The organism is Polyangium jinanense (assembly GCF_028435365.1).
The window spans coordinates 172,046-228,792 of sequence record NZ_JAGTJJ010000002.1 but is presented as its reverse complement, the minus strand read 5'-3'; the positions used below and the strand labels follow the sequence as shown (position 1 = coordinate 228,792).

Genomic DNA, 56,747 nt, shown 5'->3' with positions numbered 1-56,747 from the left:
CCGGTCAGGATCTTTGCGTTCTGCATCTTCATGAGGTGCCTCGAAGGGTAAAAGTCATCCGAACGGCCACCGAGCGGCCTCGGCGGCAACGCAATTGACAAACTTTTACGCGCCTGTCAAGAGTGTTGCGCGGCGTAACGTTGCAGCTCCCACGGTCCGCACGCCGCGGCGATTTTTCTTCAATCGGTGGATCTGCAATCCGCCGCGCACCCATCGAGGTCGACGACATTTCCGTCGTCGCACACCTCCCCCGCATCGAGGATTTTATCGCCACACGCTGGAATCGTGCAATCGAGCCGACACGCCGAGGGGACGTCGCGCGCCACGATCCGGGCCGTGGTGGTGCGATCGAGCACGATCGTCTCGCCACTCCCGTCCACCCATTCCCAGCGATCGATCCCCTGAAGGAAGCTCGGCACGACGTCGATCACCCACGCGCCCGGCGATAGCAGGCCGGAGAGCGCGCCGCCATCCGTGTTACCGTCGAACTGAAAGTCCCCGCGCGCCGTCGTCGCGTCGAGCAGCGAGAATTCGGCCTTGGTGTCGTCGGAGACCGCGACGAACGTGCCCGTGGGCAAGCCGAAAAACGACATCTCGACGCGCGCCTCGGGCTGGATCTCTCCGTTCACATTCTTGTCCACGCCGTGGATCGTGACAAGCCCGAGCAGGCCGTTCGGCGTGATGTCGCGATACAGGAAAAGCTTGCTCGCCCCGCGTTCCTCGAACCCCGTGTGCGCGCTGGCCGAGCCGTAGTCGTAGAACGAGACGAGCGGCATGGGCCGCGTGACGGGCAGGACGGGCCGCGCGAGCGCGCCTTGCAGCAGCAAAAAAGCCGGGCTGTCGGCGTTCGCCGCGCCCGCGTCGCAGGCCTCCACGCCCGCCTGCACGAAGCCGTCGCCGCATGTCGCCGGCAAGCAGCGCGAGGGGCAATCGTCCGTGTCGATGCCATTGCCGTCGTCGCAGACCTCCCCCGGCTCGACGATGCCATTGCCGCAGCTCGGCAGCGCGCAGCTCGCCGTGCAGCCGTCGCCGGAGACCTGGTTTCCGTCGTCGCAGGCCTCGACGAAGGCCCGGACGATGCCGTCGCCGCAGCGCGCGAGGGCGCAGCCGGGGACGCAGGCGTCGACAGCGACGTCGTTGTGATCGTCGCAGGCTTCGCCCGGATCGACGAGCCCATCGCCGCAAAAAGGATCACGCCGCTCGGCCTCCGGGCCAAAAAGCGTGCTTCGCGCGCCACACGCGGCGGCGAGGCCGAGGAGCGCGCCGACAGCGAGGCCACGTGCGTGCATGCGAGCGACCCTACCACGATCGCTCCGCCTCTTGCCGCGCGCGCGGCGCTCCGATAAAGCTTTTCCTCGTGGGTGGACCCAAGCCTCGCCTTCGTTTGGCCCTGGCGATCACGATCGCTTCGCCTCTCGCTTGCTCGTCGCCCAAGGACACGCCCGACGCCTCGGCGCCCGCGCCTTCGGCCTCGCAAGCCGTCGCACCGCCCCCGAGCAGCGCCGCGCCCGCGCAGCCGTTGCCATTGTCGCCGGCCGAACGACAAGGCGGCGTGATCGCGCGGAGCCGACAGGGCGATGCGCTCTTCGTGGCGGACGAGGATCACAAGGTTCTCCGCCGAATCCCGCTCCCGCTCGCGCCGGGCGCGTCCGCGACCGAGCTGCAGCTCCCCGGCGCGCCGGCCCAGGTCCTGCCGATCGACGGCGCCGTGCTCGTGACGATCCGCGATCCGGGCCTGCTCCTCGTGCTGAAGCCCGACGCGTCGGGCGCGCTCACCGAGGCGAGCCGCGTGGCATTGCCCGCGGACGCGTGGGGCCTCGCGGCGACGGCGGATGCGCGTCATGCGTTCGTGACGAGCGCCTGGATGCATACGGTCTCGAAGGTCGATCTCGCGGCCGGGAAGGTCGTGTGGTCGGCGGACGTCGCGCGCGAGCCGCGGGGCATCGCCGTGCTCGGGACGGGCGAGATCCTCGTGAGCCACCTCGTGGGCGCGGACGTGACGCACATCGGGGAAGCTTCGGGCGCGCCGGTCGTGAAGACGATCGGCGTGATGCCTTCGCCCGTGCGCGCGCCGTCGGGCAAGAAGCTCCATGCGTCGCTCGGGTATTCGCTCGTGACCTCGCCCGACGAGGGCCGGCTCTTCGTGGCGCGGCACGCGGTGGGCGCGCTCGCGCGGCGCTCGTGGTTCGGGCAGCCGACGGTGGACGTCGTGCTCCTGCCCGGGAAAAACGGCCGCGCCGCGCCGGAGCAGCTCGCCGCGACGCACGTGGGCGGGCTGCCTGCGCAAAAGAGCCGGGTCGCGGATCTGACCATGACCGCGGATACGCCGGTATCGATTCCGGGCCGTGACAAGGGCCCATTCACGCAGCCACGCGCGATGGTCTACCGCGCGAAATCCGACACGCTGCTCGTCGCGGGCGAGGGCGACGACGTGGTCGCCGAGCTCGACGCGATCGCGCTCGATCCGACGCTCGCGATCGTGCGTATCTTCCAGGTGGGCCAGAAATACGACCCGGGATACGGCGCCGCGAGCGAATGCGGCGCGCCCTCGGGCATCACGCTCTCGGCCGACGAGGACACGGCGTACGTCTTTTGCCGCTCGACCTACGACGTGGTCGCGATCGACCTCGCCGCAAAGGCGCCCGTTGATCCCATCGTGCGTGACCGACAAACCCTCGTGCACCTCGCCGACGACACGCTCTCGGCCGAGGCGCAGAAAGGGCGACGGCTCTTCTACAACGCGACGGATCCCATTCTGAGCGGCGGCCTCGGCTGCGCGGGTTGTCACCCCGATGGGCGCGACGACGGGCACGTCTGGCACGAGGCGACGTTCGACACGATCGACGGGCTGCACACGAACTTCGTGGGCGTGTACGAAAATGTCCCCGATCTCGCGAAGACAAAAGGTTTTCCGCGACGAACCCCGATGCTCGCGGGCCTCGTGAACGCGGCGGGACCTTATGGCTGGCACGGCGAGAGCCCGGACCTCGGCGCGCGCATCACGGCCGGCATGGGCCTGCATCGCTGGGGCGGCATGCCGCAGAACATCGGCGGCGCCGCCGTCGGGCGCGCCTCGCTCGTCGCCGCGTTCGTGCGCGAGGGCCTCGTCCCGCCCCCGCGGGAAAACCGCGAGCTCACGGAAAAGGAAAAACGCGGGCGCGAGCTCTTCACCAGCGACGCCACGAAATGCGCCCGCTGCCACGTGCCGGCGAGCCATTATACGGATCGCACGCCGTATCCGCTGAAACGGCTGCCGCCCGTGAGCGGCTTCGACGACGAGTCGAAGCAGGAGTTCAAGACGCCCTCACTTCGGTTCGTCGCCGGAAGGGCGCCTTATTTCCACGACGGCCGTATCTCGACGCTGGAAAAACTCGTCGAGCTGAACGGCGATCGCATGGGCAACACGAGCCAGCTTTCCGCCGAGGACCGCGAGGCCCTCGTCGCCTTCCTGAAGACCTTATGAGCCGCGCCCGGACCCTCGCCGCCCTCACCTTCCTCCTGCTCTTGCCGGCCGCCAAGGCCGATCCTCCGGGAAACGAGGAGGAAAAGCCGATCGATTTCGAGCCGATTCCCATCGAGGAAGGCACGCCGAAGCCGCCCACGCCGGCCGAATGGCAAAACGCGACGCGCGTGCGCATCACCCGCAAGGGCCCGCGCGCCGAGCATTGCCGGGCGTGGCGGGCGCGGGGCTGGCTCAAAGTCCATTGCGACGCCCAGACCACCGCGGCCTCGCTCGTCGGCGGCACGAACCGGGGCGTCGCGCTCTGGATGCCCGAGCCGAAGGAGGGCGTTCCCGCGCCCCAGGCGGGCCAGGTGATGTTCCCGATCAAACCAGGTGATCGGCGGATCTTCGAGCTGTTTTCGTTCGGCGAGACCTACGGCGGCTCCATGGTCTCCCCGGGGCTCATCCTGCAAGAGCACTGGATCGAGGGGGAGCCAGCGCCGATTCTCGTGCTGCGCTGACAAACGTATTTCTTTTCGTCGTCGGAGGATGGTTACCATGAAGGCTCTTCGTTGGCTCACGTTCGGCACGGCGTTTCTCGGCTTTGGCCTCGCGGCCGCGTTCGGCTGCGGCGGCGCGCAGGAGGGCGGCGACGTAAAGGAGCCGGGCGCGGGCGCAACGGACGCAAAACCCGCCGAGACGGCTGCGAAGGCCGACCCGCCGCCGAAAAGCGACCCTGAGCCCGCGAAGATGGCGGAAGCAACGCCCGAACCCGCGAAGACCGCCGACGCCAAGCCGCCCGAGCCCCCGAAAGCGCCGCCGAGCCCGTGCCCCGAGGGCATGGCGTTCATCAAGGGCGGGTCGTACAAGATGGGCTTTCTGAAGAACGAGGCGAAGATCGCCGATTTCTGCTTCGACAAGACGGAGGCCACGGCGAAGGACTACGAGGCGTGCGTCGCGTCGAAGAAATGCAACGACGCGTTCGCGACCTGCGCGCCCGAGGCGACGTACAAGAAGGCCGGCAAGGAAGATCATCCGATGGTCTGTGTCGATTTCCAGCAGGCGATCGATTACTGCACGGCGCAAGGAAAACGTCTGCCCTCGGACGAGGAGTGGGAGTGGGCGGCGCGCGGCGGCGAGGAGGGGCGCGCGTATCCCTGGGGCAACGAGGCGCCGAAGGATCAGCTCTGCTGGTCGGGTGGGAAAGAGGGGCTCTTGAAAGGCACGTGTCCGGTCGCGGCGCACCCGACCGGCGCGAGCAAGGACGGCCTGCTCGGAATGGCGGGCAACGTCTTCGAATGGACGACGAGCGCGCAGGACGCGAAGACGAAGGACCGCGTGGGCCGCGGCGCGAGCTGGCGCGACGGCATTCCCAACATGTTCCGCGTGGAGCGGCCGGGCCGGTTCCAGGTGACGTACCGGTGCGGATTCCTCGGCATTCGCTGCGCGACGACGGCAGGCAAATAGGAGCGGCCATGGGGGGCCTCCTGTTCGTCCTGCCGCCCGCGCTCGGACGCGCCAAGGCAGAGGCGCGCGCCGAGCTCATCCGGGCCGCGCTGGAGCAGAAGCTCGGCGAGAGCGTGGAGACCCACGTGGCCGCGAATTACGCTGATATCGAGGAGCGTACGGCCTCCGGCGAGGCGCAGCTCGTCTGGGCGCCGGCCGGCGTGACCGCGAAGCTGCCCGCGGCCCGCGCGGTCCTGACGATCGTACGCGAAGGACAAACCAATTACCGGTCCGCGATCGTGGCCCGGAAGAACGCGAGCTTGCGGCTCGCGGCGCTCGTGGGGACGAAGGCGGCGTGGGTGGATCCGCTCTCGGCCGGAGGGTATTTGCTGGCGATCGCGAAGCTGCGGGCCGAGGGGATCGATCCGGCGAAGACGTTCGCGTCGCAGATCTTCCTCGGCTCGCATCGGGCCGCGGTGGAGGCGGTGCTCCACGAGACGGCCGACGTCACGGCCGTCTCGTCGCACAAGATGGACGCGGCCAGCATGGCGGAGAAGCTCCGCTGGTATGCGGGGCCCGCCGGGGACAAACTCACGGCGATTGCTTTCACGGAGAGCTGCCTGAACGACGCGATCGTGCTGCCCGCCTCGCTCTCGGAGGCGAAAGCCATTGCGCTCGCGCAGAAGCTCGTGCCGACGACGCCGAGCGAGATCGCGCGGTCGCGGCTGCTTTCGGCGCTGGAGGCCGAGGGGCTCGTGCAGACGCCCCTCGAAGAGTATCACCGCCTCGCGCCGCTCTTGACGCCGCCGCCGGCCGAGGACCGGATCACGTTGACCCCGCCGTCACGGTCGTCCCGGCCCTCGTGGCATTGAGCTACCAGCGGCCCTGCTGCACGCGGCCGATCATTTCGTAGGGATATCCGGGCTCGAAGGCGCTGGCCTCGTCGAGCCGCTTCATTTCCTCGGCGGAGAGCGCGAGCTCCGCGCCGGCGAGGCAAGCGTCGAGCTGTTCCAGGGTGCGCGCGCCGAAGATGGCGCTCGTGACCGCGGGCTTGTGGATGAGCCACGCGAGCGCGACCGCGGCCTTCGTGGCATTGCGCTCCTGAGCGACGGCGGTGACCGCGTCGAGAATGCGCCAGTTGCGCGGGGTGTCGAAGCCCGCGAGCTGGCTCTTCCACTTGTCGAGCCGCGCGCCTCCGGGCGGGGGCTGGTTTTTCTGATACTTGCCAGTGAGGAACCCGCCCGCGAGCGGCGACCACGGCAAGATGCCGAGCCCGAATTTCTTGCAAAGCGGCACGTGCTCGCGCTCGAGCTCGCGCGAGACGAGGCTGTATTGCATTTGCAGAGACACGAACGAGCTGAGATGCGAGGCGCGGCTCGTCCAGAGGCTATCGGTGAGCCGGTACGCCGCGTAATTGCTGGCGCCGATGTAGAGGACTTTGCCTTGGCGCACGAGGTCGTCGAGCGCGCGGAGCGTCTCTTCCTCGGGCGTGTCGTTGTCCTGCATGTGAATCTGGTAGAGGTCGATTCGATCGGTGCGCAGGCGGCGGAGGCTGTCCTCGACGCAGCGCATGATGCGATACCGCGAGGCGCCCGTGCCGTTCGGGCCGTCGCCCATACGAAAGCGGAATTTCGTGGCGAGGACCGTGCGCTCGCGGTGCTTGCCCTGCACGAGCCAGCTCCCGACGACGCGCTCGGACAGGCCCTCCTGCCCGTAAACGTCGGCCGTGTCGATGAAGTTCACGCCGCGATCGAGGGAGCGGCTCATGATCGCGTGGGCCGTGGGCTCGTCACAGCCCACCTTGTGCATGAACGATTTCTCGTCGGCCTCGCCGAACGTCATGGCGCCGAGGCAAAGGGTGGAGACCTTGACGCCGCTATTTCCGAGGGTGCGGTATTCCATGCGGTCCTCTCGCTTGGTTTGACGGGCGGTCCGAGTCTAGCCGCGAAGGCGCCGCTGTCGACCCCGCCGGCGTCGTGGTAACCTCGGTCCATGGCGCGGCAACCTCGGCTCTCGGTCTTGCGGATCCTCTGGTTCGCGATGCTCCTCGCCACGATGCTCTACGCCGGCATCGCATTCTCGGGCATCTTCAAGCCGAAGGGCGCGCCCCTGGACCCCATGATGCCGCTCGTGTTCGGGCTCCTGTCGATTGTGCTCACGATCGTGAGCTTCGCCCTGCCGCGCACGATCTACACGAGCGCGGCGCGAAACGTCGAGGTGGAGACTCGCGAGGAGGCGCTGCCGGACGCGTTCTCGGCGCGATATCGCGAAGCGATCGGGAAGCGCACGGTGTTCGCCGATCCGCAGGCGGCGACGGCCAAGGCTTACTCCGTGTTCATGACGCCGTTCATCCTCTCGCTCGCGCTCTCCGAGGCCATCGCGCTCTTCGGGATGGTCCTCGCCGCGCTCGGCTTCGAAAAGATGGTCGCCGCGCCGTTCTTTGCGGCGGGCGCCGTGCTGATCGCGGTCCGCTTCCCTTCGGAGCGGAAGATCCTCGGCGCGTTCGTGGCGGCGCGGGGCGTATCGTTCCCCTCCTCCGCTTCGTAGCGCCTGCGGGTCATTGACGCGCGCCCCCCGCGCGGGTTACCTGCGGGAATCATGAAACGTCGATTCTCCCGCTCTCGGCTGTCCCTCGTCTCGATCCTCGTCCCCGTCGCGCTCACCTCGGGCTGCGCGGCCGGAGGCAATACGACGTCGAGCTCGAGCAACGGCCAGGGCGGCGACGGCGGCGAGGCGGGCTGGGGCGGGCCCGGCGGAATGGGCGGAAGCGGCGGCATCGGCGGAATGGGCGGCGCGGGCGGCAGCGGTGGCGCGGGTGGCACCGGCGGAATGGGCGGAATGGGCGGCGCGGGCGGCAGTGGCGGCGCGAGCGTGTGTACGCCCGGGGAACTCGACGCGTGTTATTCGGGCCCGCCGGGCACTCAGATCGTGGGCTTGTGCAAAGCGGGGCTCAAGACGTGCCTCGACGACGGGAGCGGATATGGCCCGTGTGTCGGCGAGGTCGTGCCCATGCCCGAGTCGTGCCAGACGATGGGCGACGACGATTGCGACGGGCTCTCGAACGAGGAGGGCTGCGCTTGCACCCCCGGCGCGACGGCGCCTTGTTACACGGGGCCAATGGGCACGCTCGACAAGGGGGCGTGCAAGGCGGGCACGCAGACGTGTAATGCCGAGGGCACGGCATACGGGGCCTGCGTGGGGCAGGTCTTGCCCGCGACGGAGACGTGCCTTTCCCCGGAGGACGAGGACTGCGACGGGCTCGTCAACGAGAGCGGCACGGGCTGCGTCTGCGCCCCGGGTTCCACCACGGCTTGTTATACCGGGCCGGGCGGGACGCTGGGCGTCGGTATCTGCAAGGCGGGCACGCAGACGTGTAATGCCGAGGGGTCGGCGTACGGGCCGTGCGTGGGCGAGGTCTTGCCCCAGGCCGAGAATTGCATGACGCCCGCGGACGAGAGCTGCACGGGGCTCGTGGGCGACATGTGCGCCGCGACGGGGTGGATCCGGTCGTTTGGCGATCCGTTCGATCAGGACATCATTGACATCGCCACGGACGCGCAGGGCAACGTGATCGTCGTGGGACAGTTCGTCGGGACGATTGATCTCGGCGGCGGGCCGCTCACGACGCCGAACACGGTGCACGACATCCTCGTGGCCAAATACGACGCGCAGGGCAATCACGTCTGGAGCCGTCGATTCGGCGCGAACGGCACGGACGGGGCGCGCGGTGTGGCCGTCGACAGCACGGGAAACATCGTGGTGACGGGGGTTTTCCAATCGACGGTCGATTTCGGCGGCGGGCCGCACGTGAGCGTGAGTGGAACGAGCGACGTGTTCGTGCTGAAGCTCTCGTCCGCGGGCGCGTTCGTGTGGAGCCGGGCGTACGGGGCCGCGGGCGGGGACGAGGGCTCGGCGGTGGCCGTGGATCCGGCGGGCAACGTGATCGTCGTGGGGCATTATCGCAACACCGTCGATTTCGGCGGCGGCGCGATGACGGCCGCGGGGCTCGACGATCATTTCGTGCTGAAGCTCGACCCCGCCGGGCTCCACGTCTGGAGCCGGAGCTACGGCGACGCGACCAGCCAGGGGATGCGAGGTGTCGCCACGGACGCGGCCGGCGACGTGTATTTCACGGGCTTCATGGAGGGGACAGTCAATTTCGGCGGAGGGGACCTCATCAGCTTGGGCGGTCAGGACGCGATGCTGGTCAAACTCACGGCGGCAGGGCAACATCAATGGAGCCGCCGCCTCGGCGGAATCGGCACGCAGATCGGCAATGGCGTCACCGTGGACGGCGCGGGAAACGTGATCGTGATCGGCGCGGCCGCGGGCACGGTCGATTACGGCGGCGGAGACCTGACGAGCGCCGGCAGCAACGACATCTTCGTCGCGAAGTACGCCGGCACGGGCGTGTTCCAGTGGGCCAAACTCTTCGGCGACACCGGCGACCAGGTCGGATTCGCCGTCGCGACGGACGCGCAAAACAATGTCGTGCTCGCGGGCCGGATGACGGGCTCGGTGAATTTCGGCGGCGCCTCGCCGCTCGCGAGCCTGGGCGGCAACGACGCGTTCGTCGTGAGGCTCGACGCGCTGGGCGCATACGTCTCGGGCCGGCGCGGCGGGGACAACCTCGAACAATGGGGCCGCTCTACGGCCGTGGACGGGTCGGGCAACGTGTTCGTCGGGGGGCGATTCCAGGGCACGCTGGACCTCGGAACCGGCTTCGTGTCGAGTGCCGGCGCCAATGACGCGTACGTGGCGAAGCTCTTGCCCTGACCGTGCCGGAGGCGCTCAAGATACCCCTTCGGCCCGGAGCGCGTCGACGAGGCGCGCATATTCCTCGGGGTTATTGTAGATCTGCGCCGAGATACGGAGAACCCTGCCGCGGGGGGGCGGAAAAGGGATCACGGGGACCTCGATGCCGTGGCGCGAAAAGAGGGCCTCCTGCAAAGGGTCGAGGAAAAGCGGGGGCGCCGGCGGAGCGCCTCCGGCGTCCGGCAGGCGGACAGCGGCAAGCGAGCCGATCATGGACGCAGGCGCGGGCGGAGGCGTGCCGAGGGCCGCGCACAAGCGTTCCCGCGCGGCCAGGGCCGTCTGCCGGTTGTGCTCGGCGAGGGCCGGCGCGCCGCCCGGCAGGAGCGACGCGAGGAAACGAATCGCCTCGGGCAGGACGAGATACGGCGTGGGATCGTGCGTGCCGGTCCAGTCGAATTCGAGCCGGAAGCGCGACAGATCCGTCCGGGGGCTGTTCGCGCCATGGCTGATCGAGAGCGGGCGGATCTGCGCCTGTTTGTCAGGGCGCACGTGGAGGAACGCCGTTCCCTTGGGCGCGCACATCCATTTGTGACAGTTGCCGGTGTAATAGGCGGCGCCGAGCGCGCGGAGGTCGAGCGGGACCATGCCGGGGGCGTGGGCGCCGTCGACGAGGGTATCGATGCCGCGGCGGGCGAGCTCGGGGACGAGGTGCTCGACGGGAAACACGAGTCCGGTCTGGCTCGTGACATGGTCGACGAGCGCGAGGCGGGTGCGCGGCCCCGTGCAATCGAGGACGGCCCGGACGACGTCGTCGGGGGATGCGAGGGGGAAAGGAACGGCGGCGACGACCACGCGGGCCCCGGCGCGCGCGGCCACGAACTCGAGAGCATTGCGGCAGGCGTTGTATTCGTGGTTCGTCGCGACGAGCTCGTCGCCGGGGCGGAGGTCGAGCGAGCGAAGGACGGTATTGACGCCGGCCGTCGCATTGGGGACGAACGCGAGGTCCGCGGCGCCCGCGCCGACGAAATCCGCGAGGGCGTGCAGGGCGGCATCGAGGAGCGGCTCGAGCTCGCGGACGAAAAACCGAACGGGCTCGCGCTCCATCTGCGCCCGCAATCGATCCTGCGCCTCGCGGACGCGAAGCGGGCAGGCGCCGAAGGAGCCGTGATTGAGGAAGGTGATGGTGGGGTCGAGATCCCAGAGCGGCCGTACGCGGGCGGCGTGGGACGGAGGGTATTCGTGCAGGGTCATCGGGTGCGGGTGGCTCAGCGGGGGAGGAGGAACAGGAGGCTACCGCCGATGATGAGCGCGTACAGGCCGAGGAGGACGACGGTCATCATGCCGACGAACGCCCAGAACTCGCGCTGGCGCTCGATCGCGGTCGCGATGAAATCGAGGCGCCCGTCGGTCGCGATGACCTGGTTGATGCTGTCGCGATACCGGAAGAGGCGCGAGCCCACGACGGCGTAGAGAATGGCGAGGATGAGGTACACGATGAAGGCGATGGCCCCGTAGTCGCCGATCGCGCGCGACGTCGAGGTCGAGGTCATCGTGTAAAGGCCGAAGACCACGAGCCCGACGGCGCCGATGTAGCTCAACGTCCCGAACAGGCTGATCCAGGGCCGCGTCTTCTGGAGCGAATAGACGATCGCGTCGATCGACGGATCGTGCGGGGCGTCGTCTTCGGCCGCCTTCTTTTTCTTGGGCCGCTTCGTGGTCTTCGTTTCCTTGGGCGCTTCGTACGGATTCAGCTCGTCCTCGTTCGACACGATCTCCTCCCCTATTTCGACAAGATCTCCTCGACCTCGCGCTGCCATTTCGCGCCGAGCTCGGGATGAATCATGCGCACGTAGGCCGCGTATCCGCGGAGCCACGCCGGAAAGTCGGGTTTTCCGCGGGCCTGGGAGGCCACGCCGTGGCGGCGGCAGTTGTTGAGGATGGCCTTGAACCGGCGGCGCTCCTCGCGCGGGATGGACGGCTTCTGGTCGACGACGAGCCCCGTCACGCGCTGGCGATTGCCCTTGCGCATGATGCGGCGCTTCTTGACGTTCTCCGCAAACCCCTCCTGCTGGAGGATCGCATTGACCCACCAGAGAAACCGCCCGAGGCGCGCGGGCGGGTCGCGGAAGGAGAACGTGAGGTCGTCGGCATAACGGGTATACGTCGCGCCGGTCTTCTTGGCGAGGGCGTCGAGGCGCGCGTCGAGGCGGCGGCAGACGAGGTTCGCGAGGGCCGGCGAGGTGGGCGCGCCCTGGGGCAATGCGCCCGGCCAAACCACGGTGCCATCCGGCAGCTTGGCCCGATGGGTCGTGAGGCCGGCGAGCGCGACGGCGACCTCCTCGTCGTAATGGCGCCGAAAGAATCCGACGACGCGGCGGTAATGGACCGTGGGGAAGAAGTCCTCGATGTCGACGCGCACGACGACGGCGGCGCCGACGTGGGGGGTCGCATTGGTGAGCGTGGAGCGCTCCTCGATGAAGCCGTGGGCCGCGGGGTGCGCGGGGATCTTGGCGAGGATCTCGCGCAGGATGGCGCGCTGGACGCCCTTCAAACGGACGCGGGGGGCCGAGATCTTCCGAAGTCCGCCGGTGCGCTTGGGAATCTCGAATTCGACGTAGCCGCTCCCCTTGCCGGTGCCGGGACGCATGAGGGCGGGCAGCTCGCCGGGTTTGACGCCGACGAGCTTGGCCACGCCGGCGCGGGAGCTCAGCTTGGGGACGTCGACCTGCGGCGGGGTCTTGGTCGGGGCTGCGCCGCGGCGGAAGACATACCGGGAGCGAAAGAGCCCGAAGGTCCAGCCCGTGGGATTCCAGCCCCCGGGCGCAATCGGGTTCGCGAACCGCGAAGGCGAGGCGCGCCGATCGGGCGGCGCGACATCCGCGAGGCCGAGCGTCTTGACGGCGGCGCGCGCGGCATGCGCGACGGCGTTGTCGGCGTCCTTGACCATGCGGCGGAGGTGCTGGGCCGCGTTCCCCCGGGCAAAGATGAGCGGGACGATCCGGACACCACGCAGCCGCTCGCGCGGATCCTCGCTGCAAAGGAGCTTGCCGACAGGCCCGACGAAGGCGCGACCCGCGTAGAAGCGCGCGACTTCGTACTCCGCGAGGCCCTGATGTCGCTCGAGCAGCTCGGCGACGCGCTCGAAGTTCGCGTCGGGATCGGCGAGCAAGGGCTTGAGCTCGAGGAGGAGGCCGACAAGGCTCATGGCGGCGCATCCTACCAGGGATGAGGGGAGGTTTTTAAGGGGGAATGGAGGCGGTGTGCGCTCAGCGTCCGCGGGTGCGGCGCTGCGGGGACTTGCGGGCGGGGCTCTTTCGGGTGGGCTTCGGCTCGGCGGGCATATCGGAGCCGAGGACTTCGGCGAGCGTGGAGGCGGTGAGGATCCGGTCCGTCATGCGGTCGAGCGCCTCGATCGAGGCCGCATCGAGGGCTTCCATGACGGTGGCGGGGAGCTCGCCGAAGCGGAGCTTGAGCTGGCGCGCGAGAACGTCGCGACGGCCCTCGCGTTTGCCCCGCTCGATCCCCCGTTCGATCCCCTTCTGCTCCAGCCGCTCGCCAGCGTGGAAGATCTGATCGAACACGCTGTCGCCCACGGCTTTCCGCACCGCCATGACTACCTCGTCCTCCTCTCGCCTGCCGACCTTTCGAAGATACATCATCACCGCCGCGATCGCAGCATCCCCGTCCGGCGCGTGCACCACCTGCCGGAGCGCCTCTGCCCACCGGCCGAGCCCTGCGAAAAGCTCCTCCGGATCGCGCGCGTGACGGAAGAGGTACAGGACCAACCGACCAAGCACCGTCATCGCCCGCCGCGACAGCTCGGCGTCATCCACGCGGCTGATGTCGTCCAGCACGAACTCGAACCGAGGTACGTGCGCGAGCACGGAAAGGCCCGCTGCGTCGACGTCCACCAGATCCTCGAACCGCCGTGCCGCGCGCCAGCCCGTCTTGCTGTGGTGCAAGACGACCGGGACGATGACCGGCAACTTCTTCGCCCGCGGGTGTTCGTCCCGGTAGGAGCGCCAGATCCGCACCATGTACTCGAGCAGCCGCAAGAGCAGCCACGTATCCACGTAACTCTGGTGCTCCCAGAGCACGTAGATCAATGCATCGCGGCCCGCGATCCTGGCGGAGAACAGCAGATCACTCCGGTGCCCGTCGAGCTCCGGGTCCACGAAATGCCCCGGCGCGAGCACGAGCGTCGAAAAGTCGACCTTCTCGGCGAGCGCCGCCGGGAGCATCGACCGCAGCGCCGGGGCCGCGTGCTCCGGATTCGAGAAGACGTACTGGAAGAGCGCGTCGTGCGGGTTGTCGGTCATGCACCGACAACCGAGCGTACCTGGAAAAACCTAGACGTCCAGCCGATGCTGGGAGCTCGGTGCCATTCAGAGGCAGATCGATATCGAACTCAGTTTGACAAGACGCCTCCAGGACACCCCCCTCCCCCTCCAGGACACCGACCCCCGCCTCCAGGACACCGACCCACCCCTCCAGGACAGCAGGACGCCCCCTCCCCTGTCCTGCCCGAACGCAAAATTCCTGCTCGACCCATTGCAGCCGGGCAGATGGTGATGCTCCCCAGCGTTCACTCATTTCGGAGGCGGGCTCATCCTCCTCCATCGACCGGGGTGCTGCCGGCCGCGTTCGGCTCGTCTGCGCCCCAGGGAGCTCTACATCATGTCGAAGCCGAGCACCGATTTCGTGCGGTGGTCCGAGGTCGTTCGTTCGATGAACGTGGACGCCGAGGCATTGCCCCAGTCGCCCGTGCCCTTGCACGTGCTCTTCGGGGAGGCCGTGGACGTCGCGCGGTTCTTCGAGAAGTATTACAAGACGCAGGTCGGCGAGGGAGGCGTGGTCCTCCGGCGCGGGCTCGATTCCGTGGCAGGTCGCGGGAAGGGGAAAGGGGCGCGGAGGATCGGGCCGAAGACGGGCAAGGAGATCCTGTCGATCCAGCGCGCCGCGCAGGAAGCGCAGACGCGGTATCTGCTCACCGTCGATTCGGCAAAGCCCGACGAGGATCCGCTCGAGCGGGGGCTGTTTTTGCTCGGTGAGATCAAGGCCGCGCTCACGTACCATTTCGATGATGGAGTGACGGACGCGGCCGACGCGCAGCTTGCACGGGTCAGCGCGGCGCACGAGGCGGATCCGCGCTCTGCCGATGCCGTCGCGGCCGCGCTCGCAGATCATGCGGCGCTCGCGGCTACGTACGAGAAGGAGCTCGACGGGTTCGGGGGATTCTCGGCAGCCTACATCGGCGAGGCGAAAAAAGTGGCGGCAGCGCTACGAGAAAAGCCCGCGCGCGTGGCCACGAGCGAGGCGACGAGGGACGCGATTTTGCTGCGGAATCAGCTCGTAGCGCTGCTCCTCGAGCGAATCGCAATCGTGCGGGCAGCGGCGCGGTTCGTGTTCCGCGATCGACCGGAGATCGTGCGAGAGGCGACGAGCGAGTACGCGCGCAAGCGGCGCGCGGAGGCGCGGCGCACCAAGGAAAGCCCCGCGGAGACGGCGGGCGGCTGATCCGGACGAGGAAAAAAGGCTCCCGGAGACCTCGCCACTTGCTCGGCAGAGGCGTGCACAAGACCTACAGCTGAAAGCTGTATCGCCCCGCAGGGCGGTCTCGTGACGCATCGTTCTTTCATGGGGTACAGGTCGCAGCCGCGACGTGACATCGCGGGTGATAGCTGGCTGCTCGTGTCCCCGGGAGCCGTCCCCATGGGAACATATTTTCCCGATGCAGGGAAGCCCCGGAGCGCCGAAATCTTCGGCGCTGCGAGGTCGCGCAGCGAGCTCGCCTCGGGGGGTGAATCGGCCGGGCTGCGCCTGGCCGAGAGGGGGACGCGAGGCGTCCCCCTCGGGACAACGCTCACGGGAGGCGCCGCCACCTGCTCGGCAGAGGCGTACGGGGACGAAAAGCCCTGCGGGGCGGTCCCCGTGACGCTTCATTCTCCATGGGGAGTCGTTCGCAGCCGCGACGTGACATCGCGGGGTGATAGCTGGCTGCTCGCGCCTCCCGTGAGCTCCGCGATGACATCACATCTTGGGCTCGGGCGGAAGGGCGTCGTCGGGGCGCGTCGTGTCTTCTTCGAGCAGCGCGCGCAGGCGGTCGCGCGGGCCGCCCGGGGCGCGGCGGACCAGGGCGTCGAAGCGGCGTGTCTCGGCACGGATGCGCTCGCCGTGGGCACGGAGCGCGGGGAGGGCCTCCTCGGGGAGGGTCGGGCGGGCGAGGACCGTGAGGTTTTCGAGGAGCTCGCGGTGGCTGCGCGGCGCCGTGAGCGTGGCGCTCACGCCGGGTTGCGTGAGCGAGTAACGGTAGCAATCGGGGGCGCTCGGGGGTTTTGTTTCCGGGGCGTCGCCCGGCGCGGGGCGCAGGAGGCGGCCGTAGGAGGTGGCCGTGAACGTGAGGACGCCCGTGCCGCGCGCGACGGCCTCGGGCAGGAAAAGGGCCTCGGCGCCGGGGTGCGCAGCGCTGTGGCGGGTCATCACGACCGGCCAGGGGTGCTTCTGGAGCGCGGAGACGGCCATGGCGCGGTCGTGCGTGGAGAAGCCGAATGCGCGCAGCTTGCCTTCGTCGCGCAGGCGCGCGAGGACGTCGTAATCGTCGTCGGCGAGGCGATCCGGGGAGCGGACCCAGAACAGGAGGAAGACGTCGATCCAGTCGATACGCAGGCGCGCGAGCGTGCGCTCGACGTCGGCGCGGAGAGCGTCGGGACCAGAATGGTAAGTGCCGGCGACGAGGACGAGGCCCTCCCGTCCGGCTCGGCGCGACCGTAGGAAACGCGTGAGCTCGTGATAACGTGGCTCCCAGAAGAAGGCATTGACCCCGGCGTCGCGGGCATCGGCGAAGCTCGACGCGACGAGGCCGTGGGCGCCGGAGACCACGAGCGGCGACACGAAAAGCCCCGTGGTCCCGAGGGGCCGCAGGGTGACGCCTTCGGGCCGCGCGGGCACCGGAGCGCGTTTTCGAGCCAGCTCCGCGGCGGCCGGGGGTGACGCCGGGCGATGCTGGACGAGGGACGGCTGCTTTGAAAATGCCTCGTCCGGGAGCACGAGCGTCAAGGCTTCGAGGTGCGCCTTCACGAGCGCCCCTTCCGCGCCGGGCGCGAGCGCAAGGGCGAGGCGCGCGAGGGCCCGATCGTCGCCGTCGCGAAGAAGCCAGGTATAAGCCGACGTGCGTACGGCCTCGTCGGGCTCGGGTTTCGACGGGTCGAGCAGCGCGAGGAGACGATCTTCCAGGCCGACGACGGCTTCGAGGGCGCTCGCGGCGGCCGCGCGGACCATGGGGGCGCGGTCCTGGGAGAGGCGGAGCAGGGTGCGGAAGGCTTCGGGGTGGAGCGATTCGTCCTCGGGCGCGAGCAGATCGGCGGCGCGGGCGCGGAGGAAGGGGTCCGCCGCGAGGGCAGAGGCGAGCGCGCAGGCGCGAACGTCGTCGGGCGCGACGGCCTCGCGAGCGCGGAGCACGAGGATCATCGCCTGGCGGCGGATCCACGGGTCGGGATCACTGACGGCGGCGGCGAGCGCGGCGTCCGCATCGAGCACGGCGGCGCGAATCCACGGGTCCTCGTCGGCGAGGGCGCGGGCGCGTTCGGCGGGCGGGAGGTCGTCCCCGGCGGCGCGGGCGGCGAGGGCGACGGCGCGGGTCGCCGGGTCCGCGCCTTCAGCGGCGCGGGCGAGCAGGGGGGCGTCGCCGAGCAGGGCGGCGGCTTCGGCGACGGCGCGGCGTTCCCGAACGGACACGGCGCGGGGAGCCGCGGCGACCAGCGCCTCGGCCCAAGCCGCCAGCATCCGCGGCGATCCGGGACGCCTTTCCCATCCTGCGAGCGCGGCCGCGCGGACCTCCTCGTCCGGATCGTCGAGCGCCGCCAGCACGACCGGAAGCGACCGCTGATCCCGCAGCAATCCCGTCACCGCGGCCGCGCGCAGCCCCGGCGCGCCGCTCTTCGCCAAGCCTCGCACCCGCTCCAGATCCTCCGCATTCCCTCGCACCGCGAGCACCTCCGCGGCCCAGGCGAGCGCCCCGGGGGACGGCGGATCCGCCGCGAGAACACGCCGCGCGAGCGGGAGATCCTCCCCGCTCCCGAGCCGATCGAGCACGGCGCGCACTTCCGCGGCGGCGTGGGGAACGCGGGGCTCGTCGAGCCATCGCAACGCGAGGAGGAGCGCGTCGGGATCGTTCCGCTCGCGCAAACGACGACGAGCGAGGGCACGCAAAGGCGCGTGGGGGTCGCCGAGCCAGGCGACGAGCGCGGCGGCGGGCACGAGCGAGGGATCGGCCTTTTCGAGGCGCGCGGTGACGACGGCGGGATCCTCGTCGGCGAGGCCTTCGGCAAGAAACACCGGCGGCGAAGCGGACGCGGCGGGCGTATCGGCAACGCCGGCCCACGCGGCGCCGAGGTAATGCGCGGCGGAGACGACGGTCCCGGTCGGATCCTTTGCGGCGGCCTGGGAGACGGCTTCGCGCACCTCGAAATCGTCCTCGCCGAGCACCACGAGCGCCTGCACGGCCGCGTGCCGGACGCGCCAGAAGGGGTCCGCGAGCGCCTCGACGAGCAGCGACAGCGCGTCCTTCCCCCCGGCCGCGGCCGCGGCGCGCACGGCCGATCGACGCACCCACCACACGGGCTCCTTTCGAATGGCGCGGCCCGCGTACGGCAAAACGTCGCGTGATTCGAGCCGGGCGAGCGCGCGATAGGCGCGGTCGCGCACCGAAGGCATCACGTCGTCGAGCGCCTCGACGAAGGCGAAGGCAAAACGCCGGCTGCGCATCTCGCCGAGCTTCTGGGCGGCGGCGGCGCGTACCAGGGCGTCCTCGTCGCCGAGCATGGCCTGGCGGAGGGCGAAGCGCGCGGGGAGCGGGCGGGGGTCGAGTGTCTCGACGGCGTCGCGCCGGACCTCGGCGTCCTCGTCGAGGAGGCGGACGAGCGCGGGCGGGGTTGCGGGGGAGGAGCGGTCCACGGGGTCGCCTCCGAGCGGGACGGCAAAGTCGAGCGAATGTCAAGCGGCGCGGCATTCTGGCTTGCCGTGCTCGTTCGCTCCCGATTACCCTCACGGCCGCTCGGAGGGAGGTGCTCATGTCGAAGGTCAGCGAACAGGTGCAGAATCAGATCCGCGTGAGCGACAAGGTCGTCGCCTCGGCGCGCACGCATGGCACGGCCGTCGCGGAGATCCTCGCGGCGCGGGCGCAGGAGGTCCAGGGGCCGCTCACGAAAGCCACGAAGGCATCGTACCTCGCGCTCTTCGAAGCGCTCGCGGACGGCCTCGCGCGGGCTGCGTCGGAGCTCGGCCAAGCGGAGGAAGACCTCGCGGCCGAGCGGGCGGACGACATCCCGGTGCGGGCCTCGCGCGACGCGGCGGCGACGGCGCTCGCGGCCTTGCTCGGGCTTTTGCGCCGGACGATCGAGGACCACATGGGGGCGGCGGCGCTCGCGACGTACGGCCTGTCGACCGAATCGCCGCGCGTGCCGGCGAAGCTGCTCCAGTACACGAAGACGGTGGCGCGGCTGCTCGGCGAGCACCCTGCGGTCGTGGTCTCGCCGCTCGGCTCGACGTTCAATACGGCCGTCGCGCAGCAATCGGTGATCAAGCAATCGAGCCAGCTCGATGCGGCGGTGGGGGACGACACCCGCGAGGCGCGCGAGCTCGAGACGGCGCTCGCGGCCCGGGACCGCGCGGCGGCGGCGTGGTCGGATGCATATCAGGGGACGGCGTCGACGCTGGAGGGGCTGTACCGGCTGGCCGGGTATCGGGACCTGGCGGAGAAGGTGCGGCCGACGCAGCGGAAGCTCCGCGGCGAGGATGAGGGGGCGGAGATCGAAGGGACGGAGCCGCCGAAGGAGTGAGGGTCAGGCGTCCGAGGGGAGCCAGAGGTCGGCGAGAGGGAGCTCGATCGCGTCGAAGGGCTCGATGCTTACGCGCTCGTCGTCTCCCCACGTGCCGAGATCGTGCCAGCGGCCGTTCCGCAGCCGATGAGCCGTGAGCACGTGGGCCTCGGGGTCGACGATCCAGCACCACGTCACGCCGTGTTTCGCGTAAAACGGCTTCTTGATGCGCTGGTCGTAGTTGCGGGTGCTCGGGGAAAGAATCTCGCAGACCCAGTCGGGCGCGAGCGTGCTGGCCTCTTCCGGCAGATGGGGCATCCGCTCGCGGCGCCATCCGGCTACATCCGGGACGACCTCCGGCGAATCGGGCAACGCGATGCCGGGTCGAATGAGGATCCACCATCCCCCCGGACCACGCCAGCCACTATCGAAGGGGCTGCTGAGGTGCCCGCCGAGGATCGTCGCGGTTCGCATGTGCGAAGGCCACGGACGCGGATGGGTGTACACCTCCCCGTCCAGGATCTCGCGTTGCACGTTCGGCGGCATGCTGTCCACGTCAACCCTTCGCGGGCAACCAGAGATCGGACAGATCAAGCTCGATCGCATCGAACGGCTCGATCCGCGCGCGGTCGTCGTTCCGCCAGGTGCCGACATCCAGCCAGCGGCCGTTTTCCAGACGATGCGCCATGAGCACGCGGGCTGCGGGGTCGATGAACCACAACCATCGGACGCCGTGCTTCGCGTAAAACGGTTTCTTGATCTGCTGGTCGTAGTCCCGTGTGCTCGGTGAGAAGATCTCGCAGACCCAGTCGGGTACGATCTTGATGGGATCGTCACCCGGCGGATCAGGCATCCGCTCGCGACGCCAGCCGGCCAGATCCGGAGAGACTTCGGGCGAATCGGGCAGCTCGATGCCGGGCTCCGTGGCGATCCACCAGCCACCGGGACCGCCGATGCCACGGCGGAAAGGCGGACCGAGCTGTTCCTGCACGCTCGACGCCCCGTGAACATGCCGAAACCGCGGCCGCGGCTGCGTGTACAGCACCCCATCCAGGATCTCCCCCTTCACGTTCGGGGGAAGCGCCAGGAGGTCCTCATACGTCGCACGTTTCCGCGCAGCATCGGCGGCCATGCCAAGAGGTTGCCCGAGCCCGTGCCCCGCCGCAAGCCGCCAAGGACGCTGGGAAACGCCTTCGCGCCGGCCGCAAGCCCGACGTTTCCATGGGAAACGCCTTCGCGGACGGCGCAGGCCCGTTTTTTCGGCAGCAAACGCCTTCGCAGTCGCCGAAAACCCGTCCGTCAGACGACAGACGCCTTCGCGCCGGCCGCGAACCTCTCCGTCGGATGACGGACGCCTTCGCGGTCACCGCGAACACGTTTCCCACCAGGAAATCGGGCGTGCGGACTCCGCGAAGACGTTTCCCACGGCGGAAACCCGATCGCGGGATGGCCCCTGACCTTCCGGGCCCGTTCTGGTAGAGTCGCGCGCATGCCGGACGTCCTCGCCATCGTCAGCAAGGCCGTGTTCGAGAAGGAAGCGGGCGGGCGCAAGCCGGGCAAGGTGTGGCCCATCGATACCTACCACAGCCAGAGCAAGGGCCTCGCCCCGCTCGCCGGCGGCGGACGGCTGTTCATGGTGACCGTGCGGCCGCCGTCGGACACGCTCTGGCTCGTCGCCGTGCTGGAAAATCCGCAGCTCTCCGGCAAGGGATGGCGCAGCGGGCGAAACCGCGTGCCGATCAGCGATATCACCTCACTCGTGCCAAGGATCCGGTTCGCGAACGGAAAAGGGATCACCGCGGCGCCCGGCACGCTCGGGATGTCGCTCCAGACGCCACGCATGCTCGACGCGCCCTCGGCCGCGCTCTTGCTCGGCGCAGCCTGGAGCGCGGGTGTGGCGCCGGCCGTGAACGTGACGAAACACGATGCCGCCGGGCCGCTTCCGTGCCTGTGCAAGGTGTGCCTTCCGCAAAGCACCGAGCGGGCGGAGACGGGCGGAATGGCGTTCGTCCGGTCGAGCACGGAGGCGCTCGGGCGCGTGCTCCATTTCTGGATGCCCGAGGAGCTCAAGAAGGTCGAGGACGCCGTGGGCCGCTCGGTCCGGACGGCGCTCTCCGCCCGCCTCGCGGCGCGATGATTCGACTCGAAGTCCTCGGCGCCCATACCCAGCTCCTCTCGACCCTCTGCGCGAAATGCCCGCAGGGGCCGGCAGGCTGCTGCAAGGCGCCGCCCGAGATGGATTGGTCGGACGTGGGGCGCGTCATCGCCGGGGGCGGGCGTGATTTCGTGCTCGCGCGAATCGCCAAGAAGGAGCTGATTCCGACCAAGCGCGGGCTCGAGCTCCGGCGGGTGAAGCGGCGGGAGGCCCCGACCCATCCGATGGAGCGCAAATGCGTGTTTCACGGGCCGGGCGGATGCACGATCGACGCGGCCATGCGCCCCGCGACCTGCAATTACTTTCTCTGCGAGGATACGTTCATCGAGGGGGGCGAGCGGAAGGGCGAACGGAGCGCGGTGCTGGCCAGGCAGGCGCACGGGGCGCTGCGGGCGGTGTTCGAGCGGTGGGACGCGGAGTTTTCCGAGAGGATCGCGGCGAGATGGCCGGAGGGGCCGGCGTGGGACGCGGCGTTCCTCGATTGGCTCGGAGAGGTGTTCGTGGAGCTGGAAGAGGCGTCAGGGACGGCGCTTTCCGCGTTGCCCGTCCCTGCGTAGAGGCACGGCGCGCCCCGGGGCGGGGTCAGCGGTCGCGGCAGAGGATGAAGTAGTGATCGAGGGCCTTTTCGCCCTTGTAGGCCGCGCCGATCGAGACGTGCGTGGAGACCTTGCGCATGTAGTCGCGCGTGCCGTTGTAGACGAACGTCTGGAGGCCCTTGGAGTTCGGGATGACCTTGGGCCAGCCCGCCGCGACGGGGCCGTCGGGGACCTGGAAATAATCGATCACGACGCCGCCGCGCGCCTCCCACTCCGCGCGGCCCTTCGTCGGGACCGCGACGAAGAAGCCCGGGCCCACGGTGCCGAGGAACGGCGACTCGTTGTACCCGAAGAGCCGCTCCGAGCCGTCCTCGGGCCGGCAAAACCGCTTCTGGAAGAGCTTGAGGCTCTTCGGCAAGGGGAGCGTGTTGCGGCCGTCGTGGTGGACCGGCGAAAGCTTCGTGATGTCCGTCGGGACGAAGTGGTCGAGCGTGATGAGGGACGCCTTCTCGGCCCTCTGGTAGAGCTTGCGTTGCTCGTCACGCGAAAGGGTGCGGGTCTCTTCGAGCCTGTCTTCGGCGGAGAGCCCGTCGAGGTAGCTGGCGATGGCGTCGATGGTGGCGCTGGAATCTTGGATGAGCTCTCGAAAGCGCACGTGGCCTCCTCAGTTGCGGGAGGATATACCACCGCCCGAGCGATGATCGTCACGTCGAACCTGGGCAAATCGTACGGCGACCGGACCCTCTTCGAGGAGGTGTCGCTGAAGCTCAACCGGGCAAGCCGCTACGGGCTCGTCGGCGCGAACGGCTCCGGCAAGACGACGCTGCTCGAGATCCTGGCCGGCGACGAGGCCCCGACCGAAGGTAGCTTCAACATCCCCGCGGGCGCGCGCATGGGCGTGCTCCGGCAAGACCGGTTCCTCGAAGACGAGGCGAAGATCCTCGACCTCGCGATGATGGGCGACCGGATCGTGTGGGAGGCGCTCGAAGAGGAGAAGCGGATCGTGGAGGACGGGGCGGGCGACGCGCAAAGGCTCGCCGAGCTCGCCGACGTGATCCGGGCGTACGACGGCTACACGCTGAAGGCGCGGGCGACGTCGATCCTGGCGGGCCTCGGGATCCCGATGGAGGCGCACGAGCGGCCGCTCGCGACGCTGTCGGGCGGCTTCAAGCTGCGCGTGCTGCTCGCGCAGGTGCTCGTGGGCGGGCCGGACGTGCTCTTGCTCGACGAGCCGACGAACCACCTCGACATCCTGACGATCCGCTGGCTCGAAAAATTTCTGAACGCGCACGAGGGCTCGGTGCTCGTGATCTCCCACGACCAACGCTTCCTCGACAACGTGGCGACGCACATCCTCGACATCGATTACGGCACGGTGACGCTCTACCACGGCAATTACACGGCGTTCGTGAAGGAGAAACGCGCCGAGCGGGAGCGGCAGCAAGCGGAGGTCGAGCGGATCGAGGAGGTGATCGCGCACAAGCAGTCGTACGTGGACCGGTTCCGGTACAAGGCGACGAAGGCGAAGCAGGCGCAGAGCCGGCTGAAGCAGATCGAGAAGATCGAGGTGCCGGAGCTCGAAGAGAGCTCGCGGCGGACGCCGGTGTTCAAGCTGTCGATCGCGCGGCCAAGCGGGCGGGACGTGCTCGATGTCGCGGGGATCAACAAGGCGTACGGGGAAAAACGGGTGCTCACCGCGGTGTCGCTCGTGGTGCGGCGGGGCGAGCGGGTGGCGGTGATCGGGCCGAACGGGATCGGCAAATCGACGCTGCTCAAGATCCTCGCCGACCGGCTCGACAAGGACGCGGGTACGGTGCGCTGGGGGCACGAGGCGCGCGTGGGGTATTTCGCGCAGGATCACCGGGAGATCCTCGACGATGCGGAGGCGACGCCGCTCGGGATCATGAAAGCCGCATGCCCGACGGAGCCGGAAGCCGCGGTGCGGGGGCGGCTCGGGCGGATGCTGTTCTCGGGCGACGACGTGAACAAGAAGGTCGGGCTGCTCTCCGGGGGAGAGGCGGCGCGGCTTTTGTTTTGCCGGATCCTCGTGGAAGAGCCGAACGTGCTCTTGCTGGACGAGCCGACGAACCATCTCGACGTGGAGGCGATCGAGGCGCTCGCGGAGGCGCTCGTGGCCTACGAGGGGACGCTGATCCTGGTGTCGCACGATCGCTGGTTCGTCTCGAAGATCGCGACGCGTATCCTCGAGGTGCTGCCGACGGGCCGGAACGATTTCCCGGGTACGTACGAGGAATACCTCGCGCGCTGCGGCGACGATCACCTCGACGCGGAGGCCGTGGTCCAGAAGGACAAGGCCGCGAAGAGCGCCGCCAAGGGGCAGGAGCCCGCGGCGCAGGTGTCGGGCTCGGCGTGGGAGGACCAGAAGAAAAAGCGCAATCGCTTGAAGGAGCTGCCCGGTAAGCGCGACAAAGTGGTGGCGGCGATCGAGGCGGCCGAGTCGCAAAAACGAGAGCTGGAGTCGCGTTTTTGCGAGCCGGGGTTTTTCGAGCGGACGAGCAAGGAGGACGTGGCCGCGCTGGATCGGCTACGAAAAGAGCTCGACGGGAAGATCGACGCCCTCATGGGGGAGTGGGAAGCGATCGAGAAGGAGCTCGCCGAGGGCGGCTGACGTCCCAGGTGGTGGGTTGCCAAGAGCCGCCAGCGCGTGATAGCTGGCGGCCCGGTACAATGAGAAAAGCTGCGATTGTTCTGCTGTCCGGCCTGTTCGCGGCTGGATGTGGTCTCGTCAACGTCCAAACGAACATCCCGGGCCTCATGGGTGGTTCGTCCGACGGCACGCCCAGCACGGGGCCGTTCGGCATGTTGCCGTACGACGAGGACGAGGCGGGCAAGGCGGTGCTCGCGACGTTCAAATCATGGGATTACACGTCCTGCGAGAACCACATGTGCGTGCCCGATTTCAAGAAACAGGCGGGCGTGAAGGAGTACCAGGACAAGGCGACGTACATCTACCTGTACAACCCGCGCCGGACGCTGAAGAACCCGGACCCGACGTGGCTCACGGGCTGGGACAAGATGCCCGAGGACGAGAAGGCCAACACGTCGGACGAGACGTACCAGGCGCTGATCGTGGCCGCCATGCGCAGGACGTGGCTCGCGAAGTGCTACGCCGATTACCTCGCGATCGACAAGGAGGCGCGGGCGCTCGACGCGAAGTGGGCCACCGAGATCGCAGAGGCGTCGAAGGTCCCGGGCCCGTACGGGCGCATCGGCGCGCTGCTCGACCTGCAGAAGACGGCCCAGAAGTCGGCGTCGAGCCAGTCGGTCATCGACATCCTGATGACGCAGGTCGGGTTTCAAAGGGACCTGCGTGTCGCGATCAAGAAGGCGTACGAATCGACAGGGCGCGATTACCTGTACGCGATCGTGAGCGGCGCGCCGCAGCAGAACGACGTCCGCGCCCGGCTCGACGCCGCGACGGAACGGGACATGTATTGCGCCTACGCGGCCTCGAACGGGACGCCGAAGACGCCGGCGCTCGACAGCGCCGGCCGCGGTAACTCGTACACCGAGCGCGGCGCGAAGTACGTGAAGCCGCTTTTCTCCGAGGAGACGATGAAGAAGATCGATCGGCTCCAGGAGAAGGAGGAGAAGAAGTCCGTCGACGAGGTGCGGCCGGGCAATTTCTCGAAGGTGTACATCGAGGGCATCGAGAAGGGCGAAAAGGAAATCCCCGGCCATCCGAAGCTCGGGTACTATTCGGGGTTCGGCGAGGTCAAGAAGATCACGCAGAACAGCGGCAAGACCGAGCTCGAGATCCTGTACGCCTACACGAACGAGTATGCCTACGATTGCGTGGAGACGAACCGGATCCACAGCATCCAGAATGGTCGGATCGTCTACCGGGAGATCTGCAAGACCGGCAAGAGCATTCAAGAGACGACGGTGCGGCTCACGCTCGGGGAGATGCCCGAGGGCGTGACGGTCCAGGTCGGCGACAAGGTCGAGGGCTACGCCATCGTGAAGAAGCACGAGGCAAAGACGGTCACGGACACGAAGCCGCTGATCAAGAAGACCGAGCTCTGGGTGCTGGAGCTCGAGCACCTTTCGAAGCTGACCCGCAAGGAAAAGCTCGTCGGGCAGTGGTTCTGAGCTGAACGGACGGTCCAACACGAAAGGCCGGCACGCGGGAAGCGTACCGGCCTTTTTCGTTCTGGCCTCGAACCGTCAACCCGATCCGGCTGCGTGGAGGTTGTCAGGGCCAACCGCACACGGGCCGATGAGACGCTACTGAATCGACCCCCACGGTCGACTCGGCGGCTGGCTCGGAGGCGGCGTGCCGAGCCCCAATCCACGACGAACGCTGACGTCCTCGGGGTCGATCCCCTCCACGAAGAGGAGGATCTGGTCGACCTCGATATCGTCGACGTCGCCATTGGTCTTCTTCCCGGTGACCAGACAAACCTCCGAGGGCCCAGGCTCCAGATGTACGGCGAAGACGGGCGATGTCTGCGTCGAGAGCGGCGTGTTCCCGTACGGGTCGCGCTCGAGCGTGATCCCCAGGGGGAAAGGCTTGCCATTCACCGTGATCAGGTTGCTCAAGGTCTCGGAGTTCCGGAGGTTGACCACTTGCAGAAAGGCGTCGAGCGCCTCCGGCACGTTCACGAGCGAGCAGAGGCGCGCCGCCGTTGCCAGCCCGCTCGGGAAGTTCTGGCTACCGGCGCGGTTGTCGCCCAGGTGCGCCGTCCCCTCCAGGAGAGCGATCGGCTGGCCGGGAGGATAGTTGCTCCGCGTCCCCGAGCCTCCACACCCGGCAAGCAGGATCGCCCATGTACCCGCGAGGAGGAGGCCACGGCAGAATTGCATGATGGTCTCTCTTCCTCACCAAACCCGGGAAGCGTCGTCAAGCAGGAAGGCACCCAGACGCGCTCCGCGGCCAGAAAAACGAAAGGCCGGCACGCGGGAAGCGTACCGGCCTTTTTCGTTCTGGATCCGGGTGGGCCATGAAGGACTTGAACCTTCAGCCAATGGATTAAGAGTCCACTGCTCTACCAATTGAGCTAATGGCCCGGTTTTGCTGCTTCTCTTTTCAACGGTCTCCCGAGCTCCCCTGGAAGAGTCGACTCGGAACCCGGTACGCCCGGCCCGATTCGAACGGGCGACTTTCGGATTCGAAGTCCGACGCTCTATCCAGCTGAGCTACGGGCGCATCCTGCGCCGCCCTCGGGTGGCACGCGACGAGCCTTCTACCCGTCCCGATGGCTCATGTCAAGCACCTGGATGCATTCTTTTTTCGTGTAGGTTGGCTCATGATTCCGGCACGGCTGAGGTCGGTCGCGCAAAACCCCACGATCGGCCGTGCACATCCCCTCCCCCGCGCGCGCCGAGCGCGCTAACGTCCGCGGCATCATGCGCCTGCTCGCCCGGATCGCCGCGCCCCTCACCCTCGGCCTCGCGCTCGTCGCCACAGGCCCGCGCGCCTCCGAGGCCGCCCCCGGCGCCAAGACCGCGAAGACGGAGCCCACGAAGGACAAGGGCAAGAAGGACAAGGTCGAGCCAAAGAAGGGCGCGGAGAAGCGGCCGAAAGGCGCGCTCTCGGCAGGGGCGCCGAACAAGGGGCGGCTGTACGGGGGCGAGAAGCTCGCGTCGAGCAAGTCGGTCGAGGTACGCGGCGGCGGGCACGCATACGGGCTGCCGGACCTCGTGCGGGTGCTGCGGCGCGCCGCGGCCAAAGTGAGCGGGAAGCACAAGGGGTCGGTGCTGTACGTGGGGGACCTGTCGGCGAAAAACGGCGGGGCGCTCTTCGGGCACAACTCGCATCAGTCGGGGCGCGACGCGGACGTCGGCTTCTACATGGTGAGCGAGAAGGGCAAGCACGTGAACCCGCACAGGTTCGTGGCGTTCGGGAGCGATGGGCGGCCCCGCGGCGGCGAGGTCGTGCGCTTCGACGACGAGCGGAACTGGGCCTTCGTCGAGGCGCTGCTCACCGACACGAAGACCGACGTGCGGTACCTGTTCGTGTCGGCCGGGCTGCGCACGCGGCTGCTCAAGTACGCGGCGAAGAAGAACGTGTCGAAGGAGCTCTACACGAAAGCCGCGTCGGTGCTGATGAGCCCCGCGGACGCCGACGTGCACGACGATCACTTCCACGTGCGGATCGCCTGTCCCGAGAGGATGAAGTCGGCGTGCGTGGAGGAGTCGCACGTGCGCGGAGGCGGCGGGGGGAGCGCGGCGAGCGCGACGAACGCGGCGGGCGCGAGGAGCAAGGACGCAAAGGGGGAGCCGGCTGCGAAGGAAGAGGCGGGCGAAGCGAAGGAAGAGAAGGAAGCCAAGGAAGCGGCGCCGCCCCCGCCCGTGGCCACGAAAGCCAAGAAGGACGAGGGCGGCGACAAGGACCGCTAGATCGTCAGGACCAGCGCAAGGAGCGCACGATCGCCTCGCGATCGGCCTCCTCGCTGTCGCGTTCGTCCCAGGGGCAGACATAACTCGCCTGCACGACGCGGTCGCCGTTCGAGAGGAACCAGATCTGCACGAAACAGCCACGCACGAGGTAGGTGGCCGTGGCGACGACGCCGTCGGGGCGCTCGAGGGTGCCCATCTCGAGGGGTTCGAGCCTGCGGCGTTTGCCCCAGGCGCGTGCGAGGGCTTCGAGCTCGGTGGGTTCGTTGCCGGGCTGCTCGTCGTCGTCGTCGAAGAGCATCTCGGCCACCATGAGCCGGCCCGTGCCTCCCTCGGCCGCGAGCGCGACCGGAGGCAGGGTGCTCGGATCGGAGTAGGTCACGTCTTCGAGACCGGACCAGGCGGGGGGAAGGTCGAGCGAATAACCATCCAGGTTGAGCCGCATCACGCGGAGAAAACTAGCAAATCGCGCCGTTCGATCGGGGGCGAAATGGGGGTCGATCGGACAGGATATGTCCTATCTCGGGTCGGACGTTTTTGGTCCGATCGGACGGAGATTGTCCGAAGTCAGGCTTGACTTTCGCCGATGTCGATCAGGACGGGGGCGTGGTCGCTGGGCCGTTCGAGCTCACGGACGCTGCGGTCGACCCACACGTCCTTCGTGCGCGCGAGGAGCGGCGGCGTGACGAGGGCGAGGTCGATGCGCAGGCCATGGTTCTTGCGGTAGGCGCCCATGCGGTAATCCCACCAGGAGTAGATCTTGTCATCGGGATGGCGCGCGCGCAGGGCGTCGACGAGCCCCCAGGAGAGCAGTCGCCCGAGGGCGGCGCGCTCGTCCGGGTGGCAGAGGACCTGCCCTTCCCAGCGCTTGGGCTCGTGGACGTCGAGGTTCGTCGGCGCGACATTGAAGTCGCCGCAGACGAGCAAGGGTTCCTCCGGCTTGTGGTGCGTGGCGAGGTCGAGCCCGAGCCGCTCGAACCAGGCGAGCTTGTAGGCGAAGGGCTTCGTGCCCACGGCCTGCCCGTTGGGTACGTAGACGTTCACGATGCGGACGCCCTCGATCGTGGCGGCGAGGAGCCTGCGCGGGGCGTCGTCCTCGTCGCCGTCGAGGTTCTTCTTCACGTCCTCGATGCCGAGGCCGTACCGCGCGGCGATGGCGACGCCGTTGTAGGTCTTCTGCCCGAAGTAGACGACGCGGTAGCCCGCGTCGCCGAGGGCCTCCTCGGGGAATTTCTCGTCCTCGACCTTGGTCTCCTGCATGCAGAGGACGTCCGGGCTCGCGCTCGCGAGGAAGGTGCGAAGGTGTTCGAGGCGGGCGCGGATCGAGTTCACGTTCCAGGAGGCGATTCGCATGGCCCTCCCGTAGCCCGGAAAAACCCTCGCGAGAAGTCCTCAGCCGCCGAGGGACGCCGCGAGGATGCGAAGGAGGCCCTCGGGGTCGTCGACGTGCACCCAGTGGTCGGCGTTCGGGAGGATGTGGACGCTGAGGGTCGGGTCCTTGGCGGCGAGCGCGGCGAGGCGCGCGCGGTCGTCGGGGCTCACCGTGTTCGAGCGGCCGCCGATGACGAAGCCCGTGCGGCGACGGCCGTCGGGCTGCTCGACGACCGGCCAGAGGTCCTGGGCGAAGTAGTCGTCGAGCAGGTCGCGGATCGCGGCGAGGTCGAGGCGGAAGCGGAAGGCGTCGCCCTCGCGGCGGACGTTCATCGCGAGCCAGTCGGCCTCGGCGCGGGAGACGCCGTGTGAGGTGACGAGCTCGAGGAAGCGCTCGCGGGACGGAAGCTCCGCGGGGAAGGATTCGAGCATGGCGAGGATCTTCGCCGCGCCGACGTTCTCCATGCCGAAAGGACGCGCGCTCGGGGTCGAGTCGAGCACCCAGAGCTGGTCGAGCTCGCCGCGCCTCCTGTCGGCGTACGCGAGCGCGACCTTGCCGCCGAAGGAGTGGCCCATCACGCCGCGCACCTCGAACGGGAGCGCAGAGCCGAGCCGCACGAGGTCGTCGGCCGCGGCCCCGAGCGTATGCGGGGGCGGGAGCGACGTGGAGAGGCCGTGCGCGCGGAGGTCGACGAGCACGAAGGCCCAGGTAGGGCAGGCCGACGCGAGGGCGCGGGTGAACGTCCGAAAGTTGCCGCCGGAGCCGAAAATGCCATGCAGTACGAGCATGCAGCACGAAGGCGACGCACCGGGCGCGGTGACGATGGCGTGATGGGGAAGCGTGGCGGGGTCGTGCATGGCGTCCTGGATCCGGCTGTACGGCGGAAGCCGGAGTCGGTGAAGAGGGGTAGCATGTGCGCATGAAGAAGAAGGCGCCATCGAAGCCCAGGAGCCCTGCGAAGACGACTGGACCGAAGTCCGGAAACACACCGACGCTGCCGATGAAGCTTTCGAACGCATCGTTCGAAAAAATCGAGCTTGATGACGTGTCGATGGCCGACGCGAAGGTGCACGACACGACGTTCGAAAGGGCTTCGTTCGACGATGTGAATTTTTCCAGCGCGACGATTCACAACGCGTCGTTCGAGGACACGAAGCTCGACGACGCGAGCTTCGCGCGAGCCAACGTGAAAAACGTGTCGTTCGAGTCCGCTGCGTTCGACGACGTGACGTTCGCGAAAACGAAGATCCGAAACGCCTCGTTCGAAGGCGCGTCGCTCGACGACGTGAGCCTCGCCGGCGTGACGATCACGAACTGCTCGATCGAAGGGCTGACGATCGACGGCGTTCGAATCGATCTTTTGTTGCAGCACAAACGATCAGGCGCGCCGCAGAGCGACGCGCATGATCAAAAACCCGAAGGATGAGTTCGGTTTTTCCGATGGTTCAGGCCTCGATGAGGCCGGTGCGGACCGCGATCCGCGTGAGCTCGACGGCGCTCTTGCAGCCGAGCTTCGCGTAGATCCGCACGCGGTGGGTCTCCACGGTCTTCGGGCTGATCGTGAGACGCGCGGCCGTCTCGCGGGTGGAGATGCCCGCCGCGAGCAGGCGCAGGACCTGCCGTTCGCGCGGCGTGAGCGCGTCGAGACCACCCGTGCCTTCGGGCGCAGGTTTGCGCATCGCGCGGACGACGGCGCCCGCGATGCGTTGACTGAGCGGCGCGCCGCCGCTCGCGATTCGCCGAATGCCGTCGATCACTTCGGCGAGCTCGCTGGTCTTCACGAGGTACCCCTGCGCCCCGGCGCGAAGCGCTTCGGCGACGCGGAATTCGTCGTCGTAGCAGCTCAAAACGAGCAGCTTTGCGGTGGGCACCTGGACGCGAAGGGCCGCGAGAAGCTCGATGCCGTCGCGATCGGGAATGTTCAAGTCGACCAGCACGACTTCGGGCTTGATCGACTGTACTTCCCGAAGCGCATCGGCCGCCGTGCCCGCCTGACCGACGACGGTCATCCCCGGTTCCGCTTCGAGTGCTTTCGCAAAACCCTCCCGCAAAACCGGATGATCATCGATGAGGTAAACGCGGATGCTGTTATTCGTGTCCGACATGACAAGGACCGCCCTTCAACGAATTGGGCCTCAGCCTGACTCGCGCGTCAAGTGCGGCTGTGGTCGGGCGCACGCGGAACACGCCCTACGGAAAGTCCCTACCCCGCTCGATTTCCACTTGGACAAACGAGCTTACAAACCCCAGCCAGCCGTTCACAACGTATGAATCGATCAGCCAGCGGCGGCAAGGGGTCCGGAGGCTCGACGACGCGGGGAACCTGCTCGATGGAAGGGGCCCATGAGTCCGAGCCCGAACGTGCCGGCCGCGCCACCCGGTAGCCCCGACGACAAGAAATCCGGGCCCTCGGTTTTCATCGTGGATGACGATGATGCCCTGGTCGAAGCACTTTCCGATCTGCTCCGAGAAGAAGGCTACGAGGTAGAAGCGCACACCGTGGCAAGCGAGGCGCTCGCAAGGCTGGTAGCAGGCACCCGGCCCGATGTGATTCTCCTCGATTACTTGATGCCCGAGATGAAAGGCGACGCGTTCCTCGCCGCGCTCGATCGCGCAGGGATCGACGTTCCCGTGATGGTGCTCTCCGCGATGAACGAGTCGCGCCTCGATGTGCCCGTTCGTCGGGTGCGCGCGATGATTCGCAAGCCCTTCGATCTCGAAAAGCTGCTCGACGAGCTTTCACGTCTCGCCGCCTGAACGGCGCCCCGTACGCTCGTTCGTTTCGCGCTCCGTGCGCGGTGGATGCAAATGCCACGGCGCTGCACGGATCGGGGGACCGCGGGGGCGCACGACGTCGGCACGGTCCTCGCTCGATGAACGGGGCCCATGACGTCCACCGCATCTGCCGAGATCCGAGAGCCCGCATCCGGTCGCTCGTCCGGGTTCGTCACGACGTCCCCCCTGCCCGAGCTCGATCACCTCTTTCGCCTGTTCGTGCTGAGCTGGGATCTGTGCGGAACGTCAGCCCAAGCGCCCGAGTCGACGCGGGCCCTCGGCCTCGTGGGCGCACTGCTCGATCGAGGCGCACGGGTAGCGATCGTGACGGACGCGAGCCTCGACGCGCTCGCGCCCGCGATCGAGGCGGCGATCGCAGAGGAGCCGAGGAAACGGCTCCACGTCGCGGCGAACGGCGGGGATCACCTCTTCGGATTCGATCACCGCGGCAGGCCCATCGAGGTCGTGCAGACGGTAGACCGCGGGGACGTGCTTTCGTTCATGATGCACGAAATCGCGCGGCCGCTCGGGCTCGCTCCGGAGGACGTGCTCGTCGTGGGCGAGGCGTACGGGCTCGCGGGGCTCGCGGACATCCTGGAGCAGCAGCTCGCGCTGGAAGCCGAGCTCGGGCCGTTCGCGCCGCCGCGGGACCCTTCGTGGGTGGTGGTGGAGAGCGGCTTCGACGTGGCGCGGGAGCACGAGATCGAGTCGCTTTTGACGATCGCGAACGGCTACCTCGGGATGCGCGGGTCGCTGGCGGAGGGAAGCAGCGTGTCGCGGCCGGCGACGTTTCTGGCGGGGGCGTTCGAGGCGTCGTCGGATGTGTCGCCGGTGCCGGAGCTCGTGATCGCGCCGGACTGGGGGCGGCTGCGGTTCACGGTGGAGGGCGAGCCGTTCGGGGTGGAGACGACGTCGATGGAGCGGCACCACCGGACGCTCGACCTGCGGCGCGGGCTCCTCCTGCGCGAAGGGCTCGGGACCGGGCCGGGCGGGCACGCGACGCGGATCCGGACGGTGCACCTCGCGTCGCTCGCGAACCGGCATCTGCTGCTCGAGGCGGTGGAGATCTCGCCGCACAATTTTTCGGGCACGGTGGTGGTCGACGCGGTGCTGTCGGGCGACGTGAAGAGCGGGAGCGGCTCGTCGCACTGGGCCGGGTTCGAGCCGCGTCACGGGCTCGTGGGGCCGATCCTCGTGGGCAAGACGCACGGCGGGCTCGAGCTCGCGCTCGCGTCGCGCACGACGGCAGCGGATCCGGGGTCGCTCGAGATGCGCTGCGAGCGGGAGGTCGGGCCGGTGTCGGCGATGGAGCGGTGCACGCTGCACGTCCGGCTCGGCGAGCCGAGCGTGCTGCATCGTGTGGTCGGTCTGTTTACGTCGCGTGACGGAACGGCACCGGTGCAGCGGGTCGAGCTGCTCGAACGGCAAGCGGCGGGGACGTCGTTCGACGCGTTGCTCGCGGATCACGTGGCGGCGTGGCAGGCGCGGTGGAAGCAGTCGGACGTGGAGATCGACGGGGCGCCGGGGATCGAGCGGGCGCTCCGGTTCGCGCTCTACCACCTGATCGCGACGGTGCAGCCGCACGATCCGCGCTGCTCGATCGGCGCGCGCGCTCTCTCGGGCGAGGCGTACCGCGGTCACGTCTTCTGGGACACGGAGATCTTCATGGTGCCGTTCTACGTGCACACGTGGCCCGAGGCGGCGCGGACGCTCTTGCTCTACCGGCACCTCACCCTCGACGGCGCGCGGCGCAAGGCGAAGAAGCTCGGCTTCGAGGGCGCGCTCTACGCGTGGGAGTCGGCGGACACGGGGGACGAGACGACGCCCGAGTTCGTGCGGAGCCCGGTCGGCGAGATCGTGCCGATCCTGTCCGGGCTGGAGGAGCACCACATCAGCGCGGACGTGGCGTACGCGATCTGGGCCTACGCGCAGAGCACCGGCGACGAACGGATCCTCGGCGAGGAGGGCGCGGAGATCCTCATCGAGACGGCGCGCTTCTGGGTGAGCCGCGGCTCTGTGAAGGTCGACGGCAAGTTCCACATCGACCGGGTAATCGGGCCCGACGAGTACCACGAGAGCGTGGACGACAACGCGTTCACGAACTGGATGGCGCGGCAGAACCTGCGGTACGCGGCGGCCATCGCGCGGGGCGTGGGGAGCGCGAAGGCGGCGGCACTCGGGGTCACGCCGGAGGAGATCCGCCACTGGGAGGAGATCGCCGCGCGGATGTACCTCGGCGAGGATCCGCGCACGGGGCTGATCGAGCAGCACAAGGGCTTTTTTGGTCTCGAATACGTCGACGTCGCCGCGTACTCGCCGCGCACGGTGCCGATCGACGTGCTGCTCGGTCGCGAGCGGACGAAGCACTCGCAGGTGGTGAAGCAGGCCGACGTGGTGCAGCTCCTCGCGCTGCTCTGGGACGAGTTCTCGCCCAGCGCGCGGCGGGAGAATTTTCTCTATTACGAGCCACGCACGGCGCACGGCAGCTCGCTGTCGCCCGGGATCCATGCCCTCGTGGCGGCGCGGCTCGGTCTGCTCGAGACGGCCGCGCGGTACCTCGAGCAGACGGCGTCGATCGACCTCGGCAACAACATGGGCAATGCCGCGGGCGGCGTGCACGCGGCCGGGCTCGGAAGCCTGTGGCAAGCCGTGGCCTTCGGCGTGGCGGGCCTGCGCACGGCGCCCGAGGACCCAGAGACGCTGATCGTCGCGCCGACGCTCCTGCCGGGGATGCGGCGCGTGTCCTTGCCGATGCAGCTCCGCGGCCGCTCGCTCCAGGTGCACGCACTGCCGGGCGAGGTGGAGGTGCACGTGACCTCCGGGACCGCGCCGATCGGGCTCACCGCTCCGGGCAAGGCCGGGGCGACACACACGGTGCGCGCCGAGCCCGGACGCGCCTACGTGGCGCGGCGCGAGGAAGAAGGATTTTTGGCGTGGGAGGAGATCGAGCCATGAAGCCGGCGGATCTCGCGGAAGGTACGTCCCACGGCGCCGAACGAGGCGTCGAGGAAGGGCCGCGCAGCGAGGCGCGGCCGAAGAGGCAGCGGGTGCTCGTGGCCCTGAACGGCGCGGACGCAGCCGCATCACAGGCGGCGATCGCGATGGGTCGGCTCGTGGCGAGGACGCTGCACGAGCCACTGCACGGGATCTTCGTGTCCGAGGCGAAGGTCCCGCCCGGCGAGCTGCCGAGGCTCCTCGGGATACCTACGCACGCGCTCGACGGCGTGGTGCTCGACGTGGAGGTCGGCGATCCCGTGGAGCGGATCGTGGCCTTCACGGAGGCGCACCCGACGGCGTTCGTGATCGTGGGGGCCGAGACCCGGGAGCGCGGGGGGCTCGGGGTGGGTGAGCTCGCTGCGCACACGATCGAGCGGTCGCACGCGCCGGTGATCGTGGTGCGGCCGGAGGAGCGGCTCGCGCTCGCGCGGATCCTCGTGCCCCTCGACGGGACGCCGAGCACGGCGAGCGCGCTCGAGCCGGCCGGGGACCTGGCGCGGCGGGCGGGCGCGTCGCTCGACATCGTGCTCGTGGGCGAGGCGCAGCACGGCCCCCACGTCGAGCCGGGCGCGATGGGCGCGCCGCAGTACGTGGACCAGCCGCATCACGAGTGGCCCGCGTTCTCCGCGGAGTTCGTGCATCGCTTCGCGAAAACGATCGGCCACTGCCCCGAGGACGTGCCGACACGCTTCTTCCTCGGCGCTGGCGACCCCGCGGACGAGATCCTCCGCTTCGCCGACACGCTCGCCGCGGATCTCACCGTGCTCGCGTGGCACGGGCTCCGGAGCGAGGAGCACGGGGCGGTCTTCGAGCGCGTCCTGCGTAAGGCCACCTGCCCCGTGCTCGTCTTGCGTTGCCCATGACGGGACGGACAGGCCCTCGCTCGTGGTGTCTCGGACGAATGCGACGCATCGCGCGGAGGGCCGGGCGGGGTGCGGGGTCGGGTGGTATCTTTCGGCGATATGCCCGCACGTGAGCTTACCGCAGCGGAGTGCCTCAAGCGCATCGAGCCCGCGGAGCTGTCATTCCATACGACCGAAGAGGTGGAGCCCGTCTCGGGCATCGCGGCCCAGGAGCGCGCCCTCGCGGCGCTTTCGTTCGGGCTGGATATCCGCCACTCCCGGTTTCACGTGGTCGTCGTTGGTCCGTCCGGTTCGGGACGGACGTTCTGCGCGCGTCAGGTCGCCCGGCGGCTCGCCGCGACGCTCCCCACGCCCGACGACATGTTGCTCCTGCCGAACCCGCGAAGGCCGAGCGAGCCGACGGTGCTGACCTTGCCCGCGGGCGAAGGCCGTCCGTTCACGGAGGCGATGGAGGAGCTCTACGCGAAGCTTCTGGAGTCGATCCACGGCGCGACGGAAGGCGAGCGGTGGAAGCAGGCGCGCGCGCGCGGGCAGCGGCGCGTGGAGGCGGAGGAGTCGCGGCTCGAAGAGGAGCTCCGCACGCATGCGAAGGGGCTCGGGCTCGACGTGGTGCGCGCGGGGCGCGAGTTCCAGGTCACGCCGCTCGTCGACGAGAGCCCGCCGAGCGAGTCGATCCGGGAGATCACGACGGCGATCGAGGCCTTCGAGGAGCGGCTCGCCGAGGTGCAGGACGAGGCCGATTCGGAGCTCCGCGCGACGACGAAGCAGCTCCTCGGCGACGCGGTGAAGGCGTGCTTCTCGCCGGTGCGCGCGCGCTTCGAGGGCCGCGAGGAGCTACTCGCGTTCCTCGGCGACGTCGAGACGCTCGTCACGCGCGAGACGCGCCTGCTCGTGGACGAACCTGGCAACGACGAACAGCCCGTGCTCGTGCAGGGCATCGTGGTGCCCACGCTGCTCACCGAGCACAAGCCGGGGTCGGGCGCGCCGGTCGTGGAGGTCCCGTATCCGACCTTGTCGGCGCTGTTCGGCCGGAGCTACGCGCCGCCCGACACGGGCACGCCGCCGGAGCCGGGGTTCGCCGTGGCGGGCGCTTTGCACCTCGCGAACGGGGGATTTTTGATCCTGCCGGCGAACGCGCTGCTCAAGAACGAGGCGCTCTACGAGCAGCTCAAGGCGTGCTTGCTCGCGAGCAAGTTCATCGTGCCCGAGCACAACCCCACGTATTACCGCGGCACGAGCGAGGAGCTCATGTTCCCGCCGATGCAGCTCGACCTGAAGGTCGTGCTCATCGCGAGCCCCGACCTCTACCAGGACCTACACGAGGCCGACCCCGAGTTCTCGCAGCTCTTCAAGGTGCAGGCGCGCTTCGAGGGCACGATGCCGCTCGGCGCGGCGCTCGCGACCTACCCCTCGTTCCTCGCGGACATCGTGCGCGAGCGGCGCCTCTTGCCGCTCACGGCCGACGCCGTGGCGGAGCTCTTCTTCTACGGCGGCCGCCTCGCCGAGAGCCAGCGCAAGGTCACCGCGCAGCTCGGCCTCCTGGCGGAGGTCGCGACGGAGGCGAGCTACCGCGCCACAAGCAAGGGCAAACGTGTCGTCGACGGCGGCGAGATCGTGGGTGCGCTCGCGGCGGCGCGGCGGCGGAGTGATCATTTCCGCGACCAGGTGCACGAGCTGCTCGCCGACGGCACGATCCGCATCGATGTCACGGGCCGGCGCGTCGGCCAGGTGAACGCGATCTCGGTCTTGAGCGACGGACCGGTCACGTTTGGCCGGCCGTGCCGCGTCACGGCCGTCGTGTATCCGGGGACCGAGGGGCCGGTGAACATCGCGCGCGAGGTTGAAATGAGCGGGCCCATCCATGCGAAGGGCGTGCTCGTTTTGTCGGGCTTCTTGTCGCTCCGGTTCGCGCAGATCCGCCCCCTCTCGTTCGGCGCCTCGCTCGTCTTCGAGCAGACGTACGAGCCGATCGACGGCGACAGCGCCTCGTCGCCCGAGCTTTACGCGCTGCTCTCGTCGCTCTCTGGTTATGCACTGCGGCAAGACCTCGCGGTGACGGGCAGCGTCGATCAGCAGGGCGGCGTCCTGCCCGTGGGTGGTCTCAATGAAAAAATCGAGGCATTCTACGATCTCTGTGCGGCCAAAGGCCTGACCGGCCACCAGGGCGTCCTGATCCCGGCCACGAATCAGCATGCGTTGATGTTGCGCAGCGACGTGGTCGAGGCTATCGAGCGTAAACAATTCCACGTTCACGTGGTTTCTGCGGTCGAAGAAGGTATCGAGCTGCTCACAGGCTCGCCCGCAGGTATCGCGGACGACACCGGTCATTACCCTGCGGGCACGGTCTTCGGCGCGATCGAGCACCGGCTCGAGCGGTTCTGGCGCGCGATGGCGGAAACCGGGCGGGCCCGTTAGCTGCGGGACGGGAGGAGCCGACCAATGGGCGTCCGGGGTTTCGCCCCGGACGACGGGTCCTCGATTTTCGTACGTCCCCTCGCCGATTTCTTGCTGCACGAAGGACACGCCTTGCCTGTAGACTGCTCGCGGCCGCACGGCCCCCAGGTTTGTCGGGGCCGGAGGCCTCGACGCGGATCAGCTTTTCAAGGAGTGGCCATGCGGAACTTGGTGAAGTGGATCGGGCTCGTGGGCCTTGCAGGCAGCACCGTGCTGGGCGCCGCATGCACAGCCACGGGTGGCCGCAACGTCTTTGGTGACGGTGGTTCCGGCGGCGAGGATTGGTCCGGGGAGGGCGGCGCGGGCGCCACGCCGGGCGGCAACGGCGGCTCGAACCCCGACGGCGTCGGCGGCTCGTTCGTCGGCCCCGGCGCGGGCGGCAGCGGCGCCGGCGAGAACCTCTGCGATACGGACGTCAACGTGGACGACGACGGCGACGGGTTCAGCGAGGCGACGGGCGACTGCAACGATTGCGACGTGAACGTCAGCCCGAACTCGGTCGAGGTCGTAGGCGACGCGATGAACCCCGACTACAAGCCCTCGGACGAGAACTGCAACATGGCGATCGACGAGGCGGTCGAGACCTGCGACGGGGCGATCGCGGTCGACACGCAGGATCCGCTCGACGCGGCGCGCGCCGTGGAGCTCTGCAAGATCGCCACGCCGGGCGGGACCGATTGGGGCGTCGTCAGCGCGCAATGGGTCATGGCCGACGGCTCGCCGGCGAACGGCAGCGCGAACTATCACCTCGGCCACGGCGTCCTGAGCGGCTTCGGCCCGAATGTCAAGCCGCGGGCGGGCGGCAAGATCTTCAGCGTCTCCAGCGGCGCGGCGCGTCAGCCGACGGACGGGGGCTATCAGAGCCCGAGCGGCTTCAGCAAGGGGTACAACAGCGGCCATCCGCAGGGTTTCCCGAAGGAGTCGCCGGCGTGCCCGGGTGTCGTCACGGGCACGCCGTACGACGCCACGGCGGTCGAACTCGAGATTCGCGTGCCGCAGAATGCGAAGGGCTTCTCGTTCGACTTCAACTTCTACACGTACGAGTGGCCGGGCTACATCTGCAGCAAGTACAACGACTTCTTCGTGGCGATCCTCTCGCCGATCCCGGCGGGCCAACCGGACGGGCAGATCTCGTTCGACATGCAGGGCAACCCCATCAGCGTGAACAACGCCTTCATGAACGTGTGCGGCTGCTCGGCTGGCCCGCCCTGCACGGCAGGCGGCAAGAGTTTCGACTGCCCGCTCGGCACGGCGGAGCTCGACGGCACTGGATTCGAGTCGCACGCGGCCACGAGCTGGCTGAAGACGCAGGCGCCCGTCACGCCGGGCAGCACCATTCGGATTCGCTGGGGCGCCTACGACTCGGGCGACGGCGTCCTCGACTCGACGGCCATCATCGACAACTGGCAATGGAGCGCCGAGGCCGGCACCACGGTCGGCACGACCCCGATCCCGCCGATTCCGAAGTAAGAGATTCATAGCGAGGTGCCGAGAAACGCAGCGAGCGCATCGAAGCTAGGAAGGGCGACGCAGGAATACTCCAGTATTCCGAGGAGCCCGACCGACGATTCGAGGCGCGCAGCAAGTTTATCGGCACCTCGCTAGCGGTGGTCCCACCGCAGCCCGACGTTGACTTGACGGAATCCCCCCGTTTGAATGCCGTCGGGCAACCTCGTCGCCACGAACACCTGATCGAGCGCGTTCTTCACCGTGAGGAGCGCGCCGAGCCCCGTCTTCGCGTGGCGGTAGCGCAACGCCACGTCGACGAGGTGATACCCCGGCACGACGCCGAGGCGCCCCGTCGGGTCCACGAGCACCGTGTTGTATTCGTCGGCGAACTGGTCGCTCAGGTAGCTCCAGGCGACCTGCGCCCCGAGCCCGATCCGGTGCTCGACGTCGAGCGTCGCGCTCGCCGTGTGGAGCGGCGCATATGGCAGGCGATTGCCGTCGAACGGACCGCCGCGGAACGTCGAGACGGAAAAGGTATATCGTCCGGTCACATCGATTGCGAGCGGCAGGGAAAGCGCCTGGCCGATGCCGAGCGTGACTTGCGCTTCGGCGCCTCGGTGCAGGGTTCGTCCGCCATTCGCGAGCTCGCTCTGCTGCCCGCTCGCCTCCGTGCCGGTCACGATCTGGTTGCGGAAGCTCATGATGAACCCCGTGACCTCGGCGCGAATCCATTTCGGGCGCGCGAGCCGCATGCCGATTTCGTAGTTCGTGCTCTCCTCGGCGTCGAGCTGGGCGTCCTGGCCGCCCGGCGAAATCGCGGCCGACACGCGCGGCGGCGCATACCCGACGTGCACGCCCCCGAAAAAGTTCAGCTTCGGCGTGCCGTACACCATTCCGATGCCGGGCATCACCGCCAGCGAATCGCTCGTGCCGCGGTTCGTCACGTCCCGCGATGTGCCGGTCTCCGCCGTTCGATCCACGCTGCGCAGGTTCGCCGCGTATTCGACGCGGACGCCGGGCGTCACCAGCAAATCGTCCCGGAACGCGAGGCGGTCCTGGGCATAGGCGGCGATCGCGAACGTGCGGTGGTGCTCCCGGTCCTGGAGGTTCCCGGCCGCCGTATCCACGATGTCGCCCTGGAATTGCTTTCGGTCGGCGGTCTCGACGTGCGCGCGCGCGCCGGCCGTGAGCGTGTGGCGCACCCGGCCCGTCTCGAAGCGGTGCTCGACACGCGGCTCGATGCCGAGGACCTGGTAATCGCGGTCCCGGACCATCGAGGTATTGCGGAAGAAGACCGCGGCGCCCGAGACCGACGGATCCCCAACGATTCGCTCGTACGTGACGTCGGGCTTCGCATCACGGTCGTAGTTCTGCCGGCGCCAGTCGCGATCCGTGATGTAGCCGTAGATGAACGTGCGCAGCCGCGTCGCCTCGGAAAAACGGTATTCATGGGTGAGCGAGGCGTCGTAGCGGCGCACGTTGAACCCGTCGTGCGGCGCGATCGAGGGGGTTCGCGGGTCGAGCTCGAACATGCGCCGCGTCAGGCCCACGTACGTCGAGCGCGAGAACTCGTCGTACACCGCGATCTTGAACGTGGCTTCGCCGCGCGCCGAGGTCGGGAACGCGATCTTGCCCATGAAGTCCGTGGCGTGGAACTCGATGTTGCGGAAGCCGTCGCCTTGCTTCCTCGTGAACTGCAGGACGTACCGTGCGTCGCCCGCCGTGCCGCCGTAGAGGCCGGAGAGCTTGTAGTAGTTGCGCTGACCGGCCTGCGCTTCGAGCGACCACTCGGGTTTGTCCGGGGGCAGCGCCGTGAGGAAGTTGACGACGCCGCCAATGGTTTGAGGTCCGAACAAAATGCTGCCCGAGCCCTTCACGACCTCGACCGCGCGGATGCGCTCGACGGGCGTCGAGTAGTAGAGATCCGGCTCGCCGTAAGGGTTGATCGCGACGGGCATGCCGTCTTCGAGGATGAGCACCTGACGGCTGCGCGTCGGATCGAGGCCGCGCATGCCGACGTTGAGCCGCAGGCCGAGGCCCTCCTCGGGCCGCACCACGAGGCCCGGCACGCGCCGCAGGATCTCGCCCGTTTCGGCGGGCATCGAGCGGCGGATCTCCTTCGCGCCGATCAACGTGCCCGAGCCCGGCACCTTCTGGAGCGCGTCGTCGCTCCGGCCGATCACGCTCACCTCGATCACCGGCGGCGGCGCTGCCTGCGCCTCGGCGGCCTCGCCTTTCTTGGGCTTTGCGGAGGCGTCTTCGGGGCTCGGCTCCGCCTTCGCGGGCGCCTCGTTTGGCGGGGCGTCAGGAATGGGGGGCGCGGGTTTGGCCTCGTCGGCGAAGGCTTCGGTCGCGCAGGCGAGCAGGAAAAACGAGCCGAGCAGGGTGCGGGGGCGCATGCGGTTCTCTGGGAGTCGATGCCCTGTAACGTTCTTGAAATTCAAAGTCAACAGACGATGTCGCGCGGGATTCCGGCGGCTGGATTTTGGCGTGGGGAGGCGTGTACGCTCGAACGATGACGCCTCGGATTCGTGATCGCGCCCGGACGCACGCCCCTGCCCTGCTCATGGCCCTCGCCCTCGCCTCAGGCTGCGGCGCGCCCGCGACCGAGACGCCCGCGAAAGGCCCGGACGAACCCGTCAAGACCACCCCGACGACGGAGACGACGACGGCCACGACGCCGCCGGCGCCGAAGACGGGGTGTGCGGTGCTCTCGATCAACGACACGTATCGGATCGAGCCGCTCCCCGGCGGCAAAGGCGGCATGGCGCGGGTCCGGACGATCCGCAAGGAGCTCGAAAAGAAGTATCCGGACCTCGTGGTGCTGCACGCGGGCGACATGCTGTTCCCGTCGCTGATCAGCCAGATGTACAAGGGCCGGCAGATGATCGAAGCCGTGAGCCGGCTCGATGGCGGCCCCGGGCAGGACGCCCGGCTCTTCGCGGCGTTCGGCAATCACGAGTTCGACAAGGACGACCCGGCCGTGATCTCGTCGCGGGTCGCGGAGTCGGAGTTCCGCTGGCTCTCGGCGAACGTGCATTTCAAGGTCGACGACGCGGGCAAATCCGCGGTGAACCTGCCCGAAGGAAAAGTCCTGCCGCGTACGATCGTGCCCTGCGGCCCGCTGAAGCTCGGCCTGTTCGGCGTGACGATTGGCGCGGATCAGCCGTACATCGCGGCGATTCACGACCCGGCCGAGGCCGCGCGTGTGCAGACGGCCGCGCTGCGCAAAGAGGGCGCGGACGTGGTCGTGGCGCTGACGCACCTGTCCATGACGACGGATCGGGGGCTGCTCGAAAAACTCGGCGCCGAGGGGCCGGACGTGATCCTCGGCGGGCACGAGCATCAAAAGCAAAAAGCCGCGGCGGGCGAGCGCGTGGTCTACAAGGCCGACGCGGACGCGGTGAGCGCGAACGTGCTCACGATCGATCGTTCGAGTGGCAACCTTCGGATCTCCCACGAATGGGTCCCGCTCGAAGGCGCGGCCGTGCCCGAGGATCCCGAGATGAAGGCGTGGGTCGACGGCACGCTCAAGAAACACGAGGACGATTTCTGCGCGAAGACGCGCAACTTGCCCGCGGGCTCGGGCTGCCTCTCCGAGGTGCTCGGCGCGGCGGGCGAGGATCTCATCGCCGAGGAGCTCGAAATTCGCCGCTTCGAGACGAACCTCGGGAACTGGATCCTCGATCAGGCGCTCGCCGCGTTCCCCAAGGAGAAGAAACGCCCGCAGATCGCCTTCATCAACAGCGGGACCTTGCGGATCAACCTGAACCTGCCGAAAGGCGAGCCGATCACGACGCGCAACATCGAGGAGCTCTTCGCGTATCCGGCGATCCTCCACCTCATCGAGATCAACGGGGAGACCTTGCAGAAGGTCGTGAACCACAGCATCGAGAACTGGACGGGCGAGGGGCATTTCCTGCAAATCGCCGGGTTCGCCTTCGAGCACGATACCACGGCGAAGACGGCGTCGAAGTTGACCTTGCTCGGCGCCAAACCCAAAAAGATCGGGCCAAAGGACGTGCTCTACGCGGTCACGATCGATTATATGGTCGACCCGAAGGGGAAAAAGGACGGCTACTCGATGCTGGGCTCGGCGAAGGTGATCGCCAAGGGGCCGGACATCAAGCAGGTCGTGCTCGACAGGCTCGCTGCGCTGAAGAAAGAGAACAAGCCGCTCGCGCCGAAGGTCGACGGGCGGATCTGCAATACGGAGCGGAAAGGGGTTTGTCAGGTCCTGCCTTGAACCGCTAGAGCACCCGCCGCACCCGCCTCCGCTCCTCGATCATGTGTTGCGTGATGCGCTGCTTGCCGTCGGCGCCCTCGACGAGCGTCCAGACGTCGTGCTCGCGCTTGCGGCCGGCGCTCGCGAGCAGGATGTCGGCCGCTCGTTCGGCCGGGATCAGGCCGTCCGGGCGGCCCGGCAATTCGACGACCGCAACACGCGCGGCGAGGCCCTCCATCACGTCGAGCATGTGCTGAACGACGCGGCGGAAGGCCTCCTCGCCGAATCCCTCGCGCGGACCCGCCCCGAAAAACAGGAGCTTGTCGAACGTGAGGCGCGGTTTGCCCGGGACCATCAGGACCTCGCCGAGCTTGCCCGTCAAAAAGCCACTACGCAAAAGCCCGGACAGGTGCCCAGCCATGCGCCAATCGCAGAGGCCAAAGGCGCCATGCACCGGGCGCGCGTCCGCCCACACGCTGCACGCGAGGATCTCGGTGTCGAGATCGTCCAGGCTCGTGAGCTCGGGGTTGCAGAAGCGGAGCTCCACGTCCCGCCCCGCTATACGCTGATCGCGCCCTTGCGGAACTCGCTGGTGGCGATCTTGACGTTCACGCAAGACGGTTTGTCGGCCGCGAATGCGGCGTCGAGGGCCGGGCCGAGGTCGGCCATCTTCTCGACCCAATACCCCACGCCGCCGAGCGCCTCGACGACCTTTTCATAACGCGTATATTCGAGCGCCGTGGCCGGCGAGCGATCCGCGCCGTAAAGATCGACCTGGCCGCGGCGAATCTGCATCCACGCGGCGTCGTTGCCGATGATGCTGACCACCGGAATGCCCTGCCGCGCGAGCGCCTCGAACTCGGCCGCGTTGAAGCCGAACGAGCCGTCGCCGTAAATGAGCACGACGCGCGCGCCGGGACGGGCGAGCTTCGCGGCCATCGCATACCCGGGGCCGACGCCGAGCGTGCCGAGCGGGCCCGGATCCATCCAGAGCTGCGGCCATTCGAGCTTGATCACGTTCGCCGCCGTGGCCACGAAATCGCCGCCGTCGCCGATGACGATGTCCTCCTTGCCGAGGCGTTTTCCGATTTCGTCGCAGACGCGCAGCGGGTTCGGCGGGTCGGTCGTGGCGTCGATCTCGGGCTGCATCTTGGCCCGCGACTTGTCCTCGGCCGCGCGCATCGCCGCGATCCAGCCGGGCGCGCGCTTCTCTTTCACCTCGGCGAGGAGCTGCTCGAGGACGAGGCCGCTGTCGCCGTGAATCGCGACGTCGACCTTGCGATTGCGGCCGATCTCGTTGCCGTCGAGGTCGATCTGGATGACGCGCGCGCCCGGGTTGATGGCGCGGCCGTATTCGAGGCGGAAATCGAAGGGCGTGCCGAGGACGACGCAGAGGTCGGTTTGTCCGAGCGCGACGCGGCGCGACCGGGCGAAGAAGTTCGGGTGCGCATGCGGCAGGCCGCCGCGGGCCATGCCGTTCAGGAAATACGGGGCGTCGATGGCGTCGGCGAACGCGCGCAGGATCTCCTTGCGCGGCGACCAGCGGAGCTGCGTGCCCACGATGAACATGGGCCGCTCGGCCTCGCGCAGCATGGCCGCGGCGCGGGCGATCGCGTGCGGATTGCCGGCGGGGCGCGGGGGTTCGTCGAAAGGAACCGTGGCGGGCGGGGCGTCGTCGCCGAAGTTCATGAGGAGATCGAGCGGCATCTCCAGGAAGACCGGGCCGGGGACGTTGCCCTGCGCGATGCGGAAGGCGGCGTCGATGTACTCCTGGATGCGGTCGGTGGAGGGGACGGAGACGCTCCACTTCGTGACCGGGCGCATGAGCTCGACGTGGTTCATGTCCTGGAGCGAGCCCATGTCGGCGAGCAGGCGCGGGCCGGCGCCGCCGATCACGATCATGGGGATGCCGGCGCGCTGGGCATTGGCGACCGCGGTGACGGTGTCGGTGACGCCAGGGCCGGCTGTGACCGCGCAGACGCCGGGCTTGCCCGTGACGCGGGCCCAGGCGTCGGCCGCGTGCCCCGCGGTCTGCTCGTGCCGGACGTCGACGACGCGGATGCCGTCGTCGAGACACCCATCGTAAATGGCCTGGATGTGCCCGCCGCAGAGCGTGAAGAGGTGCGTGACCCCGTGCCGCGCGAGCGCCTTCGATACGAGCCTGCCGCCGTGGACCTGTGCCATGGCGGGGCATATACCACGGGAGGGGCGGGCGATGATAGGCTCCCTGCCATGACGAACCGGCTTGCGTGGAACATCGGCTGGGCCGCGGCGGCGGCGGTGGCGCTCGTTTGCTGGGGCTGCTCGGGAGACGGCCCGGGCGCGAATGCGACGGGATCCGGGGGATCCGCGGGCTCGGGTGGTTCGGGCGGCGACGCGGCGGGCCCGGGCTCGGGCGGCAGCGCGGGCGCGGGCGGGAGCGGCGGCAGCGGCTCGCGCGGGCCCGCGTACGAGGCCGGGACGGCATTCTGTCCGGCGGACGACAGCGTGCGCCGGATCAAGCTCGTGAACAATTGCAGTGAGACGCGCTGGTTCAAGATGGATGGGAGGACCACGCCGATGTGGGCGCGGCCGACGGATTGCGCGTGGAACGGCGCGGCGTGCGGCGATCCCGAGGGCGTGGGGCAATGCACGGAGATCGCGAAGAACATGGCCGGCGGCGGGGATCCGGGGCTCGTGTATTGCAAGGGGAGCACCTGCGCGTGCAATCCGTTCTTCGAGCTCGAGCCGGGCGAGCAGCACGAGATCGTCCTGCCGAACGATGCCGGGTTCCCGAGCGGGACGGGCTGGCTCGCGACGGGGTGCAATCCGTACGGCAATGCCTGCGAGGTCGGCAGCGAGGCCGCGAAGAACGCGACGTTCGAGTTCACGTACGACAATCCCGGCCAGGGCTCGCTCTATTACGACATCAGCGCGGTCAACGCGTGGACGACGGCGAGCGCGGTCGGCATGAAGAGCTGCGGGGGCGGCGCGCCGGATCCGAACAACATTTTCTGGTGCCGCGGGACGGGGTGCCGGTTCGACGTGAACACGCAATGCCCGGACGGCTCGGACGCGTTCGCGCCGGCGCCCGCGGGGTGCAAGGAGTGCCCCACGATGATCGACGGCAACGGCAAGAAGGTGATCGTTGGCTCCTGCGGGACGTGTCCGGATGGCAAGGAGTCGAATCGGATTCCGACGGGCACGGTGTTCAACGCGGGCAACATCGGCGGGCCCGAGTGGACGTGGAACGGAGCGCCCGATTTCGCGGTCGGGTTTGGTCACGACGAGGGGGTCCACGCGAATCGAAGGTTCTCGTGTGGCCCCGCGGGCTGCACGGACGCGGAGGCGGGGAAGGCGAATACGTGCCTCGGCGGGTGTGATCTCTGCACGGTGACGCAAAAGGTCGGCGCCGGGGACGATGCTTGCCTCAAGTATTGCTGCCCCAACTCGGTGCACACGTACAATGGTTTTCCCTACCGGTACGACAGCGCGGGCTGCACCGCGCTCGGGGTGCAGGCGGGCACCGATTACAGCCCGGCCGTGAAGGACGAATGTCCGTACGTGTACACGTTCGGCTACGAGGACCACTCGTCGACGTTCCTGTGCACGACGAGCGCGTCGCTCCTCATTCAAGCGTGCCCCGATCCGGTTGACTTTCCGTCGAAGATCGAGCCGTGAATATGTCGATTCTCTGGGAAGACGTCCGATATCTGGAGGCCGTCGCCCGCGCGGGCGGCGTGGGCGGCGCCGCCCGCGAGCTTGGCGTGTCGGCTTCCACCGTGTACCGACGCATTGCGATCCTCGAATCCACCGTGGGCTCGCCGTGCCTCGAACGTGGCGCGGCCGGCGGCGGGTTGACGGAGACCGGCGCCATGCTCGCGCAGGTCGGCCACCGCATGCGCAAAGCCCTCGCCGAGGTCTCGGGGCACGTGCACGCCCAGGCCACGGAAATCGTCGGCGAGGTCAGCCTCACGACCGTGGAGGCCTTGCTCCCGTTTCTCGTGGACCCGATCGCCGAGATCACCACACAATACCCCTTGCGCGTGAACCTCATTCTCGGCGATTCGGGGCCGAGCGTCCGTGACCGGGAGGTCGACGTCGCGATCGGCGTCATGCGGCGACCGCCTACGGGGTGCTGGGGGGTTCGGCTCGGCAAACTTCCGTACGGCGTCTTCGGGACCGCGGAGGCCGTGAGGCGCGAGCCCGAACCGCTCTGGGTCGTCCGCGCACTGAGCGAGCGCTCCTCGGCCGAATCCGCATGGGAGCGCGAGCACGCCAGCCGTTATGCCAGCCGCGCGCAGTTCAGCGCGCTCGTGTCGCTCGTCGCCGGCGGCGTGGGCGTCGGGCTCATTCCGCGCGCCATTGCCGCGCTCCACCCCGAGCTCGTGGAGATCCCCGCCTATCGCGAGCGCGTCGCGCCGCTCGAACGAACCGCCTGGCTCCTCACCCACCCCGACCTGCGCAAGACGCCCCGCGTGCGGGTGCTCATGGACGCGCTCACGCGGCGGTTTCGCGCGGCGCTCTGAGCCGGCGGCTCTGCAACGCGACACGAACGCGCATGCGTCGCAGAAATGGGCCACCTCGACCCATTGCGGCGACAACATCGAGTGCTCCTCGGTGGCGGCGTGCAATGCGTGTCGACGAACGATTGCTCGAACGATCAGAGCTGTGTGGAAAACGCCTGCGTCGGTCGCGTGTAGCGGCCCTAGACTTCGACCTTCTTCCACCGCCCCCGCGCAAACGCCCAGCCGAGCAGCACGGCCCTGCAGATCCAGTCCGCCGTGCTGCCCATCCAAACGCCGGCGAGGCCGAGGTCGAGCTTGATCGCGCAGAGCCAGGTCACGCCGGCCCGCAAGAACAGGCCGCAGAGGATCATCGTGCCGAGCACCGTGCGCGTGTCGCCCGCGCCGCGCAGCGCCATCGCCGTGACCATCGCGAACCCCATGAACGGCTGCGCGAATCCGCCCACGCGCATCGCCGGGACGGCCGTCTCGACGATCGTCCGGTCCGGCGTGAACGCCGAGACGAGCAAGGGCGCCATGGTCAAAAAGGAGAGCCCGACGAGGGTCAAGCAGAACACGGCGAGCATTGCCGCGACCCGGCCCGCCCGCGCCGCCTCCTCGGGCCGCTTTGCCCCGAGCTTCTGGCCCACGATCGCGCCCGCCGCGATGCCAAACCCATCCGCCGAGAGCCACGAGATCGACTCGATGCTGATCGCCGCCTGTTGCGCCGCGAGCGCGACCTCGCCAAGGAGCGCGACGATCGCGACGTAAAACATGTACCCGAGGTGATACGCCGCCTTCTCGCCGAACGCCGCGCTCGAGACGCGCAGGACACGCCTCAAAGCATCCCCCGCGCCCTCGAAGCTCGCGCTGTTCAATGGCAGCGGGCTCGTGCGGCGGAAGAGCGCGAAGGTGAGCAGGAGGCCTTCGAGGGACATGGTCGCGGCGTTCGCGACGGCGGCCCCACGAATGCCGAGCTCGGGCAGGCCGAGGAGGCCGAAGATGAGCAGCGCGTTGAGCGCGAGGTTCAGGACATTGCCCACGCCCGCGACGACGAGCGGCGTACGCGTATCGCCCGAGGCTTGCAACGACGCGGCCGCGATCGCCTCGACGAACGTGAGCGGCATGGCCCAGCATGCGATGCGGAGGTACGCGCCCGCTTGTTCATGCACGGCCGCGCCGGCGCGAGGAAAGAGGGTTCGAATGAAGGGGCCTTCCGCGAAAAACAGGGCACACGCGACGACGACGCCGAGCCCGGCCGCAAAGAGGAGCGCGGCGCGGGCGGCACGGGCCGCGCCCGGGCGGTCGCCGGCGCCGACACGCCGGGCCACGACGGCAAGGGTGCCCGCGGAGAAGGCCGTGCAAACGGAGTAGAGGGTCCAGCTCGTGGCGCCGCCGATCTGGATCGCCGCGAGCGCGGTCGACGAGTACCGGCCGAGCATGAGCCGCCCGACCAGAAAGACGAGCGTGATCAGCAGCATGTGCGTGATCGCCGGCCAGGCGAGCGACCAGACCTCGGCCATGAGGGCGCGATCATCCTCACGAACGAAGCGGGTCTCGGCGATGGATGACGGACGCACGGCGCCGGGGGTGCCATGGTCCGGCTGTTCAGGCAAGGGGCGGCCGACGGCTTCGTGGTCACCGCCTTGCGCAGCGGAGGGGATTTTTAGGTCCGTGTTGAGGTAGGGTGCTGCCATGCGGATCGGTCAACGCCTGAGCTCGCTGGTCATCTCCGACATTCGCGCGATGAGCCGCGCGTGTGAGGCGGTGGGCGGGATCAACCTCGGGCAAGGCGTGTGTGATCTGCCGACGCCGCCGCCCGTGGCCCGCGCGGCGAACGCCGCGATCGACGCGAGCGTGGCGATCTACACCGCGCCCGAAGGGATCCTGCCGCTCCGACAAGCGATCGCGGCCGATCTGAAGAAGCGCTACGGGCGTGAGGTCGATCCGGCGAGTGAGGTGGTGGTGACGTCGGGCGCGACGGGCGCGTTCGCGGCGGCGTGCCTCGCGCTGCTCGATCCGGGCGACGAGGTGATCCTGTTCGAGCCTTATTACGGCTACCACTTGAACACGGTGCTCGCGCTCGGCCTTCAGCCCGTGCTCGTGCCGACGCGGCCGCCGTCGTGGGAGATCGATCGGGAGGCGTTTGCGCGAGCGATCGGGCCGCGAACACGCGCCGTCGTCGTGTGCACGCCGTCGAACCCGAGCGGCAAGGTGTGGAGCGAGGAGGAGCTCGACTGGCTCGCGGACGCGATCGCATCGCACGACCTCGTGGCGATCACGGACGAGATCTACGAGCACATCGTGTTCGACGGGCAGAAGCACGTGCCGCTCGCGACGCGGAAAAACGCGGCGGCCCGCACGGTGTCGATCTCGGGATTCTCGAAGACGTTCGCGGTGACGGGCTGGCGGTGCGGGTACCTGACGGCGCCGCCCGACGCCGCGCGGCGGATCACGGTGGCGCACGATCTGCTCTACGTCTGCGCGCCGACGCCGCTCCAGCACGCGATGGTGGCAGGTCTCGGGATGCCGAACGATTACTTCGCGTCGATCGGGCAGAGCTACCAGAAGAAGCGCGATATCCTCTGCAGCGCGCTCGCGGACGCGGGCCTCACGCCGTACGTGCCGCGGGGCGCGTATTACGTGCTCGCCGACATCCGGCGGCTCGGCGCGCCGAACGCGAAGGCGGCGGCGATGCTGCTGCTCGAAAAGCTGCGCATCGCGAGCGTGCCGGGCACCTCGTTTTACGGGGATCCGGTGGGCGAGACGCTCTCTCGGTTCTGCTTCGCGAAGGAGGACGCCGTGCTGGAAGAGGCGGCGCGGCGCATTCGATCGCTTCCGTGAAGGATTTCCGCAATCGGGCATGAATTCGGGTCGAGCAGGGCAATGAGCGGCGGCGAACTCATCGGCGATAGATACGGTCTCGTGCGGCAAATCGGGACGGGCGCGCTCGGGGCCGTCTGGGAGGCGGAGGACCACACAGCGTCGCGCCATGTCGCGCTGAAGCTCCTCAGCATTCCGAACCAGGAAGTCGGGCGGCGGCTCGGCGAGGAGGCGCGCGCGGCGCAAGCCGCCAAGCACCCCACGCTGGTCACGATCCACGACGTGGGCGAGACGGGCGGCGGCGAGCCGTTCGTCGCCATGGAGCTGCTCTCGGGCGAGACGCTCGCCGACCGGCTCGCGCGCGAGCGCACGCTGCCGCCGCCGCTCGCCGCGCAGATCGGGCGCGACATCGCGTCGGCGCTGTCGATCGCCCACGCCGCGCGGCTCGTGCACGGCGATCTCCGGCCGGCGAACGTGTTCCTGCATGGAACACCGGGCACGAATGAGCCGGTGGTGAAACTCTTGGATCTGTGGGTCGCGCGGGCGGTGCCCGCGGTCGTGGCGGAGACGCTCGGGCTGGGATCGCCTTCGTACCGGAGCCCGGAGCAGCTCGCCACGCCGGAGTCGTTCGACGTGCGGACCGATCTCTGGTCGCTCGGCGTGGTGCTCTTCGAGATGCTCTCGGGGCAGCGTCCTTTCGAGGGCGGGCGCGCCGACATCACGGCGCGGATCACGAGCGGGCCGGTGCCGCGGATTTCGCAGCTCACGAATGCGGTGGACCCGGCGCTCGAAGAAATCGTGGCGCGGTGCATGGAGCGCGAACGCGACAAACGCATCGGCAGCGCGATGGTCGTCGCGCACATGCTCGAGGTGTTCGCGGCCGCGGGGCGCAAACCGTCGCTCGCGCCCGCGGCGTCGGTGCCGGCGTCGGCGAAGATTCACGACGAAAACACGAACGGCGCGGCGCACGCGCCGGTGCTGGAAGAGCTGCCGATGCGGGGTCAGCTCGGCACGCTGGTGATGGCGGAATCGGCGCCGTCGACCCCGTCGCCTGCGCTGCGGTCGTCGACGTCGGGGAGTTTTCCCGCGCCCTCGTCCGGGCCGCTCGGAACGCTGCTCATGGCCCCGCCGTCGTCTTCGTCGCCACGCGCGGAGGAATCGACGCGGCGCCCGAGAGCCGCGTACGTCCCGCCGCCGCGAGCCTCGCACGATTCGGAGCCGACGCAGGTCTACATCGAGCCGTCCGGCGTGTTCGCGCCGCCGCCGATGCCCATGGCCGGCGCGCACATCGTGGACGAGCCGACCGAGCCGCCGCCGACCGCGCCGCCGCCCGGAGCCACGGCGCCGCCGCTGTTCAGCGCGCGGCAGCAGCAGATGACGGTGACGGAGCTGCACCAGCGGCCGGCGCAGCGCGTGGAGCACGTCGACAAGACGGGGTTTTACCTGGCCGTCGCGGTGGGTGCGGCGACCGTGCTGCTCATCGGGTTCTTCGTGATCTTCCTGTTCTTTTGAGAAACGAATTCAGGCCGGACCGGCGGCCGGCGGCCCCTTGAACACCCGCCGGAGACCACCAAACCACACGAGAATCGTGACGAAAAGCGCGCCGAGCGTGATCGGCAAGGCCTTGTCGTTCGGGGGCGCGACGCCGATGGCGAGAAGGAGCGCGCAGCCGAGCACGCAGATCACCGCGACGAGGCGATACCAGGGGCCGAGCGAAAAGGGCCCCATCGTGGTCCAGGTGCGGCCGTAGGCGAAGAGGCCGAGCGCGATGGGCATGCCGTAGGAGATGTAGAGGAAAATCGTGCAGACCGCGGTGATCGTCGAATACACGGGCGTGTAGATGGTGAACGCCGTGCTCACGGCCGCGACGACCCAGATCGCATGGGCGGGCGTCCTGTGGACGTCGCTCACGCGGCGAAGGGCATACGAAAAGGGAAGGCCGCCGTCGCGGGCGAACGCGTACGTCATGCGCGAGGCGCTGGTGACGGTGGCGAGGCCGCAGAGGTACTGGGCGATGCCGATGCCGACGTAGAGGGCGATCTGCAAAGGACGCGGGAGGATCTCGCCCATCACCCAGAAAAACACGCCCGGGCCTTTCGAGGCGCCGACCTCCACGCTCGGCATGGCGAGGAGGATCGAGGCGACCATCAGGTACCCAAAAACCCCCGAGTAGAGCACGGCGCGCAGAATGGCCCGGGGGACGTTCGTCGCGGCGCCGACGGTCTCCTCGGCGGTATGCGCGGAGGCGTCGAATCCGGTCACGGTGTACGCCGGCATGAGCAGGCCGAGCAAAAAGAGCCAGGTCATGCCGTTCGTCGCGGGCCAGACGTCGCCGCCGGCCGCGCCGCTGAAATTGGTGAAGGTGACGAGCCGCGACGCGTCGAGGCGCGGGGCAAACAGGAGCATCGAGGCCGTGAGGACAATCGCGACGACGAAGATGAGATACCCGCTGAAATCGGTGAGGCGCGTGGTGAGGCGAATGCCGCGGTGATTGAAGAGGGCCTGCGTCGCGGTGATGACGACGATGGCGGCGAGCTGGTGGCCCGGGCCGAGTTTTTCCGGGTCGATGCCGAAGACGGGGCCGAGCGAGCTCGCGATGAAGAGATACGCGCCGACGTTGATCGCGGAGAGGACGGTGACGAGGCCGACGAGGTTGAACCAGGCCGTCGCCCAGCCGAGTCCCTTTCCGCCGAGAATGGAGGCCCAATGATAGAGGCCGCCCGCCGTCGGGAACGCCGAGGCGAGCTGGGCCATCGCGAGCGCGAAGCAAAAGGAGAGCAGGCAGGAGAGCGGCCAGCCGAGGCCAATCGAGGCGCCGCCCGCGGCGGAGAGGCCGAGGTGATAGGAGGTGAGACCGCCGGCGAGGATGCAGATGATCGAAAAGGAGACGGCGAAATTGGAGAATCCGCTCATCCGCCGGAGGAGCTCCTGGGCATAACCCATCCGGTGGAGCTGGCGGACGTCGTCTGCGATGACCTCGGATTCGGCGGTCGGGGTGGGTTCGGTGGGGACGTCACTGCGCGCTGGGTCTTGCATGGGAGGCTCGCCGAGGAGACGTTTCAGCGTAGGCGAGCGCGCGCCGAGGTGGGATCAGTTTTTCGCGGGAAGTTCGAGCAGGGCGTCGAGATCTCCGTCGAGGACACGCTCGACATGGGGGCTGACGACCCCGGTGATTTCGTCACGCACGAGTCGCTGCGGCGCAAAGACATAACTGCGCCGCTGGTGCCCGAATCGAGCGACCGGCCGAGTGCCGCGTCTTGTGGCCGCAGCCTGTTCGCGCCGCTCGAGCTCGAGCTCGACGAGCTTGCTCCGGAGGAGCCGGAGTGCGCTCGCGCGGTTTTGATGCTGGCTGCGCTCCGACCGAGCGACGATGACGATCCCCGTCGGAAGGTGCCGCATCCGGACCGCCGACGCGACCTTGTTGACGTTTTGTCCGCCGGGCCCGCCGGCGCACATCGTCGTCACCTCGATATCGTCATCGCGAATCTCGACGGGAATCGTGTCGTCGATATCGAGCAGGACCTCGACCGCGACGAACGAGGTCTGTCGCCGATCCCCTTTGCCGAAGGGGCTCACGCGCACGAGCCGATGGACGCCGGTCTCGCCCCGGAGAGCGCCGTACACACCGGCGCCCGGGATCCGGATCGCGGCGCCATCGATCCCCGCTTCATTTCCTTCCTGCCGGTGGAGCTCCTCGACGAGGAGCCCTCGCCGCGCCGCCCACCGGAGGTACATCCGCAAGAGCATGGCCGCGAAGTCCCTGGCGTCGACGCCGCCCGCGCCCGGTTGAATGGACACGATTGCGCCCATGCATCCCTCCGGTTCGGGGGGCGCGCACGAGCGCTCCGCGTCTCGGAGGTCGACCTCGATGGCTGCGAGATCGGCTTCGGCCGCGGCGAGCGCGTCCGCGTCGCCTTCGTGGAAGGCGAGCAGGGCGAACGTATGCGTATCGTCGAGCCCGCGCTCGGCGTGCGTGATCCGATCGTTCAGGGCGCCGAGACGTGCTCGCTCCGCGAGGAGCTCTTCCGCACGTTCGCGGTTGCGCCAGAGGTCGGTTTCGCTGAGAAGGAAGTCGAGTTCGGCGAGGCGCCGGGCCTGCCGGGGGAGGTCAAAGACCGTCGCGGAGCCGGGTCAGGCGTCGACGAAGCTCGGCGAGGCGTTCGAGGATGGGAGAATTCATACGTGATCGTATACACTCGGGCGCTCACGCCGTCAAAGGCGTCCAGGCTGCCCGAGGAGATGTCCATGAAATCCCGAACCCACATCTCCTTCCGCCGAGAGGAGACCTTCCGCGCCGTGCCGCATCGCCTCGACGAGGTCTTGCTCGACGAAGACCGCGCCGTCGCGGTCCGCCGCGAGGACGTCGAGACGGGGGTGTATCTCCTGCACGGCGTGATGTCGCCGAAGGAATGCAAGCGATTGATCACCACGGCGGAGGCGATCGGCTTCACGCACGCGGGGCTCGCCATTGGCAACGACACGTACCGGGTGAACCTCGCGGCCCGCAACAACCTGCGCGTCGTGCTCGACGCAGAGCGGCTCGCCGAGGGGCTCTGGGCGCGCATTCGCGGCCACGTGGACACGGAGCACGAGGCCTCGCCCCTCGTGGGCCTGAACGATCGCTTTCGGGTCTATCGGTACGAGGTCGGTCAACGCTTCTCCCCGCACCTCGACGTGCGCACGGCCGTGCCGCGGGGGGAGACGCGCGCGTCACTCATGATTTATTTGAACGAAGGGTTCGAAGGCGGCTCGACGCGTTTCTTCGAGGAGAAGGACAAGAAGAGCCGCCGCGGGGA

At 68.7% G+C, this 56,747-nt stretch carries 47 protein-coding genes, 2 tRNA genes and 1 pseudogene (2 of these 50 running past the window's edge); 25 read left to right on the top strand and 25 right to left on the bottom strand.

Translation table 11 applies throughout. The annotated features are described in order from the left end of the window. Positions 1-32, bottom strand: partial view of a plastocyanin/azurin family copper-binding protein gene (locus KEG57_RS05960; RefSeq protein WP_272417061.1) — the 5' end (the start) only. The gene continues 1,309 nt to the left of window position 1, outside the view; only the first 32 of its 1,341 coding nucleotides appear in the window; it begins with the start codon at positions 30-32; the stop codon falls past the left edge of the window. A 147-nt stretch (positions 33-179) separates the two neighbouring features. Further along, the gene (locus tag KEG57_RS05955; RefSeq protein ID WP_272417060.1) at positions 180-1,289 is read right to left on the bottom strand and encodes a DUF4215 domain-containing protein; all 1,110 of its coding nucleotides are present in this window, start codon (positions 1,287-1,289) and stop codon (positions 180-182) included. A 68-nt stretch (positions 1,290-1,357) separates the two neighbouring features. Between KEG57_RS05955 and KEG57_RS55465 the strand changes: the two genes are divergently transcribed. Genes KEG57_RS55465 through KEG57_RS05935 form a run of 4 tightly spaced genes read left to right on the top strand, consistent with a single transcriptional unit; the run spans position 1,358 to position 5,760 of the window. After that, positions 1,358-3,463 (top strand): c-type cytochrome, encoded by a 2,106-nt coding sequence (locus KEG57_RS55465; RefSeq protein ID WP_272417059.1) that lies wholly within the window; start codon positions 1,358-1,360, stop codon positions 3,461-3,463. Further along, entirely contained in the window at positions 3,460-3,963 is a 504-nt protein-coding gene (locus tag KEG57_RS05945) for a hypothetical protein (RefSeq protein WP_272417058.1), read from the top strand. Before KEG57_RS55465 ends, KEG57_RS05945 begins: the two co-directional genes overlap by 4 nt. A gap of 37 nt (positions 3,964-4,000) precedes the next feature. Further along, the gene (locus KEG57_RS05940) at positions 4,001-4,909 is read left to right on the top strand and encodes a formylglycine-generating enzyme family protein (RefSeq protein WP_272417057.1); all 909 of its coding nucleotides are present in this window, start codon (positions 4,001-4,003) and stop codon (positions 4,907-4,909) included. A gap of 8 nt (positions 4,910-4,917) precedes the next feature. Beyond that, complete coding sequence (locus KEG57_RS05935; RefSeq protein WP_272417056.1) at positions 4,918-5,760, top strand: phosphate/phosphite/phosphonate ABC transporter substrate-binding protein; 843 nt, start codon at positions 4,918-4,920, stop codon at positions 5,758-5,760. A 1-nt stretch (position 5,761) separates the two neighbouring features. Here the strand turns inward: KEG57_RS05935 and KEG57_RS05930 are convergent, their stop codons facing one another. Then, complete coding sequence (locus KEG57_RS05930; RefSeq protein WP_272417055.1) at positions 5,762-6,790, bottom strand: aldo/keto reductase; 1,029 nt, start codon at positions 6,788-6,790, stop codon at positions 5,762-5,764. 90 nt (positions 6,791-6,880) lie between these two features. Here KEG57_RS05930 and KEG57_RS05925 point away from each other — a divergent pair, with 90 nt between their 5' ends. After that, complete coding sequence (locus KEG57_RS05925) at positions 6,881-7,435, top strand: hypothetical protein (RefSeq protein WP_272417054.1); 555 nt, start codon at positions 6,881-6,883, stop codon at positions 7,433-7,435. Between the two features lie 51 nt (positions 7,436-7,486). After that, a complete protein-coding gene (locus KEG57_RS05920) occupies positions 7,487-9,664 on the top strand; it encodes an SBBP repeat-containing protein (protein WP_272458259.1) in 2,178 nt (725 codons plus the stop codon). Positions 9,665-9,679: 15 nt separating this feature from the next. On the opposite strand, the gene KEG57_RS05915 is transcribed toward KEG57_RS05920, so the two are convergent. The 4 genes from KEG57_RS05915 to KEG57_RS05900 form a co-directional block, all read right to left on the bottom strand. Beyond that, positions 9,680-10,894 (bottom strand): aminotransferase class V-fold PLP-dependent enzyme, encoded by a 1,215-nt coding sequence (locus KEG57_RS05915; protein ID WP_272458258.1) that lies wholly within the window; start codon positions 10,892-10,894, stop codon positions 9,680-9,682. Positions 10,895-10,908: 14 nt separating this feature from the next. Further along, positions 10,909-11,412: a hypothetical protein gene (locus KEG57_RS05910; protein WP_272458257.1), complete on the bottom strand. Its 504-nt coding sequence runs from the start codon at positions 11,410-11,412 to the stop codon at positions 10,909-10,911. Positions 11,413-11,423: 11 nt separating this feature from the next. Further along, positions 11,424-12,848: a reverse transcriptase family protein gene (locus KEG57_RS05905; RefSeq protein ID WP_272458256.1), complete on the bottom strand. Its 1,425-nt coding sequence runs from the start codon at positions 12,846-12,848 to the stop codon at positions 11,424-11,426. A gap of 61 nt (positions 12,849-12,909) precedes the next feature. Next, on the bottom strand, positions 12,910-13,962 hold the full coding sequence (locus KEG57_RS05900; RefSeq protein ID WP_272458255.1) for an Rpn family recombination-promoting nuclease/putative transposase: 1,053 nt from the start codon (positions 13,960-13,962) through the stop codon (positions 12,910-12,912). A 358-nt stretch (positions 13,963-14,320) separates the two neighbouring features. On the opposite strand from KEG57_RS05900, the gene KEG57_RS05895 reads away from it, so the two are divergent. Beyond that, the gene (locus KEG57_RS05895) at positions 14,321-15,160 is read left to right on the top strand and encodes a hypothetical protein (protein WP_272458254.1); all 840 of its coding nucleotides are present in this window, start codon (positions 14,321-14,323) and stop codon (positions 15,158-15,160) included. A 513-nt stretch (positions 15,161-15,673) separates the two neighbouring features. On the opposite strand, the gene KEG57_RS05890 is transcribed toward KEG57_RS05895, so the two are convergent. Then, on the bottom strand, positions 15,674-18,595 hold the full coding sequence (locus KEG57_RS05890) for a HEAT repeat domain-containing protein (RefSeq protein WP_272458253.1): 2,922 nt from the start codon (positions 18,593-18,595) through the stop codon (positions 15,674-15,676). 116 nt (positions 18,596-18,711) lie between these two features. Between KEG57_RS05890 and KEG57_RS05885 the strand changes: the two genes are divergently transcribed. Next, positions 18,712-19,479, top strand: coding sequence for a hypothetical protein (locus KEG57_RS05885; protein WP_272417045.1), 768 nt, complete (start codon positions 18,712-18,714; stop codon positions 19,477-19,479). Between the two features lie 3 nt (positions 19,480-19,482). Here the strand turns inward: KEG57_RS05885 and KEG57_RS05880 are convergent, their stop codons facing one another. Beyond that, a complete protein-coding gene (locus KEG57_RS05880) occupies positions 19,483-20,004 on the bottom strand; it encodes a Uma2 family endonuclease (RefSeq protein WP_272417717.1) in 522 nt (173 codons plus the stop codon). 10 nt (positions 20,005-20,014) lie between these two features. Then, a complete protein-coding gene (locus tag KEG57_RS05875) occupies positions 20,015-20,590 on the bottom strand; it encodes a Uma2 family endonuclease (protein ID WP_272417044.1) in 576 nt (191 codons plus the stop codon). Positions 20,591-20,947: 357 nt separating this feature from the next. On the opposite strand from KEG57_RS05875, the gene KEG57_RS05870 reads away from it, so the two are divergent. Together KEG57_RS05870 and KEG57_RS05865 are read left to right on the top strand one after the other, a co-directional pair. Beyond that, positions 20,948-21,595, top strand: a complete 648-nt coding sequence (locus tag KEG57_RS05870; protein WP_272417043.1) for a hypothetical protein — start codon at positions 20,948-20,950, stop codon at positions 21,593-21,595. Further along, positions 21,592-22,170 (top strand): hypothetical protein, encoded by a 579-nt coding sequence (locus KEG57_RS05865; protein WP_272417042.1) that lies wholly within the window; start codon positions 21,592-21,594, stop codon positions 22,168-22,170. The genes KEG57_RS05870 and KEG57_RS05865 overlap by 4 nt, the downstream gene beginning before the upstream one ends. Before the next feature lie 25 nt (positions 22,171-22,195). On the opposite strand, the gene KEG57_RS05860 is transcribed toward KEG57_RS05865, so the two are convergent. Next, complete coding sequence (locus KEG57_RS05860) at positions 22,196-22,804, bottom strand: hypothetical protein (protein WP_272417041.1); 609 nt, start codon at positions 22,802-22,804, stop codon at positions 22,196-22,198. Between the two features lie 42 nt (positions 22,805-22,846). On the opposite strand from KEG57_RS05860, the gene abc-f reads away from it, so the two are divergent. Together abc-f and KEG57_RS05850 are read left to right on the top strand one after the other, a co-directional pair. Beyond that, on the top strand, positions 22,847-24,778 hold the full coding sequence (gene abc-f / locus KEG57_RS05855; protein ID WP_272417040.1) for a ribosomal protection-like ABC-F family protein: 1,932 nt from the start codon (positions 22,847-22,849) through the stop codon (positions 24,776-24,778). Positions 24,779-24,924: 146 nt separating this feature from the next. After that, positions 24,925-26,262 (top strand): hypothetical protein, encoded by a 1,338-nt coding sequence (locus KEG57_RS05850; RefSeq protein WP_272458252.1) that lies wholly within the window; start codon positions 24,925-24,927, stop codon positions 26,260-26,262. Between the two features lie 135 nt (positions 26,263-26,397). On the opposite strand, the gene KEG57_RS05845 is transcribed toward KEG57_RS05850, so the two are convergent. From KEG57_RS05845 to KEG57_RS05835, 3 genes are all read right to left on the bottom strand, one after another. Then, positions 26,398-26,976 carry a hypothetical protein gene (locus tag KEG57_RS05845; RefSeq protein ID WP_272417038.1) on the bottom strand — a complete coding sequence of 193 codons (579 nt, stop codon included), beginning with the start codon at positions 26,974-26,976 and terminating at the stop codon, positions 26,398-26,400. A gap of 131 nt (positions 26,977-27,107) precedes the next feature. Continuing rightward, positions 27,108-27,180 (bottom strand) — tRNA-Lys (locus KEG57_RS05840). 65 nt (positions 27,181-27,245) lie between these two features. Then, positions 27,246-27,319: transfer RNA gene (locus tag KEG57_RS05835), tRNA-Arg, on the bottom strand. Positions 27,320-27,468: 149 nt separating this feature from the next. Here KEG57_RS05835 and KEG57_RS05830 point away from each other — a divergent pair. After that, a complete protein-coding gene (locus KEG57_RS05830; protein ID WP_272458251.1) occupies positions 27,469-28,512 on the top strand; it encodes a penicillin-insensitive murein endopeptidase in 1,044 nt (347 codons plus the stop codon). Positions 28,513-28,516: 4 nt separating this feature from the next. On the opposite strand, the gene KEG57_RS05825 is transcribed toward KEG57_RS05830, so the two are convergent. The 3 genes from KEG57_RS05825 to KEG57_RS05815 form a co-directional block, all read right to left on the bottom strand. Continuing rightward, the gene (locus tag KEG57_RS05825) at positions 28,517-28,957 is read right to left on the bottom strand and encodes a hypothetical protein (RefSeq protein WP_272417036.1); all 441 of its coding nucleotides are present in this window, start codon (positions 28,955-28,957) and stop codon (positions 28,517-28,519) included. A 119-nt stretch (positions 28,958-29,076) separates the two neighbouring features. Continuing rightward, positions 29,077-29,862, bottom strand: a complete 786-nt coding sequence (gene xth, locus KEG57_RS05820) for an exodeoxyribonuclease III (RefSeq protein ID WP_272458250.1) — start codon at positions 29,860-29,862, stop codon at positions 29,077-29,079. A 39-nt stretch (positions 29,863-29,901) separates the two neighbouring features. Then, positions 29,902-30,738, bottom strand: coding sequence for an alpha/beta fold hydrolase (locus tag KEG57_RS05815; protein WP_272417034.1), 837 nt, complete (start codon positions 30,736-30,738; stop codon positions 29,902-29,904). A gap of 62 nt (positions 30,739-30,800) precedes the next feature. Here KEG57_RS05815 and KEG57_RS05810 point away from each other — a divergent pair, with 62 nt between their 5' ends. Further along, a complete protein-coding gene (locus KEG57_RS05810; RefSeq protein ID WP_272417033.1) occupies positions 30,801-31,307 on the top strand; it encodes a pentapeptide repeat-containing protein in 507 nt (168 codons plus the stop codon). 19 nt (positions 31,308-31,326) lie between these two features. On the opposite strand, the gene KEG57_RS05805 is transcribed toward KEG57_RS05810, so the two are convergent. Then, positions 31,327-31,986 (bottom strand): response regulator, encoded by a 660-nt coding sequence (locus KEG57_RS05805; protein ID WP_153821281.1) that lies wholly within the window; start codon positions 31,984-31,986, stop codon positions 31,327-31,329. Positions 31,987-32,224: 238 nt separating this feature from the next. Between KEG57_RS05805 and KEG57_RS05800 the strand changes: the two genes are divergently transcribed. The 5 genes from KEG57_RS05800 to KEG57_RS05780 all read left to right on the top strand — a co-directional run bounded on the left by KEG57_RS05800 (position 32,225) and on the right by KEG57_RS05780 (position 40,440). Next, positions 32,225-32,638, top strand: a complete 414-nt coding sequence (locus KEG57_RS05800; protein WP_272417032.1) for a response regulator — start codon at positions 32,225-32,227, stop codon at positions 32,636-32,638. Positions 32,639-33,157: 519 nt separating this feature from the next. After that, entirely contained in the window at positions 33,158-35,611 is a 2,454-nt protein-coding gene (locus tag KEG57_RS05795; RefSeq protein ID WP_372518256.1) for a glycoside hydrolase family 65 protein, read from the top strand. Next, positions 35,608-36,516 (top strand): universal stress protein, encoded by a 909-nt coding sequence (locus KEG57_RS05790; protein WP_272458249.1) that lies wholly within the window; start codon positions 35,608-35,610, stop codon positions 36,514-36,516. Before KEG57_RS05795 ends, KEG57_RS05790 begins: the two co-directional genes overlap by 4 nt. Before the next feature lie 99 nt (positions 36,517-36,615). Beyond that, positions 36,616-38,931, top strand: a complete 2,316-nt coding sequence (locus tag KEG57_RS05785; RefSeq protein WP_272417029.1) for an AAA family ATPase — start codon at positions 36,616-36,618, stop codon at positions 38,929-38,931. 198 nt (positions 38,932-39,129) lie between these two features. Beyond that, positions 39,130-40,440 (top strand): choice-of-anchor L domain-containing protein, encoded by a 1,311-nt coding sequence (locus tag KEG57_RS05780; RefSeq protein WP_272417028.1) that lies wholly within the window; start codon positions 39,130-39,132, stop codon positions 40,438-40,440. Positions 40,441-40,571: 131 nt separating this feature from the next. On the opposite strand, the gene KEG57_RS05775 is transcribed toward KEG57_RS05780, so the two are convergent. Next, entirely contained in the window at positions 40,572-42,818 is a 2,247-nt protein-coding gene (locus tag KEG57_RS05775) for a TonB-dependent receptor family protein (RefSeq protein ID WP_272417027.1), read from the bottom strand. A gap of 116 nt (positions 42,819-42,934) precedes the next feature. Between KEG57_RS05775 and KEG57_RS05770 the strand changes: the two genes are divergently transcribed. Further along, complete coding sequence (locus KEG57_RS05770; protein ID WP_272417026.1) at positions 42,935-44,665, top strand: bifunctional metallophosphatase/5'-nucleotidase; 1,731 nt, start codon at positions 42,935-42,937, stop codon at positions 44,663-44,665. Between the two features lie 4 nt (positions 44,666-44,669). Here the strand turns inward: KEG57_RS05770 and KEG57_RS05765 are convergent, their stop codons facing one another. Together KEG57_RS05765 and KEG57_RS05760 are read right to left on the bottom strand one after the other, a co-directional pair. Continuing rightward, the gene (locus KEG57_RS05765) at positions 44,670-45,191 is read right to left on the bottom strand and encodes a M17 family peptidase N-terminal domain-containing protein (RefSeq protein WP_272417025.1); all 522 of its coding nucleotides are present in this window, start codon (positions 45,189-45,191) and stop codon (positions 44,670-44,672) included. Positions 45,192-45,202: 11 nt separating this feature from the next. Next, positions 45,203-46,828: a thiamine pyrophosphate-binding protein gene (locus tag KEG57_RS05760; protein WP_272417024.1), complete on the bottom strand. Its 1,626-nt coding sequence runs from the start codon at positions 46,826-46,828 to the stop codon at positions 45,203-45,205. Between the two features lie 48 nt (positions 46,829-46,876). Here KEG57_RS05760 and KEG57_RS05755 point away from each other — a divergent pair, with 48 nt between their 5' ends. Then, complete coding sequence (locus tag KEG57_RS05755; protein ID WP_272417023.1) at positions 46,877-48,304, top strand: hypothetical protein; 1,428 nt, start codon at positions 46,877-46,879, stop codon at positions 48,302-48,304. Positions 48,305-48,306: 2 nt separating this feature from the next. Beyond that, positions 48,307-49,152, top strand: a complete 846-nt coding sequence (locus tag KEG57_RS05750; RefSeq protein WP_272417716.1) for a LysR family transcriptional regulator — start codon at positions 48,307-48,309, stop codon at positions 49,150-49,152. Between the two features lie 179 nt (positions 49,153-49,331). On the opposite strand, the gene KEG57_RS05745 is transcribed toward KEG57_RS05750, so the two are convergent. After that, entirely contained in the window at positions 49,332-50,708 is a 1,377-nt protein-coding gene (locus KEG57_RS05745) for an MATE family efflux transporter (protein WP_272417022.1), read from the bottom strand. A gap of 115 nt (positions 50,709-50,823) precedes the next feature. On the opposite strand from KEG57_RS05745, the gene KEG57_RS05740 reads away from it, so the two are divergent. Together KEG57_RS05740 and KEG57_RS05735 are read left to right on the top strand one after the other, a co-directional pair. After that, positions 50,824-51,972: a pyridoxal phosphate-dependent aminotransferase gene (locus KEG57_RS05740; protein WP_272417021.1), complete on the top strand. Its 1,149-nt coding sequence runs from the start codon at positions 50,824-50,826 to the stop codon at positions 51,970-51,972. Positions 51,973-52,014: 42 nt separating this feature from the next. Then, positions 52,015-53,463, top strand: coding sequence for a serine/threonine-protein kinase (locus KEG57_RS05735; protein WP_272417020.1), 1,449 nt, complete (start codon positions 52,015-52,017; stop codon positions 53,461-53,463). 9 nt (positions 53,464-53,472) lie between these two features. On the opposite strand, the gene KEG57_RS05730 is transcribed toward KEG57_RS05735, so the two are convergent. From KEG57_RS05730 to KEG57_RS05720, 3 genes and pseudogenes are all read right to left on the bottom strand, one after another. Beyond that, complete coding sequence (locus KEG57_RS05730) at positions 53,473-54,987, bottom strand: amino acid permease (RefSeq protein WP_272417019.1); 1,515 nt, start codon at positions 54,985-54,987, stop codon at positions 53,473-53,475. 54 nt (positions 54,988-55,041) lie between these two features. Next, complete coding sequence (locus KEG57_RS05725; protein ID WP_272417715.1) at positions 55,042-55,527, bottom strand: peptide chain release factor-like protein; 486 nt, start codon at positions 55,525-55,527, stop codon at positions 55,042-55,044. 9 nt (positions 55,528-55,536) lie between these two features. Further along, positions 55,537-55,983 (bottom strand): annotated as a pseudogene (locus KEG57_RS05720) (PCRF domain-containing protein); the annotation flags it as partial. On the opposite strand from KEG57_RS05720, the gene KEG57_RS55460 reads away from it, so the two are divergent. Beyond that, positions 55,894-56,747: the 5' portion of a 2OG-Fe(II) oxygenase gene (locus KEG57_RS55460; protein ID WP_308215617.1), read on the top strand. 163 nt of this gene lie beyond the right edge of the window; the window shows 854 of its 1,017 coding nt (coding positions 1-854); the start codon lies at positions 55,894-55,896; its stop codon lies off the right edge, out of view. The pseudogene KEG57_RS05720 and the gene KEG57_RS55460 overlap by 90 nt on opposite strands.

Excerpts from the sequence above, each read along its gene's own strand:
- KEG57_RS05730 (WP_272417019.1), bottom strand. The coding sequence starts at position 54,987 with ATGCAAGACCCAGCGCGCAGTGACGTCCCCACCGAACCCACCCCGACC.
- KEG57_RS05915 (WP_272458258.1), bottom strand. The coding sequence starts at position 10,894 with ATGACCCTGCACGAATACCCTCCGTCCCACGCCGCCCGCGTACGGCCG.
- KEG57_RS05940 (WP_272417057.1), top strand. The coding sequence starts at position 4,001 with ATGAAGGCTCTTCGTTGGCTCACGTTCGGCACGGCGTTTCTCGGCTTT.
- KEG57_RS05815 (WP_272417034.1), bottom strand. The coding sequence starts at position 30,738 with ATGCACGACCCCGCCACGCTTCCCCATCACGCCATCGTCACCGCGCCC.
- KEG57_RS05905 (WP_272458256.1), bottom strand. The coding sequence starts at position 12,848 with ATGAGCCTTGTCGGCCTCCTCCTCGAGCTCAAGCCCTTGCTCGCCGAT.
- KEG57_RS05775 (WP_272417027.1), bottom strand. The coding sequence starts at position 42,818 with ATGCGCCCCCGCACCCTGCTCGGCTCGTTTTTCCTGCTCGCCTGCGCG.
- KEG57_RS05955 (WP_272417060.1), bottom strand. The coding sequence starts at position 1,289 with ATGCACGCACGTGGCCTCGCTGTCGGCGCGCTCCTCGGCCTCGCCGCC.
- KEG57_RS05805 (WP_153821281.1), bottom strand. The coding sequence starts at position 31,986 with ATGTCGGACACGAATAACAGCATCCGCGTTTACCTCATCGATGATCAT.
- KEG57_RS05920 (WP_272458259.1), top strand. The coding sequence starts at position 7,487 with ATGAAACGTCGATTCTCCCGCTCTCGGCTGTCCCTCGTCTCGATCCTC.
- xth (WP_272458250.1), bottom strand. The coding sequence starts at position 29,862 with ATGCGAATCGCCTCCTGGAACGTGAACTCGATCCGCGCCCGCCTCGAA.
- KEG57_RS05735 (WP_272417020.1), top strand. The coding sequence starts at position 52,015 with ATGAGCGGCGGCGAACTCATCGGCGATAGATACGGTCTCGTGCGGCAA.
- abc-f (WP_272417040.1), top strand. The coding sequence starts at position 22,847 with ATGATCGTCACGTCGAACCTGGGCAAATCGTACGGCGACCGGACCCTC.
- KEG57_RS05795 (WP_372518256.1), top strand. The coding sequence starts at position 33,158 with ATGATGCACGAAATCGCGCGGCCGCTCGGGCTCGCTCCGGAGGACGTG.
- KEG57_RS05885 (WP_272417045.1), top strand. The coding sequence starts at position 18,712 with ATGTCGAAGGTCAGCGAACAGGTGCAGAATCAGATCCGCGTGAGCGAC.
- KEG57_RS05895 (WP_272458254.1), top strand. The coding sequence starts at position 14,321 with ATGTCGAAGCCGAGCACCGATTTCGTGCGGTGGTCCGAGGTCGTTCGT.
- KEG57_RS05945 (WP_272417058.1), top strand. The coding sequence starts at position 3,460 with ATGAGCCGCGCCCGGACCCTCGCCGCCCTCACCTTCCTCCTGCTCTTG.
- KEG57_RS05880 (WP_272417717.1), bottom strand. The coding sequence starts at position 20,004 with ATGCCGCCGAACGTGCAACGCGAGATCCTGGACGGGGAGGTGTACACC.
- KEG57_RS05870 (WP_272417043.1), top strand. The coding sequence starts at position 20,948 with ATGCCGGACGTCCTCGCCATCGTCAGCAAGGCCGTGTTCGAGAAGGAA.
- KEG57_RS05925 (WP_272417054.1), top strand. The coding sequence starts at position 6,881 with ATGGCGCGGCAACCTCGGCTCTCGGTCTTGCGGATCCTCTGGTTCGCG.
- KEG57_RS05755 (WP_272417023.1), top strand. The coding sequence starts at position 46,877 with ATGACGAACCGGCTTGCGTGGAACATCGGCTGGGCCGCGGCGGCGGCG.
- KEG57_RS05935 (WP_272417056.1), top strand. The coding sequence starts at position 4,918 with ATGGGGGGCCTCCTGTTCGTCCTGCCGCCCGCGCTCGGACGCGCCAAG.
- KEG57_RS05865 (WP_272417042.1), top strand. The coding sequence starts at position 21,592 with ATGATTCGACTCGAAGTCCTCGGCGCCCATACCCAGCTCCTCTCGACC.
- KEG57_RS05740 (WP_272417021.1), top strand. The coding sequence starts at position 50,824 with ATGCGGATCGGTCAACGCCTGAGCTCGCTGGTCATCTCCGACATTCGC.
- KEG57_RS05760 (WP_272417024.1), bottom strand. The coding sequence starts at position 46,828 with ATGGCACAGGTCCACGGCGGCAGGCTCGTATCGAAGGCGCTCGCGCGG.
- KEG57_RS05780 (WP_272417028.1), top strand. The coding sequence starts at position 39,130 with ATGCGGAACTTGGTGAAGTGGATCGGGCTCGTGGGCCTTGCAGGCAGC.
- KEG57_RS05845 (WP_272417038.1), bottom strand. The coding sequence starts at position 26,976 with ATGCAATTCTGCCGTGGCCTCCTCCTCGCGGGTACATGGGCGATCCTG.
- KEG57_RS05850 (WP_272458252.1), top strand. The coding sequence starts at position 24,925 with ATGGGTGGTTCGTCCGACGGCACGCCCAGCACGGGGCCGTTCGGCATG.
- KEG57_RS05930 (WP_272417055.1), bottom strand. The coding sequence starts at position 6,790 with ATGGAATACCGCACCCTCGGAAATAGCGGCGTCAAGGTCTCCACCCTT.
- KEG57_RS05750 (WP_272417716.1), top strand. The coding sequence starts at position 48,307 with ATGTCGATTCTCTGGGAAGACGTCCGATATCTGGAGGCCGTCGCCCGC.
- KEG57_RS05900 (WP_272458255.1), bottom strand. The coding sequence starts at position 13,962 with ATGACCGACAACCCGCACGACGCGCTCTTCCAGTACGTCTTCTCGAAT.
- KEG57_RS05800 (WP_272417032.1), top strand. The coding sequence starts at position 32,225 with ATGAGTCCGAGCCCGAACGTGCCGGCCGCGCCACCCGGTAGCCCCGAC.
- KEG57_RS05875 (WP_272417044.1), bottom strand. The coding sequence starts at position 20,590 with ATGGCCGCCGATGCTGCGCGGAAACGTGCGACGTATGAGGACCTCCTG.
- KEG57_RS05785 (WP_272417029.1), top strand. The coding sequence starts at position 36,616 with ATGCCCGCACGTGAGCTTACCGCAGCGGAGTGCCTCAAGCGCATCGAG.
- KEG57_RS05810 (WP_272417033.1), top strand. The coding sequence starts at position 30,801 with ATGAAGAAGAAGGCGCCATCGAAGCCCAGGAGCCCTGCGAAGACGACT.
- KEG57_RS05790 (WP_272458249.1), top strand. The coding sequence starts at position 35,608 with ATGAAGCCGGCGGATCTCGCGGAAGGTACGTCCCACGGCGCCGAACGA.
- KEG57_RS05770 (WP_272417026.1), top strand. The coding sequence starts at position 42,935 with ATGACGCCTCGGATTCGTGATCGCGCCCGGACGCACGCCCCTGCCCTG.